General features: G+C 64.4%; 53 protein-coding genes, 1 tRNA gene, 1 pseudogene and 1 CRISPR repeat array (2 of these 56 cut by a window edge). Of the genes and pseudogenes, 48 read left to right on the plus strand and 7 right to left on the minus strand.

The window, feature by feature from the left end; translation table 11 throughout:
* Positions 1-1,101, plus strand: partial view of an HD domain-containing phosphohydrolase gene (locus AB1451_04565; protein ID MEW6682185.1) — the 3' portion only. Its footprint begins 84 nt before the window's first position; the window shows 1,101 of its 1,185 coding nt (coding positions 85-1,185); the start codon falls outside the window, past its left edge; its stop codon occupies positions 1,099-1,101.
* Between the two features lie 174 nt (positions 1,102-1,275).
* On the opposite strand, the gene AB1451_04570 is transcribed toward AB1451_04565, so the two are convergent.
* Complete coding sequence (locus AB1451_04570) at positions 1,276-2,406, minus strand: HD domain-containing phosphohydrolase (protein ID MEW6682186.1); 1,131 nt, start codon at positions 2,404-2,406, stop codon at positions 1,276-1,278.
* A 205-nt stretch (positions 2,407-2,611) separates the two neighbouring features.
* On the opposite strand from AB1451_04570, the gene AB1451_04575 reads away from it, so the two are divergent.
* The 33 genes and pseudogenes from AB1451_04575 to AB1451_04735 all read left to right on the plus strand — a co-directional run bounded on the left by AB1451_04575 (position 2,612) and on the right by AB1451_04735 (position 36,554).
* Positions 2,612-2,687, plus strand: a tRNA-Ala gene (locus AB1451_04575).
* 189 nt (positions 2,688-2,876) lie between these two features.
* A pseudogene (locus AB1451_04580) lies at positions 2,877-3,195 on the plus strand (type II toxin-antitoxin system RelE/ParE family toxin).
* A 19-nt stretch (positions 3,196-3,214) separates the two neighbouring features.
* Positions 3,215-3,541: a transcriptional regulator gene (locus AB1451_04585; protein ID MEW6682187.1), complete on the plus strand. Its 327-nt coding sequence runs from the start codon at positions 3,215-3,217 to the stop codon at positions 3,539-3,541.
* A 193-nt stretch (positions 3,542-3,734) separates the two neighbouring features.
* Positions 3,735-4,085: a hypothetical protein gene (locus AB1451_04590; GenBank protein ID MEW6682188.1), complete on the plus strand. Its 351-nt coding sequence runs from the start codon at positions 3,735-3,737 to the stop codon at positions 4,083-4,085.
* A gap of 37 nt (positions 4,086-4,122) precedes the next feature.
* Entirely contained in the window at positions 4,123-4,899 is a 777-nt protein-coding gene (locus AB1451_04595; GenBank protein MEW6682189.1) for a TatD family hydrolase, read from the plus strand.
* A gap of 53 nt (positions 4,900-4,952) precedes the next feature.
* The gene (locus AB1451_04600) at positions 4,953-7,028 is read left to right on the plus strand and encodes a protein kinase (GenBank protein ID MEW6682190.1); all 2,076 of its coding nucleotides are present in this window, start codon (positions 4,953-4,955) and stop codon (positions 7,026-7,028) included.
* The gene (locus AB1451_04605) at positions 7,025-7,693 is read left to right on the plus strand and encodes an FHA domain-containing protein (protein MEW6682191.1); all 669 of its coding nucleotides are present in this window, start codon (positions 7,025-7,027) and stop codon (positions 7,691-7,693) included. Before AB1451_04600 ends, AB1451_04605 begins: the two co-directional genes overlap by 4 nt.
* A gap of 79 nt (positions 7,694-7,772) precedes the next feature.
* Complete coding sequence (hflX, locus tag AB1451_04610; GenBank protein MEW6682192.1) at positions 7,773-9,479, plus strand: GTPase HflX; 1,707 nt, start codon at positions 7,773-7,775, stop codon at positions 9,477-9,479.
* A 23-nt stretch (positions 9,480-9,502) separates the two neighbouring features.
* The gene (gene nth, locus AB1451_04615) at positions 9,503-10,258 is read left to right on the plus strand and encodes an endonuclease III (GenBank protein ID MEW6682193.1); all 756 of its coding nucleotides are present in this window, start codon (positions 9,503-9,505) and stop codon (positions 10,256-10,258) included.
* A 2-nt stretch (positions 10,259-10,260) separates the two neighbouring features.
* Positions 10,261-10,893 (plus strand): methylthioribulose 1-phosphate dehydratase, encoded by a 633-nt coding sequence (mtnB, locus tag AB1451_04620; GenBank protein ID MEW6682194.1) that lies wholly within the window; start codon positions 10,261-10,263, stop codon positions 10,891-10,893.
* A gap of 225 nt (positions 10,894-11,118) precedes the next feature.
* A complete protein-coding gene (locus tag AB1451_04625) occupies positions 11,119-11,982 on the plus strand; it encodes a YicC/YloC family endoribonuclease (protein MEW6682195.1) in 864 nt (287 codons plus the stop codon).
* Positions 11,983-12,003: 21 nt separating this feature from the next.
* Positions 12,004-12,654 (plus strand): guanylate kinase, encoded by a 651-nt coding sequence (gene gmk, locus AB1451_04630; protein MEW6682196.1) that lies wholly within the window; start codon positions 12,004-12,006, stop codon positions 12,652-12,654.
* 1 nt (position 12,655) lies between these two features.
* Positions 12,656-13,021: a DNA-directed RNA polymerase subunit omega gene (gene rpoZ / locus AB1451_04635; GenBank protein MEW6682197.1), complete on the plus strand. Its 366-nt coding sequence runs from the start codon at positions 12,656-12,658 to the stop codon at positions 13,019-13,021.
* 174 nt (positions 13,022-13,195) lie between these two features.
* Positions 13,196-14,422, plus strand: a complete 1,227-nt coding sequence (gene coaBC, locus AB1451_04640; protein ID MEW6682198.1) for a bifunctional phosphopantothenoylcysteine decarboxylase/phosphopantothenate--cysteine ligase CoaBC — start codon at positions 13,196-13,198, stop codon at positions 14,420-14,422.
* Positions 14,423-14,546: 124 nt separating this feature from the next.
* On the plus strand, positions 14,547-15,605 hold the full coding sequence (locus AB1451_04645; GenBank protein MEW6682199.1) for a tetratricopeptide repeat protein: 1,059 nt from the start codon (positions 14,547-14,549) through the stop codon (positions 15,603-15,605).
* Positions 15,602-15,958, plus strand: a complete 357-nt coding sequence (locus tag AB1451_04650; protein ID MEW6682200.1) for a hypothetical protein — start codon at positions 15,602-15,604, stop codon at positions 15,956-15,958. Before AB1451_04645 ends, AB1451_04650 begins: the two co-directional genes overlap by 4 nt.
* 82 nt (positions 15,959-16,040) lie before the next feature.
* Positions 16,041-16,505, plus strand: a complete 465-nt coding sequence (aroQ, locus tag AB1451_04655; GenBank protein ID MEW6682201.1) for a type II 3-dehydroquinate dehydratase — start codon at positions 16,041-16,043, stop codon at positions 16,503-16,505.
* 42 nt (positions 16,506-16,547) lie between these two features.
* The gene (gene efp / locus AB1451_04660; GenBank protein MEW6682202.1) at positions 16,548-17,114 is read left to right on the plus strand and encodes an elongation factor P; all 567 of its coding nucleotides are present in this window, start codon (positions 16,548-16,550) and stop codon (positions 17,112-17,114) included.
* Positions 17,111-17,557, plus strand: coding sequence for an acetyl-CoA carboxylase biotin carboxyl carrier protein (gene accB / locus AB1451_04665; GenBank protein MEW6682203.1), 447 nt, complete (start codon positions 17,111-17,113; stop codon positions 17,555-17,557). The genes efp and accB overlap by 4 nt, the downstream gene beginning before the upstream one ends.
* Before the next feature lie 5 nt (positions 17,558-17,562).
* Positions 17,563-18,948 (plus strand): acetyl-CoA carboxylase biotin carboxylase subunit, encoded by a 1,386-nt coding sequence (gene accC, locus AB1451_04670; protein ID MEW6682204.1) that lies wholly within the window; start codon positions 17,563-17,565, stop codon positions 18,946-18,948.
* 140 nt (positions 18,949-19,088) lie between these two features.
* Entirely contained in the window at positions 19,089-19,730 is a 642-nt protein-coding gene (gene thiE, locus AB1451_04675) for a thiamine phosphate synthase (protein MEW6682205.1), read from the plus strand.
* 59 nt (positions 19,731-19,789) lie between these two features.
* Positions 19,790-20,350 carry a Uma2 family endonuclease gene (locus AB1451_04680; GenBank protein MEW6682206.1) on the plus strand — a complete coding sequence of 187 codons (561 nt, stop codon included), beginning with the start codon at positions 19,790-19,792 and terminating at the stop codon, positions 20,348-20,350.
* Positions 20,351-20,638: 288 nt separating this feature from the next.
* Positions 20,639-21,697, plus strand: coding sequence for a WYL domain-containing protein (locus AB1451_04685; GenBank protein MEW6682207.1), 1,059 nt, complete (start codon positions 20,639-20,641; stop codon positions 21,695-21,697).
* 252 nt (positions 21,698-21,949) lie between these two features.
* Positions 21,950-23,431: a DNA recombination protein RmuC gene (rmuC, locus tag AB1451_04690; GenBank protein ID MEW6682208.1), complete on the plus strand. Its 1,482-nt coding sequence runs from the start codon at positions 21,950-21,952 to the stop codon at positions 23,429-23,431.
* Between the two features lie 40 nt (positions 23,432-23,471).
* Entirely contained in the window at positions 23,472-26,186 is a 2,715-nt protein-coding gene (gene cas3u, locus AB1451_04695; GenBank protein ID MEW6682209.1) for a type I-U CRISPR-associated helicase/endonuclease Cas3, read from the plus strand.
* A gap of 29 nt (positions 26,187-26,215) precedes the next feature.
* Positions 26,216-27,115, plus strand: coding sequence for a type I-U CRISPR-associated protein Cas8c (cas8c, locus tag AB1451_04700; protein MEW6682210.1), 900 nt, complete (start codon positions 26,216-26,218; stop codon positions 27,113-27,115).
* A complete protein-coding gene (gene cas7u / locus AB1451_04705) occupies positions 27,112-28,275 on the plus strand; it encodes a type I-U CRISPR-associated RAMP protein Csb1/Cas7u (protein ID MEW6682211.1) in 1,164 nt (387 codons plus the stop codon). Before cas8c ends, cas7u begins: the two co-directional genes overlap by 4 nt.
* Positions 28,272-29,759 carry a type I-U CRISPR-associated protein Csb2 gene (gene csb2 / locus AB1451_04710; GenBank protein MEW6682212.1) on the plus strand — a complete coding sequence of 496 codons (1,488 nt, stop codon included), beginning with the start codon at positions 28,272-28,274 and terminating at the stop codon, positions 29,757-29,759. Before cas7u ends, csb2 begins: the two co-directional genes overlap by 4 nt.
* Before the next feature lie 208 nt (positions 29,760-29,967).
* Positions 29,968-30,201 (plus strand): hypothetical protein, encoded by a 234-nt coding sequence (locus AB1451_04715; GenBank protein MEW6682213.1) that lies wholly within the window; start codon positions 29,968-29,970, stop codon positions 30,199-30,201.
* Between the two features lie 87 nt (positions 30,202-30,288).
* The gene (locus tag AB1451_04720; GenBank protein ID MEW6682214.1) at positions 30,289-30,930 is read left to right on the plus strand and encodes a Fic family protein; all 642 of its coding nucleotides are present in this window, start codon (positions 30,289-30,291) and stop codon (positions 30,928-30,930) included.
* A gap of 377 nt (positions 30,931-31,307) precedes the next feature.
* Positions 31,308-32,987, plus strand: a complete 1,680-nt coding sequence (gene cas1, locus AB1451_04725; GenBank protein ID MEW6682215.1) for a CRISPR-associated endonuclease Cas1 — start codon at positions 31,308-31,310, stop codon at positions 32,985-32,987.
* Positions 32,988-32,989: 2 nt separating this feature from the next.
* On the plus strand, positions 32,990-33,280 hold the full coding sequence (cas2, locus tag AB1451_04730) for a CRISPR-associated endonuclease Cas2 (protein MEW6682216.1): 291 nt from the start codon (positions 32,990-32,992) through the stop codon (positions 33,278-33,280).
* Between the two features lie 177 nt (positions 33,281-33,457).
* A CRISPR array of direct repeats spans positions 33,458-36,254; the repeat unit is 36 nt; unit sequence GTTTCCGCGGTCTCACAGCCGCGGCCTCATTGAAGC.
* A gap of 78 nt (positions 36,255-36,332) precedes the next feature.
* On the plus strand, positions 36,333-36,554 hold the full coding sequence (locus AB1451_04735) for a DUF3553 domain-containing protein (protein MEW6682217.1): 222 nt from the start codon (positions 36,333-36,335) through the stop codon (positions 36,552-36,554).
* 183 nt (positions 36,555-36,737) lie between these two features.
* Here the strand turns inward: AB1451_04735 and bioD are convergent, their stop codons facing one another.
* From bioD to AB1451_04755, 4 genes are all read right to left on the minus strand, one after another.
* Positions 36,738-37,493 (minus strand): dethiobiotin synthase, encoded by a 756-nt coding sequence (gene bioD / locus AB1451_04740; GenBank protein MEW6682218.1) that lies wholly within the window; start codon positions 37,491-37,493, stop codon positions 36,738-36,740.
* 52 nt (positions 37,494-37,545) lie between these two features.
* The gene (locus tag AB1451_04745) at positions 37,546-38,292 is read right to left on the minus strand and encodes an SDR family NAD(P)-dependent oxidoreductase (protein MEW6682219.1); all 747 of its coding nucleotides are present in this window, start codon (positions 38,290-38,292) and stop codon (positions 37,546-37,548) included.
* The gene (gene bioF / locus AB1451_04750) at positions 38,279-39,391 is read right to left on the minus strand and encodes an 8-amino-7-oxononanoate synthase (protein ID MEW6682220.1); all 1,113 of its coding nucleotides are present in this window, start codon (positions 39,389-39,391) and stop codon (positions 38,279-38,281) included. Before bioF ends, AB1451_04745 begins: the two co-directional genes overlap by 14 nt.
* Before the next feature lie 244 nt (positions 39,392-39,635).
* Complete coding sequence (locus AB1451_04755; protein ID MEW6682221.1) at positions 39,636-39,941, minus strand: ATP-dependent Clp protease adaptor ClpS; 306 nt, start codon at positions 39,939-39,941, stop codon at positions 39,636-39,638.
* Positions 39,942-40,078: 137 nt separating this feature from the next.
* Here AB1451_04755 and AB1451_04760 point away from each other — a divergent pair, with 137 nt between their 5' ends.
* The 13 genes from AB1451_04760 (at position 40,079) to AB1451_04820 (ending at position 54,642) form a co-directional block, all read left to right on the plus strand.
* Positions 40,079-40,522 (plus strand): transcriptional repressor, encoded by a 444-nt coding sequence (locus AB1451_04760; protein ID MEW6682222.1) that lies wholly within the window; start codon positions 40,079-40,081, stop codon positions 40,520-40,522.
* Between the two features lie 29 nt (positions 40,523-40,551).
* Positions 40,552-40,977, plus strand: a complete 426-nt coding sequence (locus tag AB1451_04765) for a rubrerythrin family protein (protein MEW6682223.1) — start codon at positions 40,552-40,554, stop codon at positions 40,975-40,977.
* 77 nt (positions 40,978-41,054) lie between these two features.
* The gene (locus AB1451_04770; GenBank protein MEW6682224.1) at positions 41,055-42,311 is read left to right on the plus strand and encodes an anaerobic glycerol-3-phosphate dehydrogenase subunit C; all 1,257 of its coding nucleotides are present in this window, start codon (positions 41,055-41,057) and stop codon (positions 42,309-42,311) included.
* Between the two features lie 11 nt (positions 42,312-42,322).
* Positions 42,323-42,907 (plus strand): DUF3501 family protein, encoded by a 585-nt coding sequence (locus AB1451_04775; protein ID MEW6682225.1) that lies wholly within the window; start codon positions 42,323-42,325, stop codon positions 42,905-42,907.
* A 189-nt stretch (positions 42,908-43,096) separates the two neighbouring features.
* Positions 43,097-44,527 carry an aldehyde dehydrogenase family protein gene (locus AB1451_04780; protein ID MEW6682226.1) on the plus strand — a complete coding sequence of 477 codons (1,431 nt, stop codon included), beginning with the start codon at positions 43,097-43,099 and terminating at the stop codon, positions 44,525-44,527.
* Positions 44,528-44,609: 82 nt separating this feature from the next.
* Positions 44,610-44,981, plus strand: coding sequence for an antitoxin Xre/MbcA/ParS toxin-binding domain-containing protein (locus AB1451_04785; GenBank protein MEW6682227.1), 372 nt, complete (start codon positions 44,610-44,612; stop codon positions 44,979-44,981).
* A gap of 72 nt (positions 44,982-45,053) precedes the next feature.
* On the plus strand, positions 45,054-45,542 hold the full coding sequence (locus AB1451_04790) for an RES family NAD+ phosphorylase (GenBank protein MEW6682228.1): 489 nt from the start codon (positions 45,054-45,056) through the stop codon (positions 45,540-45,542).
* A gap of 103 nt (positions 45,543-45,645) precedes the next feature.
* Positions 45,646-46,446, plus strand: coding sequence for a segregation/condensation protein A (locus tag AB1451_04795; protein MEW6682229.1), 801 nt, complete (start codon positions 45,646-45,648; stop codon positions 46,444-46,446).
* A complete protein-coding gene (scpB, locus tag AB1451_04800) occupies positions 46,439-47,098 on the plus strand; it encodes an SMC-Scp complex subunit ScpB (GenBank protein ID MEW6682230.1) in 660 nt (219 codons plus the stop codon). Before AB1451_04795 ends, scpB begins: the two co-directional genes overlap by 8 nt.
* A gap of 204 nt (positions 47,099-47,302) precedes the next feature.
* Positions 47,303-50,380, plus strand: coding sequence for a PD-(D/E)XK nuclease family protein (locus AB1451_04805; protein ID MEW6682231.1), 3,078 nt, complete (start codon positions 47,303-47,305; stop codon positions 50,378-50,380).
* On the plus strand, positions 50,377-53,700 hold the full coding sequence (locus AB1451_04810; GenBank protein ID MEW6682232.1) for a UvrD-helicase domain-containing protein: 3,324 nt from the start codon (positions 50,377-50,379) through the stop codon (positions 53,698-53,700). The genes AB1451_04805 and AB1451_04810 overlap by 4 nt, the downstream gene beginning before the upstream one ends.
* A 13-nt stretch (positions 53,701-53,713) precedes the next feature.
* Positions 53,714-53,947 carry a hypothetical protein gene (locus AB1451_04815; GenBank protein MEW6682233.1) on the plus strand — a complete coding sequence of 78 codons (234 nt, stop codon included), beginning with the start codon at positions 53,714-53,716 and terminating at the stop codon, positions 53,945-53,947.
* A 5-nt stretch (positions 53,948-53,952) separates the two neighbouring features.
* Positions 53,953-54,642, plus strand: a complete 690-nt coding sequence (locus tag AB1451_04820) for an ABC transporter ATP-binding protein (GenBank protein MEW6682234.1) — start codon at positions 53,953-53,955, stop codon at positions 54,640-54,642.
* Here the strand turns inward: AB1451_04820 and AB1451_04825 are convergent, their stop codons facing one another.
* Both AB1451_04825 and AB1451_04830 read right to left on the minus strand, forming a co-directional pair.
* Positions 54,643-56,376, minus strand: a complete 1,734-nt coding sequence (locus tag AB1451_04825; protein ID MEW6682235.1) for a tetratricopeptide repeat protein — start codon at positions 56,374-56,376, stop codon at positions 54,643-54,645.
* Positions 56,377-56,457: 81 nt separating this feature from the next.
* Positions 56,458-56,865, minus strand: coding sequence for a 2Fe-2S iron-sulfur cluster-binding protein (locus AB1451_04830; protein ID MEW6682236.1), 408 nt, complete (start codon positions 56,863-56,865; stop codon positions 56,458-56,460).
* Positions 56,866-57,017: 152 nt separating this feature from the next.
* Between AB1451_04830 and AB1451_04835 the strand changes: the two genes are divergently transcribed.
* Positions 57,018-57,671, plus strand: the 5' portion of a protein-coding gene (locus AB1451_04835; GenBank protein ID MEW6682237.1) for a PIG-L deacetylase family protein. It continues 246 nt past the right edge of the window; the window shows 654 of its 900 coding nt (coding positions 1-654); it begins with the start codon at positions 57,018-57,020; the stop codon falls past the right edge of the window.

Consider the following 57,671-nt stretch of genomic DNA (forward strand, 5'->3'; position numbering starts at 1 on the left):
GTGGACGACGATCCCGCGGTGGGCGCGTTGCTCGCCGAAACCGCGACCGCGTCGGGGTATGCCACGGTGGTGGTGACAGACGGCGCGGCCGCGTTGGACCGCATCCGCTCGGGCGAATTTGCGCTCGTGATCACCGACATCCGCATGCCGGGACTCGACGGGATCGAACTGCTCCGCCGGATCAAGGCGTTCGCGCCCGAAGTGGAGGTGATCGTGGTGACGGCCTTGCCGGACGTTGAGCGCGCGAGGGACATGATCCGGCTGGGAGCCTCAGATTTTCTCACCAAACCGTTTCGTTTGGGGGAAGTGCGCTCGAGCGTCACTCGCGCCATCGACAAACACCTGGCGTGGAGAGAGCGCTGGACCCAGCAGCAGGACCTCAAGGCGCAGGTGGAACGCCAGGCGCGCCAAGTCAGAGAGCAACTGGTGACGGCCCAAGAACGGTCCGCCGCGCTGCGCGACCGCCTCGACACGTTACGCGCCGCGTACGACGCCACGATCGAAGGGCTGATGTTCGCCCTCGATTCCCGCGACCGCGCGTCGCTGGGACACAGCCAACGCGTCGCGGTGTTTTCCGAAGAGATCGCGAAGACGCTGGGAGTGAGCGGCGCCGAGTTGGAAGCCGTCCGGCACGGCGCCATGCTCCACGACATCGGGAATATCGCGGTCCCGGACGCGCTGTTGCAGAAAGCGGGCAAGCTGACCGAAGACGAGTGGCCGCACGTGCGCAAACACGCCGAGCAGGGGTATCGCCTGGTCCAGTCGATCCCCTCCCTGGGTCGCGCGGCCGAGATCGTGCGACAGCACCACGAACGGTACGACGGGACCGGCTACCCGCAGGGGTTGGCCAAGGACGCGATCGCGCTGGGAGCGAGGATTTTCGCGGTGGCCGACACCTTTGACGCCATGACGTCGCACCGACCATACCGCGACGTGTCGACGTATCAGGAAGTCTGCGCGGAACTCGCCGGCTGCACCGGCACGCAGTTCGATCCGTTGGTGGTCGATGCCTTCATGCGAATTCCTGAGACCACCTGGACCGAGCTGCGGCGTGCGGTGGAGTTGGTGACGCGGCAGTGGAAGTCCGCGGCCGGCTTTTAGGCTGCTGAAAAAGCCCATCCGCGGCGTTGCCGCTGCGCGTCCGCTCCTCACGTACGCACTTAGTACGCTCCGGTGCGGGCGCTCGCGGCGCCTTGCGACCTACCTCAACCCTGAAGAATGTCGGAAGTCCCCGAAGGGGGCGGCTGGAGCTTTTTGAGCAGCCTGCGTTTCGCCTTAAGACGAAACGCGACGTGATGACAACATCGTGCCTACGTCTTCGCGCAATTCCTGCCATCGTCTTGCTGGCACGCTCATGAACGTGTCAACGACCTTCGGGTCAAACTGCGTGCCCGAGCAACGCTGTATCTCGGCCTTGGCGTGCTCGTACGGCAGCGCGCGGCGGTAGGGTCGTTCCGAGGTCATGGCGTCAAAGGTGTCGGCCACCACGAAGATCCTTGCACCGAACAGGATATCCTCGCGACTGGCTTTGTTCGGGTACCCCAGACCGTCGAATCGCTCATGGTGGTGCAACACGATCTTGGCCGCGTCCTGCAGGAACGCGATGTCTTTGAGCATCTCGTAGCCGTATTGGACGTGCCGGCGCATCTCCGTCCACTCCGCGTCGGTGAGTTTGGACGGCTTGCGGAGAATCGTATCCGGAACGCCGATTTTCCCGATGTCGTGCAGGATCGCGCCGCGCTTGAGCGTCTCCAGCTCCGCGCCCTTCACGCCCAGCCGGTCTGCCAACTCGACGCTGTACACCGACACGCGCTGTGTGTGGCCCTGGGTTTCGTTGTCGCGGTAGTCGAGCGCCATGATGAGCGCGTCGATGGTGTCGTGGTAGGACTGTTCGAGCAACGTGAGGGTGTGGTCGAGTTCCTCGCGTCGCCGGCGCTCGAGCCGCAGGTGCTCGCGGATCTCGCGCGTCTGCTCGGCCACGCGCTGCTCCAGCGACCGGTGATACGCGCGATTCTCGACCAGGAGCTGTCGGCGTTCCAAGGCCTTCTCCACGTGGACGGCGAGTTCTTCGAGGTTGAACGGTTTGGTGATGTAGTCGTAAGCGCCCAGCTTCATGGCCTGCACCGCCATCTGAGTGTCGGCGGCCGCGGTCAACATCACCACCGCGGTTTCCGGTCGGGTCTGGACCAGACGTTTGAGCAGATCAATGCCCGAGAGGCCGGGCATCATGATGTCGCTGAGAACGAGGTGGATGGGTTCGCGCTCGAGAACTGCGAGCGCTTCATCCGCGCCGTTGGCGGTCCGGCACAGGTATCCCAAATGTGTGAGCTTGGTCGTCAACAGCTCGCGCACGTTGCGGTGGTCGTCGACGATCAAGATGCGCGCGGGCTCGTTCCGGATGTCCACTCGGCGTCTTAGTTCTGAAATTGAGGGAGTGCCGGGATCCAACCGGCGATCGTCCGCCGGATCTGTCGGCTGGGAACCACGACCCAGATTACCTCAACGCGCGGGGCTTTGACAAGCCATTTGAAGGGGAGAGTCTCCCGGGCCGCCCCGCGCTTGACAAGCACCAACCGACTCGATATTCTCCGGCAGCACCGCGCGTGATTGTGGGGCTGTAGCGCAGTTGGGAGCGCGTCAGACTGGCAGTCTGAAGGTCAGGGGTTCGATCCCCCTCAGCTCCACCAACCCTCGCTTAATTCCTCTAAAGACGTCCCTGACTGCTGTACTGACTCGTGTAACTGCGCCTGGGATGAGGCGGGTGTCGAAGTGCAGGCAGCGTGGTGTGGGCCCGCAAGGGGCTAACCTGGGCCCCGTACGCGGCGCCATTCCCTGCACACAAGCTTGCATTCGTTGGATGGACAGTGGTAACGTATATGTTACCTAGAGTCGTCGAGTACCTCGAAGGAGAGCTCTCGCCGTTCGGGCGGTGGTTTGCGGCGCTCAACGCGCCGGCAGCGGCGAAGATCACCACGGGCGCTGTATCGGCTGGGCCAAGGCCACCGCGCCAACGTGAAGTCGGTCGGGCAAGGCGTCTCCGAATATAAAGTGGATTTTGGTCCGGGATATCGGATCTATTTCGGCCAAGAAGGGAACACGTTGATCATCCTGCTCGGCGGGGGAACGAAGAAGACCCAATCGCGCGATATCGACCTCGCCCATCGGCGCTGGGCGGCGTACAAGTCACGCAGGTAACGATAAACGGGAGGATAAGATGCCGGTCACACGAAGGTTCCGAATCACGGTCATGGAGCGGGCCGCCCGCGACGCGCGGTTTCGCCAGCACCTATTGACCGAGGCGATCAATCAACTCTTAACCGGCGATCTGCCCGCAGGCAAGGCGATGCTGCGCGACTACATCAACGCGACGATCTCCTTCGACCAGTTGGCGCACAGGCTCAAGAAGTCCAGCAAGAGCCTACACCGGATGCTCGGCCCGCGAGGCAACCCGACCGCAGAGAACCTCTTCGGCATCATCAAGGCGCTCCAGGCGCATGAACGCGTGCAACTCCACGTGAAGTCGCAGCGATCCGCCGCGTGACGTTGGGGAATGCGGGCGTTCTTCGTGCTTGATGGCACTCTCTCACTCATGGTATCGTTCGGCTTCGTTTGCGCTGGCAGTCTGAAGGTCAGGGGTTCGATCCCCCTCAGCTCCACCAACCTCCTTTCCAGTCGTCTGCTTCAGGGTTGTCGAAGTCTCAGGTTTGCGGTGATCCGGTTCGCGAAGTAAGTCCATGAAAAACGCGGTGAAAGGGGTGTTGCTCTCGGCGCTGGTCTTTCCAGGCCTCGGGCAGATCGCGCTCAAGCGGTATCAGCGCGGGGTCGCGTTCATGCTCGCGACGCTGGCCGGCCTGGTGCTGGTTGTGGCCACCGCCACACGAGAGGCCGGGAGGATTCTTGCCACGATTGAATCGGAAGGCGGCGTCATTGATCAGGACGCGATGTCACGCGCCATTGCTCAGGCCACTTCCTGGTCCGGCAACCTCGCCTTCAACCTGTTCCTCGTCGCAATCGCGCTCTGCTGGATCTACGCGGCAGTTGACGCCTATCGCATCGGCAAACAGCAGGACCTGCGCCAGCCTTGACTCACAGGAAGTCCCGGCCTCGGACGGACTGATTCTGATGTTCATCGACACCCACACCCATATCCACGGCCCTGAGTTCGATCCCGATCGCGACCTGGCCCTCGCCCGAGCGCGGTCCGCTGGGGTGGAGGTCTGCGTGGCGGTCGGGACCGATCTCGACGACAGTCGACGCGCGGTCGACCTCGCGGGCAAACATCCCGACGTCTTCGCGGCGGTGGGCGTGCATCCCCACGAAGCCTCGGGGGTCACCGCCGCCGGGCTCGAGGCATTGGCCCGCTTGGCCGGCTCGGAACGGGTGGTGGCGTGGGGGGAAACCGGGCTCGATTACTACTACCAGCACTCGCCGAAGGACGCGCAACGGGAGCGGTTTGCCGATCAGATGGCGGTGGCTTTTCGCCTGGGTTTACCGCTCATCATTCATACCCGAGATGCGTGGGAGGATACGTTCCGAATGCTCGATGAGCATCCGCATCACGGCGGGGTCTTCCATTGCTTCACGGGTGAGCGCGAGCACGCCGAGGCCGCGATTTCGCGGGGATTTTTCGTGTCGTTTTCCGGCATCGTGACCTTCGCCAAGGCCCAAGCCCTGCAAGCGGTCGCGAGCCATGTGCCGCTCGACCGGGTCCTCATCGAGACCGACTGTCCCTTTCTGGCTCCGGTCCCGAATCGAGGCAAACGAAACGAGCCCGCGTTGGTGTCCCTGGTGGCCGCGAAGCTCGCGGAGCTTCGCGGCATGTCGGTGGAGGAGACGGCCCGGCATTCGCGCGGGAACGCGCGCCGGTGTTTCCCTCGCCTGGGCGCCGGCTGCCCCTGAATTTTGACACGCCAGTCGGCGGATGTTACCTTATCGCCGGGCGCGTCTATCTAATGGATCTTCCAGCGCAATTCGGCAAGTACCTCTTGGTGCACCGGGTGGGGAGCGGGGGCATGGCGGAGCTGTTTCTCGCCAAGCAGACCGGCCTCAAGGGGTTCGAAAAAGTTCTGGCGATCAAGAAAATTCTCCCGCACCTGACGCAAGACCCCGAGTTCGTGTCGATGTTCGTCAACGAGGGGAAGCTTGCCGCGCTCCTGACGCACCAGCACATCGTCCAGATCTTTGACCTCGGGCACGTGGACGGCGCGTACTACCTCGCGATGGAGTACGTGATGGGCAAGGATCTGCGCACGGTCGCGGCTCGAGCGCGCGAACGCGGCGGGCGTCTGCCGATCGACCACGCCCTGTCGATCGTGAGCCGGGTCGCGAGCGGACTCGACTACGCGCACCGCAAGAAAGACCTCAACGGCCGGGATCTCAACATCGTGCACCGCGATGTGAGCCCGCAGAACGTGTTGGTGTCGTACGAGGGCGAGGTCAAACTCGTGGACTTCGGCATCGCGAAAGCCGCGGGCATCGGACAGGAAACGCGGACCGGGATCCTCAAGGGCAAGCTCGCCTACATGTCGCCCGAACAGGCCATGGGGCGAGCCATTGACCGGCGGTCCGACGTGTTCGCGTTGGGCATCGTGCTGTACGAGCTGTTGACTGGGCGGCGTCTGTTCAAGGGCGACAGCGATCTCAGCACGTTGGAGCAGGTGCGGACCGCCCACGTGGACCCGCCCAAACAGATCGACGCCGACATCCCGGACGCGCTCGAGGCTGCGGTGATGACCGCGCTGGCGCGGGAGCCCGACCAGCGCTATCAGACCGCCGCGGACTTCCAAGCGGCGCTCGAAACCATCATCGCCCAGCGCGGACGGGGTTCCAGCACGCTGCACCTGTCCCAGTACATGGCCTCGCTTTTTGCCGATGACCAGCGCATGGACAATGAGCGACTGCAGTCCGTCCACCAAGAAACCGTCAGGGTTTCAGCGTCCCCACGATCCTCGGTCGCGCCCACTCGCTCGCAGGAGCAGCCGCGTCGCAGGCCGCCTTCCCGGCCGGCTCCACGTCCGGAGCCGCCGCGCGAGCGCCATCCGATCCGCGCGGCCCTGCTCGGGGCAGTGGTATTGTTCCTCTTGGGGAGCGGGACAGTCGTCGCGACGCCTGGGTTGTTGGCCTGGATGCGCGATCAACCCGATCAGGTGGCGCGGGTCGGGGACCTGCTGGAGATGAAGTTACGGGAAGTGGGCTTGGCCCGTCTGGTCCCTGAGCCGCCTGGGCAGGGACGCTCTGCTCCACCGCAGGCCGGTGAGATCGTGGTTTCCACCGAGGCGGCTGCCATGGCCGCTGCTCCGCCCGACGCCGGGCAGCCACCGCCTCCGCCGCCTCCGGAACCCCAGGACCAGATGCCCGTGGTCGCTGCGGTCCCGACACCTGTCGCGCCGCCGGAGGTCAAGGTCGACCGCGTTCAGATTCGGCGGATGTTGCGGGACGCCCGGGACCTGTACGCGCAGGGGCGCCTGAACGAAGTGGAAGACGTGTTGCGCGGCGTGATCGAGCAAGACCCAAACTCGCCGCTGGCCTACCACCTGTTGGGCACCGTGTATCTGGAACGCAAGGAGGAGGAACGCGCGTTCAAGATTTTCTCCGCGGCCGCGCACCAGTTTCCCAGGGATTCCACGCTTCGTTACGATCTCGGGTTTCTGTACGCGGAGCGGGGGTTGGGCACGCTCGCGCGGGAGGAGTTGACCCGCGCGCTGGCGCTCCAACCCAACGGCGGTTTAGCGGAGCGGGCGCGCCTGTTCCTGAAGACCGGGACCGCAGGCCGGCCGAGCGGCCCTCCCATCGACCGCGTGATGGGGCGACCCCTGTTGCAGCCGATCGAGGGCGGACTCCCGACAGATCACCCTGAAGAAGCGCCGCTGCCCGGCAGTCCTCTACCGCCGCCAGGCGACCCCCTGCTCGCGGTTCCACCCCCGCCGAGCGCGGACCAGGCCGCGGGGCAGGGCGTCCCCGGCGTTGCGGCTGCGGATGGCGGCGGGGCCGAGGCCCTCCTCCCGCCCGAGGAGAGCGGACCGCCATGACCATCACCTGCGAAGCCTGCCGGACCAACTACGACGCGCCAGAGGAACTCGCGGACTCTGCAGCGTGCCCGGTTTGTGAACACGTCAACCGGCCGCGGGAACGCGTAGAGAAGATCGCGCCGACGCCGATGGCGTCGGAGACTACAGCCGAGGGAGACGACCCGCCGGTCAAGACACTGGTGTTCCCAGCCCAGGAGACGATCCAGGAGACGATCAGGAATACGGAGGCGCCCAAGGACGCCTTCCACGACGAGGAAGCGGCCGAGGATCCGATCCCGGACACGGAAGCGGGCGAAGAGGACGAGATCCAGTCCGCGGAGGCGGCCGAGGTCACGCGGCCGCGCCCGAAGAACCGCCGGTCCAGGGGCGCGGTCGTGCGCCTCTCCGTGCTCGAGGAGGGCAAACCGCCGTGTCGCTACGTGATAGAGAAGGCCCGCATCGTCTTAGGCCGCGGCAAGTGCGATGTCAAGGTCAGTGACCCGGAGGTGTCGCGCGAACATTGCGCGATTGAAACCCACGACGGCGTAGTGATGCTCCGAGATTTGAAGAGCTCGAACGGCACGCTCCTGAACGGGCACCTGGTCAACGAACACGTGTTGAAACACGGCGACCAGGTCACGATCGGTACGACGGCGGTCAAGATCTTCCTGTCCAAAGCGGCGTAGGCGCTCGCCGCTTGCCTGCGGACCGGCTCCTCCCGTATAGTTTCTTCACGAGCTCCTTCGATCCCCCGCGCTGCGGGTGATGAACCGCCAGGGACAGGAGTCATCCATCTCGATCGTTACCGGAAACCTTTCGGGCCTCAAGCCCGCGCAGCTCAAACGAATCCACAATCTCGCCAGGCGTCGCGTTCCGCCCGATCTGCTGGTCAGTCCGGAACTGGCCAAGAGCCTGCTGGATCTGACCTTCGACACCTCCCGCCAGATCGGCGTCCTGCTCAGCCGCGGCGGCGCGGTGGAGGCGGTGGCGGTGGGGAGCGATCGCGAGATCACGATCCCCGACCTGTCCGACTGGCGCCTCGGGCGCAAGCGGCTGCGCGGATTGCGCATGGTGCACACCCGACTACACGACGAGACCCTGACCCAGGACGACCTCACCGACCTCGCCCTGCTGCGCCTTGACGCCATGGCGGTTCTCTCGGCGCGCTCGACCGGCGCGCCCCCCACGTGCTCGTGGGCTCATTTGCTGCCGCCGAATCCCGAAGGACGGGTGTACGAGGTGTCCGCCCCCGAGCCCCTGGCGCGAACGCCCGGCGACTTGCGGGCCTTTTTGGCGTCCCTCGATGACCAACTCGCGAAAAGCGGGGGGTTGTACGATGTTCGCGATGCGCGTGAACGCGCCATCTTGGTGAGCGCGTCGTCGGCGCCGCGCGGAGAGCAGGAAGACGCGCTGGCTGAGCTGCGGGCCTTGGCGCGCTCGGCCCAGCTCGTGGTGCTCGACGAGGTGGTCCAGCGGCTGCACGCGGTCAACCCCCGCTACCTGTTGGGCAAGGGGAAATTGCGGGAAGTGGTGATCAGGGCGCTTCAGTACGGCGCCGATCTCCTGGTCTTTGCCCAGGACCTGACGCCCTTGCAGGTCAAGACCATCGGCGAGTTGACCGAGATGCGGGTCATCGATCGCACGCAGCTGATCCTGGACATCTTCGCCCGGCGGGCCCACTCGCGCGACGGCCGCGTCCAAGTGGAGCTGGCGCAACTCAAGTACCGACTGCCGCGGCTGGCCGAGCGCAGCACCGCGCTCTCGCGGCTGACCGGAGGCATCGGGGGCCGCGGACCCGGCGAAACGCGCCTGGAAGTGGATCGCCGACGCACGCGCGATCGCATCGGACACCTGGAGCGCGAGTTGGAGGCGTTGAGCCGGGCGCGGGCGCAACGGCGGGCGTTACGGACGTCCGCCCGCGTTCCCATCGTCTCGATCGTGGGATACACCAACGCGGGGAAATCCACGCTGCTCAACGTGCTCACCAAAAGCGACGTATTGACCGAGGACCTGCTGTTCGCCACGCTCGACACGACCACTCGCCGACTGAGAACGCCGCGGGAGCGGGACGTGATCATCACCGACACCGTGGGCTTCATCCAGGCGCTGCCCCGAGACCTCCTGGGCGCATTCCGCCCGACGCTCGATGAACTCAAGGACGCCACGCTGTTGCTGCACGTGGTGGACGCCTCCCACCCCCGCGTCGACGAACACATCAAGGCCGTGAACGCGATCCTCGACAACCTCGGCGTGGGCCACATTCCGACCCTGTTCGCCTTCAACAAGATCGACCAGGCCGATCCCGCCGCCGTGCAGGGGCTGTTGGCCCGCTACGGCGGGGTCGCGATCTCGGCGCGCGATCCCGCGACATTGGGGCCGCTGTTGGCGGAAATGGACGGGGTCTTGGCCCAGGCGCCCGGGCACGAGGAGGTGGCGCAAGACTTGCTGCCGGCGGCCAGCGGGGCTCGTTGATCTTCATCGGAGGCCCCTCTATAATGCCCGCCGTGTCGCCCGCGACTCACTCGTCCGATCGTGCAGGCGCCCGGCGTCGGGTCGCGCGGATACTCGACCGGCTGGATGCGGTCTTTGGCGGACGCCCCGTGGAGCTGGATGCTGGGTCCCCGTGGGAGTTGCTGGTCGCCACCATCCTCTCGGCCCAGTGCACGGACCAACGCGTCAACCAGGTCACGCCGGGTCTGTTCGCCCGGTTTCGCACCCCGGCGCAGTTCGCGTCGGCCGACCGTACCGAGTTGGAGCGCTTGATCAGACCCACCGGGTTTTTCCGGGCCAAGGCCAAGAATCTCGTGGCCTGCGCGCGGGCCGTCACCGAGCGGTTCCACGGCGAAGTCCCCCGGACCATGGAGGAACTGGTCACGCTCCCCGGGGTCGGGCGTAAGACCGCCAACGTGATCCTGGGCGCGGCGTTCGGACAGCCCGCGGTGGTGGTGGACACCCACGTCAAGCGTGTGGCGGGGCGTCTCGGTCTGTCGCGGTCTCGCGATCCCGACAAGATCGAACTGGATTTGCAACGCGTGATTCCCGAGGCTCGGTGGACCACGGGGTCGCACCACCTGTTGCTCCACGGGCGGTACGTCTGCGTGGCGCGGCGTCCACGCTGCGAGCCGTGCGCGCTCTACGACCTGTGCCACTCGCGCGACAAACGACCGCGCCCTGCGCCGGAATCGACGATCTCGGCCGTGTCGCGCCGTTCGCGGCGCGCGGCCGGAGCGTCGTCCAAGGCGACCACGTGACGATGCCCAAGGCGTCCGATCAGCCCACGGCCTCGTTGCTGTGCGAGTTCCTGCGCCTGTTCTACGACAAGGGTTGGGTGGCGGGGACCGGGGGCGGGGTCTGCGCCGCGCTCGGAGACGACACCATGCTGATGGCTCCCACCGGCGTGCACAAAGAGCGCGTGACGGTCAACGACCTGTTCCTGGTGGACCGTGCCGCCGCGGTGCTGCGGCACCCCAACACCCCCGGCCTGCGGTTGACCGAATGCAGCACGATCTTCTGCGCCATCGCCGACCGGCGCAAGGCCGGGTCGGTGATGCACAGCCACGCCTTGTCCGCGGTGCTGGCGGCCGACCTCGCTCGCGGCGGCGACCGGATCATGATCCGCGACTTGGAGATGCTCAAAGGGATTCGCGGATGTACCAACGCGGATCACCACGCCGTCCCGGTCGTGGACAACACCGCCCGCGAGTCGGACCTGGTCACGGCCATTCGGCGCGCCGTGGACGCCCCGGCGTTCGCCACCGCCGCGTGCGTGTTGGTCCGCCACCACGGCGCATACATTTGGGGCGAGGACCTGTGGGAGACCAAACGCCACGCGGAGGTCTACCATTTTCTGTTCGACGCCGTTGTCGCCCGCGCGTACCCCGGGTGAAGGGCGCTGCGCGCTGCGCGTTGCTTCGCCACGTGAGCGGTGGCCTGCGGCGTATGCGATGGCGCGCCATAGTATGGCTCGCTGCACGTTGCTTCGCCACGCGAGAGGTCGCCTGCGGCCCATGGGACGGCGCGCCATATTGTTTATGGCGCGCTGCGCGTTGACTTGGTCCGGGCGCACCGCTATAATCGCACGATCAATTCGCCTGCCTGAATGATCGCCAGCATGACCGGATACGGACGGGCCGAGGCACCGTTCGGCGATCTTCTGGTGGCGGTCGAGGTCCGGTCGGTCAACCACCGATTCTGCGAGGTGGCGGCTCGCCTTCCCAGGTCCCTCTCGGCATACGAAACCCGTTTTCGGAAGGTGATCCAGAGCCGGGTCGCCCGGGGACGGGTCGATCTGACGGTGAACGCCGGCGGCGACCGCCAGGTGAAGCGAGTGGCCGTCGACCTCGCGCTCGCCCGGCAGTATTACGACGCGTATCGGAACTTGAAGGAGCAACTGGGGCTGGCTGGGGAGGTGTCTTTGGAGGCGGTGATTTCGGCGCGAGACGTCTTCGCGTGCGTCGACCCCGAGGTCGACCCCGCGGCGTTGGCCGAGCACGTGGAACCGCTGATCGTCAGGGCGTTGGACGGCCTGGATGGCATGCGGCGACAAGAAGGCGAGGCCATTGCGCGGGACGTGGCGCAGCGGCTGCATCGGGTGGCAGCCACGCTCGAACGCGTTGAGGGCCGGGCGCCCCGCATGATGGCGGAGTACGCGACGCGATTGCGGGCACGGGCCAGCGCGTTGGCCGAAGGCCTCGACATCGACCCGAGCCGCCTCGCGCAGGAGGTCGCGCTGTACGCCGAGCGGTGCGACTACACCGAGGAGGTCACGCGAATACGCAGCCATCTGGCCCAGTGTGAACAGGCGCTGACGAGCGGCGGATCGATCGGGCGGGTGCTAGACTTCCTGGTGCAGGAATTGAATCGCGAGGTCAACACGATCGGCTCCAAGGCCAATGATGCGGAGGTGACCTCGGCGGTCGTGGCCGTGAAAAGCGAGTTGGAAAAGGTCCGTGAGCAGGTCCAGAATCTGGAATAGTCGCGGAGAGGAGCAGAGGGCGTGACTGCGGAACCAGGGGGGTCCAGCCAAGGCAAAGGTCTGTTGTTCGTGGTGTCCGCGCCGTCGGGCGCGGGGAAAACCACCCTGTGCCGTGAGGTCGTGGACCACCTCGCCGGGTTGCGGCACTCGGTGTCGTATACCACGCGAAAGCCTCGCCCGGGGGAAGTCGACGGTCGTGACTATTATTTCTTGGACGAGGGGGGATTCCGAAAAAAGATCGAACGCGGCGAGTTTATCGAATGGGCCGAGGTCCACGGCAATCTCTACGGCACCGCGTGGGACCAGGTCCTTATCCACGGCGAACAAGGCGTGGACCTGATCTTGGACATCGACACCCAGGGCGCGATGCAGCTCAAGAAAAAGGAGGTGGACGGGGTGTACGTCTACATCCTGCCGCCCTCGTTCGACGCGCTCAAGGCGCGGCTCTTGGAGCGCAAATCGGACTCGCCCGAGGAGATCACCCGCCGATTGCGCAAGGCTCGCGAGGAGATTTGGAGCTATCGCGAGTATAATTACCTCATCATCAACGACGACGTGAAGCGGGCCATGACCGAGTTGCAGTCGGTCATCGTCTCCGAGCGGATCAAGATGAAACGAATGAACTTCTCGTGGATCGAGGACACATTCATCAAGAATAAGGAGGTATTCTAACGTGGAGATCATCGAGCTGCCGATCCATCTGACCGGCACAGAACTGGATTCCCGCTACCGGTTGGTGGTGATCGGCGCGCAGCGCGCCCGCCAACTGATGGAGGGCGCCCGCGCGAGCGAACACACCAAATACGCCAAGGCCACCACCGTCGCCCTGGAGGAGTTCCTGGCGGCCGAGTTGACCTTCCTCACCGGGAAGGACGCGCGCCTCGCTCAACGGGAGGCGCGCAGGAAGCGCGAGGAACTGATGCGGCGGCGCGCCCTGCTCGAGCGCGAAGAGGAAATCAGCGCCGAGATCAAGAAAGACCTTTCCGTGTACATCGACGACTCGGCGAAGAGGGCGGCGGAAATCCAGGGGACTCCCTAACGAGCCGGTCCATGAACGGCCGTCTGCCGCGTTGCCGCTGCGCTTCCGGTGCTCACGTGCGCACACAGTACGCTCCGCTCCGGTTCTCGCGGCGCCTTGCGACCCCCCTTCAGGAATGGAAATGTCGGAAGTCCCCGAAGGGGGCATCCGGCGCATTCCTGAACCGGCTCCCACATGCCACGAGTCGGACAAGGATCTGATCCGCCGGGGAACTTGTCCGGGCGGCGCATCCTGCTCGGGGTGACTGGGAGCATCGCCGCATACAAGTCCGTCTCGCTGCTGCGGCGCCTCGTCTCGCTCGGCGCGGACGTCACCGTGGTAATGACGGACGCGGCCAAGCGCTTCGTCGGGCCGCTCACGTTTCAGACGCTCTCCGGCCATCCCGTGTATGACGATCCGTTCGACCCCCGCGAGGAAATCCTCCACCTCACGCTGGCCGACGCCGCGGACGCGTTCCTGATCGCGCCGGCGACCGCCAACACCATCGCTAAGTTGGCGGCGGGTGCGGCGGACGACCTTCTCTCCGCCCTGGCGTTGTCGGCGCGATGTCCGGTCCTGCTGGCGCCTGCCATGGACGCGGTCATGTGGGAGCACCGGCTGGTCCAGCGCAACCTGGAGGCCTTGCGGGAGGCGGGTGTGACGATCGTGCCGCCGGAGACCGGGGCCCTGGCCTCGGGGCTGGTCGGGCCCGGCCGGTTGGCCTCTGAACAGACGATGGTCGCGGCCCTGGAAGGCTGCTTGGGCGGAGGGAGCTGGTCACGAGAGCGGGTGGTGGTGACCGCGGGCCCGACCAGCGAGCCCATTGATCCGGTGAGAACCATTACCAACCGCTCGTCCGGGAAAATGGGGTACGCGCTGGCTGCGTCGGCGCGGCGCCGCGGCGCGGCGGTCACGCTGATCAGCGGTCCCACCCGGTTGGCGCCTCCGTTGGGCGTGGAACTGGTCGCGGTCGAAACCGCGGGGGAGATGCGGCGCGCCGTGCTGGAGCGGGTCGAGAAGGCCACACTGTTCATCATGGCCGCGGCGGTCGCGGACTTTCGTCCGCGGTCCCCGCAGCCGGGGAAAATCAAGAAGGGCGCGGCGCCGCTGGTGCTTGAACTCGTTCCCACCGAGGACATTTTGACCGAGGTCACAGGGCGCTGCGAGGGCCTGTTTGTGGTGGGATTTGCCGCGGAGACGGACCGCGTGGTCGAGCGCGCCGCGGAGAAGCTCAAGGCCAAGCGCCTCGACCTGATCGTGGCCAACGACGTGTCCAGACCGGGTATCGGGTTTGGAGCCGACGAGAACGAGGTGACGTTGATCGACCGCGGCGGGGGAGTCCTCGCGGTTCCCCGGCTCCCCAAGGCCGCGGTGGCTGACCGCATCCTTGATCGGGTGGACGCGCTCCGGCGATCGCCGTGATCGGCCGATCTGGTTGACTTCCTTCATCAATTTGATAAGATGAGGACGCTTTTCGCCGGAATTTTCCACGGGTTCGTCGAACCGATCGCCGATCGGCGGCGCAGGCGACACCAAGGAGGGACATGTGGCGAGCAGGGATGACACTCGGTCACCAGACCTCCAAAAACTCGAAGAGAAACTCCGCAGGGACCCGGGCAGCAAGTTGTTTTTTCCGCTGGCGGAGGAGTACACCAAGGCCGGGCGGCTGAACGAAGCCATTTCCCTCCTGCGAAGCGGCATCAAAGCCCACCCCGATTTCCTGGGCGCAAGAGTGGCGCTCGGAAAAGCCTTGCTCACGAAAGGTCAAGTCAGCGAAGCCAAACGCGAGTTCGAACAGGTCGTGGCCGCGAACCCCGACAATCTGATGGCGCACAAGAAGCTCGCCGCGATTTATGCCAAGGAGGGCGACAAACGCAAAGCCTTGGCCTCGTGCGAGCTGATTCTGGCGGTCAATCCGACCGACGCGGAAGCGGTGCGGCTTCGCACCTCGATCGGCGCCTTACCCGACGTGTCGCCGGAGGACGAAGCGACCGTCAAGTCCCAGGTGTCGTCCGTTCCGTCGCCGGAGACCGAGGCCACGGTCGTAGACCGGCTGCCGGCGGTTGATGAGTCGGTGGAGCCCACGGTAGTGGAGCCCACGCTGGTGGCTCGCGCCGCGGCAGACCCCGAGATCGCCGAAGCCACCGAGGTGATGCAACTCCCACCGCAGATGCCCGCTGCTGCGGCGGCGCCGGCCCCGGAGGGGACGGACGCCCCCAAAGGCGAGGGGGCGGCGGCCGACGAAGAATTGGCGACCGTGTCCCTGGCTGATCTGTACGTTGCGCAGGGGCACTACCAGCGGGCAATCGCCGTCTACCGCCGGATCTTGGAGCGCACCCCGAACGACGCGGAGGTTGCCGCCAAGCTCGAAAACGCCGTGACGCTGGAGCGTCTCCTGGCCCCTCAAGCCGTTGACGCCGAAGTGATGAAGGCCGATCTCGTGCACCAGGTGTTGGCCCGGGACGAGGCAACGGGGGCCGAGCCCGACAGCGCCGACCTCCAACCGTCGCTGGCCGGCGCGCCGACCGGGGCGTCTCGGCATCAGGCCGCCATCCAGCGGCTCGAAGTGTGGTTGACGCGTATCGCAGAAAGGCGCCGACGATGAGTCTGGTCATGTCGCTCCAGTCCATTCTTGACGGTGTGGAGGAGGCGGAAGGCATCGCCTTGGTGGGACTTGACGGCATCGTCGTCAACGAGGTCAAACGGTCGCCGCAGATCGACCTGAGTACGGTGGCGGCCGAGTATTGCGGGCTCTGGCGCGAAATGGATCGCGTGTCGGGCGGGTTGTCTTCCGGCCCCACCGAGGAGTGCTTGATCGCCAACGAAACGCGCACGCTCGTGTTCCGTCGCGTCACGCCGGAGTATTTCCTCGCACTGGCGATCGGCCGTGAGGGGAATACCGGGAAGGGCCGATTTTTGCTCAGGTACGCCGCACCCCAACTCGCCAAGGAACTGTGACGGAGCACCGCGCGCGACCGCGTACCTCCGTCACCGTTGTCCCGTGGACGAACACGGCCCCTCGGCCCGCGTCGGCGCGCGTATGATTCGGATCCTGGTGCTGCACGGTCCCAATCTCAATCTGCTCGGCGCGCGCGAGCCCGACGTGTACGGGCCGGTCACGCTGGAGGCGCTCGACGAGACCATTCGCGCGGCGGCTAAACAGGCGGGAGCCGACGTCGAGATTCGACAATCCAACAACGAGGGCGAATTGGTGACGTGGATCCAGGGGGCACGAGACCGGTTCGACGCCCTGGTGATCAACGCCGCGGCGTACACCCACACCAGCGTGGCGGTTCGCGACGCCATCGTCGCGGCCGGGGTCCCGACCGTCGACGTGCACCTGTCCAATATTCACGCACGGGAGCCCTTCCGGCATCACTCCTACGTCGCGGAGGTGGCGGTGGGGCAGATCAGCGGGTTCGGCGCTCACAGCTACGTGCTGGGGATCGAGGCGGCGATCCGCCATGTCCAGAGCCGTCACGCCAAACACCGATCCAAAACCTGACGGTTTCATCACCCCCTGACCTTTTGGCAAGGAGACCTGTAAGTGATTTCGACGACCGATTTTCGCGCTGGACTGAAGCTGGCGGTGGACGGCGATCCCATGGAAATCATCGACTATCAGCACGTGAAACCGGGGAAGGGCGGCGCATTCGTCCGGACCAAGATGCGCAATCTCAAGACCGGCAACGTGCTGGAGCGGACGTTTCGGTCGGGTGAGAAATTCGAGGAAGCGGGGGTCGAAGAGCGCCAGATGCAGTATCTCTATCTGCAGGACGGAAACTATCATTTCATGGACGTGAGTTCGTACGAGCAGCTCTTTCTGACCAAGGAACAGATGGGTGACGCGTGGCAGTTCCTCAAAGAGAACACCGAGGTGAACATCCTGTTCTGGAAAGGCAAGCCCTTGGGCGTCAGCCTGCCGTTGTTCGTGGAGTTGAAGATCGTGGAGACGGCGCCCGGAATCCGCGGCGACACCGCGACCGGCGGCACCAAACCCGCCACCCTCGAATCCGGTGGCGTGGTGAAAGTCCCGTTCCACATCGAGCAGGGCAGCGTGATCAAGGTGGACACGCGGACCAAGGCTTACGTCGAGCGGGTCAAGGGCCCATGAACATCCGCGAACTCAAGGAGCTCATCGATCTGGTGAAAGCCAGCGAACTGACCGAGCTGGAGTGGGAACGCTCCGGCGTGCGAGTGAAGATCTGCCGCGCTCCCGCGCCGCTGGTCAGGCACCTGGCCGCTGAAAGCGCGGTCCCCGGGACGAACATCCCGCAGGGCGCGCCGGGCTCGGAGGGAGCCGAGGCCGAGACGAGCGGGGTGGTGATTCGCTCGCCGATCGTGGGCACGTTCTATCGGTCGGCGTCGCCAGGCGCGCCGCCGTACGTGGAGGTCGGCGACCGCGTCCGTCGCGGCCAGATCCTCTGCATCGTCGAGGCCATGAAGCTGCTCAACGAAATCGAAGCGGAGGTGGATGGGGTGGTGGCGGAGATTTTTGTGGAGAATGCGCGCCCCGTCGAGTACGGTGAAGCACTTTTCAGGATAGAGTCGGCCTAGGACAGATGGCGGGACTATTCAAAAAGGTACTGATTGCGAATCGGGGGGAGATTGCGCTGCGGATCATCCGGTCTTGCCGCGATCTGGGTATTCAGACCGTGGTGGCGTACTCCGAGGCGGATGCGGAGAGTTTGTCGGTGCGGCTGGCGGATGAACGCGTGTGCATCGGTCCTGCGGACGCGGCGTTGAGCTATCGGAACATCCCCAACATCTTGAGCGCGGCCGAGATCACGGGCGCGGAGGCCATCCATCCCGGATACGGCTTCCTGGCGGAGAACGCCCAGTTTGCCGAGGCGTGCGATGCCGCGGGGCTCAAGTTCATCGGCCCCTCGCCCGAGAGCATCGCGCTGATGGGCGACAAGGCGCAGGCGCGCGAGTTGATGACCAAACACAACATTCCGGTCATCCCGGGCAGCACCGGCGCGGTGAAGGACGAGCAGGAGGCGCGCGAGACCGCCAAACGCATCGGCTACCCCGTGATCGTCAAGGCCGCGGCCGGGGGCGGCGGGCGCGGCATGCGCGTGGTCAACCAGGAGGACGACCTGACCAAGGCCCTGCAGACCGCGCAGATGGAGGCCAAAACCTCGTTCGGCGACGAGTCGGTCTACCTGGAAAAATACTTCATCGACCCGCGGCACATCGAGGTGCAGATCCTGGCGGACAAGAAAGGCAACACCCTTGCGCTCGGCGAGCGCGATTGCTCCATCCAACGGCGGCATCAGAAGCTGGTGGAGGAGTCGCCGTCGCCAGCGGTCAGCCCGGAACTGCGGCGCGAGATGATGAGGGTGGCGGTGGACGCGGCCAAGGCCGCCAAGTACGTCAACACCGGCACCGTGGAGTTCCTGCTGGACAAGCACCAGAAGTTCTACTTCATCGAGATGAACACGCGGATCCAGGTCGAACACCCGGTGACCGAGATGGTGGTCGATATGGATTTGATCAAAGAGCAGATCATGGTGGCGGCAGGCCGGCCGCTCGCGATCAAGCAGCGCGACGTGAAGCTGCGCGGCCACGCCATTGAATGCCGGATCAACGCCGAGTGCCCCGAGCGCTTCACGCCGTCCCCCGGCACGATATCCGTCTACCGCGTGCCCGGTGGCCCCGGCGTGCGCGTGGATTCCGCCGCCTACCCAGGCTGCGTGATCCCGCCGTATTACGACTCGCTGGTGGCCAAACTCATCGTGCACGCCGACACGCGGGCGGAAGCCATCGCGCGGATGAAGCGGGCATTGGCCGAGTTCGAAATCCAAGGCATCAAGACCACGATCCCACTGCACCGCCGCATCATGGACGACCCCGGGTTCGTCAAAGGCAAGTTCTCCACCGGGTTTCTTGAACGATTTCTCTCCGCCGACGAACCGGCCGCGCAGGATTCGTTCGAGTATTCCTAATCTAACGCAGGAGAGCCTGTTCAGGAGCGGTCAGATGCAAGGCGCCGCGAGACCCGGACCGGAGCGTACTGTATGCGTACGTGAGGACCGGAAGCGCAGCGGCAACGCCGCAGATGGCCGTTCATGGACAGGCGTCTAACGTGTTCACCTCGCCGCTGTATTGGATCGCCGACGCCTCGCTGGCCGGCGGGCGGCCGCTCGTCGACTTGGCGCAAGAAGCCATCGCGGCCGGCCTGCAGGTCTACCAGTACCGCGAGAAGACGCTCTCTCATAAAGACCAATATCCCATCGCGCTAGCGCTCGCCGACCTCGCGCGAGCCACAGGGACCACGTTCGTCGTCAACGACGGCATCGACCTCGCCCTGGTCGTCAAAGCTCACGGTGTGCATCTGGGACAAGAAGACTTTCCCGTCAAAGACGCGCGGAGAATTCTGGGAACCAAGATGCTGATCGGTTGCTCCGCGCACACGTTCGATCAAGCCAAAGCTGCTGAAGCCGACGGTGCCGACTACCTTGGCGTGGGGCCGATCTACGAATCAACCACCAAGATGGCGCGGGCACCCCTGGGGTGCGAAAAGCTGCGCGAAATCTGCGAGGCGGTGAGGATTCCGGTGTATGCGATCGGGGGCGTCACGGTGGAGCGGTGCCGCGAAGTGCTGGCGGCGGGGGCCAAGGGCGTGGCTGTGGCGTCGGGGTTGCTACAGCCAAGCATCGGGAAGCAGACCAAAGCGTTTCTGAGGGCGCTGGCCGCAGCGCCGCATCGTGCTCAGAAGGTCGATTGACAGCGCGGTGACAGCGCTGTTATCGTGAAATTACTCCAGGAGACGGGGTAAAGGTCGTCATGGTCGCCCATCCATCTCCCATCAAGTTCACCTACGAAGACTACCTGCTGTTTCCCGACGATGGGAAGCGGCACGAACTCATCGAGGGGGAACACTACGTGACGCCATCACCCGTGACGCGACATCAACGGATCGTCCTGAATCTTGGCGGGTTCTTGAACGAACGACTACGGAACAAGCAGGTCGGCCAGGTATTCGTTGCCCCAGTGGATGTCATGTTGTCGGATCGTGACGTTGTTCAGCCCGACGTGTTGTTTCTCTCTCCAGGTCGCGAAACACTGATCACCGACGCATGCATCAAAGGTGCACCTGATTTGTGCGTCGAGGTTATCTCGGACAGTACTCGAAAGACCGATGAGATCGTGAAACGCAAGCTGTACGAACGATTCGGCGTGCTGGAGTATTGGATCATCGACCCCGAACTGGAAACGGTCAAGGTCTACCGCCTCGCCGAGGGCCGCTACACCCGAACCGCCGAGCTCACCCGCGAAAACCACGACACGCTGACGACCCCGCTGCTGCCGGGCCTGTCGATCCTTCTCGACACGTTGTTCGCGTAACCTGTTCCGAATCTTAGATCCTGCCCCGAGGCTTCTTCCCATCCCGTTGCGCCTTGACGCGGACTTTGGGGGCATCGCGCGCCGACCTAATTGACTGCTCGGCTTGAGCCTTGCTAGAGTGGGGCCTCCTCAACGGCCTCGTACACCACGCGATCCCATCCTTGGTGGGAAGATGCCGAGAAACGATCAGGTTATCCGGCAGTGGAAAATCCTTCGACTGCTTGAGGCGCGGGGCGCGGTCACGCTTGCGCGGCTGCGCGACGAGCCGTGCCACCGAGAAAGGGCGACGTGCCGCGGACGCTGACTCAGATCGTGCGACTCTGGCAGATCTGTCAGTTCCTCCAGGCCAACGGCCGGGCGACCATTTCTCGACTGCTTTCCGTGGTCGAGCACGACTGCCACGAAAGGACACTGCGCCGGGATCTGGACCTGCTGTCCGGCGCTGGGTTCCCAATCCACGATGAGAGAGAGGATGGGAAGACGTGGTGGATCTTGGACGAGAACCACCGCGCGTTTCCGGTGCCGTTGACGGCCGACGAACTCTTCTCCCTGGAGTGCGGTCGTGAGCTGCTACGGCCGCTTGAGAACACCCTAGTAGGTGACTCCGTCAAGCGGCTCTACGGCAAGGTCTATGCCGCCCTTCCCGCTAGACAACGCGAGTTCCTGAACAGTCTCCGCAGCGCCATTCAGATCGCGCCGGTGGCTCACCGTGCGGTCCCTGATCCGGCCATCGCGGATACTCTCCGTCAGGCCATCGACCGCGGCCGAACCATCGACATGCGGTACGCCTCCACGCGCCCTCGCGGGCGCAGATGGCGTAAAGCCGACCCCTACCGTCTCTACTACCACGACGACTATCTGTATCTCATCGCATACTGCCACGCGAACCGGGAGGTGCGGCTGTTCCGCGTGGACCGCATTCAAGCGTTGCGGGTCACCGACCGGCCGTTTGAGCGGTTCATGTACTTCCGCATCGAAGATTTCTTCCGGGGCGCGTTCGGCGTGTATCGCGGCAAGGCCGAGCCCGTGGTCTTAGTGTTCGAGCCGGGGGCCGCACGCTGGGTACGCGAACGGCGTTGGCATCCCAGCCAGAAGATCGACCCGCTCAAAGCCGGAAAGATCCGGATGCATCTGGAACTGGCCGTCACACCGGACTTCACTCAGTGGGTGCGCGGATTCGGGCCCGAGGTTGTGGTGGAGAAGCCGGAGCACCTGGCGCGGCAGATCCGGGATGCGGCGTGGAAACTCTTGGATCGGTACGAAGGGAGTGGAAAGGACAGGCCGTTGGCCGCGGCTGCGATGCGCCGAAGGCTGGCAGGCCAGCGTACCGGATCCAGGCACAAATAGCCTTATGGGAATTAGAGCAGGTCAAACAAAGTGTGACATTAGATGTCCGGATGAGCCTGTAAACTGGGCCAAGCTTTCAAGGAGCGATTCAGTGAAGAGGAAACAAACCGACAATCATGGCGAGAGATATGAGCAAGCTCTCCACGACTAGGTACAGCGGCCTCCGAACCGAAGCCTACGCTTCATCCGAAAACTCGCACCACTGGTGCGAGAAATTGGCTGGAGTCACAACCTGATCGCATGACTGAAGTTATGATCGCCTTCATCGCCCTTGCCACGGGCGGCCTTGTTGCATGGTTTCTGCGAGGAGCGCTGGCCAGGTCGGCCGCCGCGGTCACCGCCGTGCGCCTCACGACGGTTGAACGGCAGCTTGCAGGCAAGGCGGTGGAGTTCGATGTGCTCAAAGCCGACCACGCTCGCACGCTTGAAGTCTTGCGCACTGAGTCCGGCCTGCGCGCCGCGGCGGAGGCCACGGCCGCCCGCGTCCCTGATCTCGAAGCCGCGCTGGCCGACCGGGATCAGGCGCTCGGTGAATACAAGGCCAAGCACGCTGAACTGGAGACGCGTATTGTTGAAGAGCGCAAAGCCGCCGAGGAGAAGATGTCCGTCGTGAAAGAGGCAGAGGCGGCTCTGTCTGACACCTTCAAAGCGCTGTCTGCCGAGGCCCTCAGAAGCAATAACCATGTATTTATCGAACTGGCAAAGACCACGCTGGAGAAATTCCAAGAGGGCGCAAAAACCGACCTTGAAGCGCGTCAGAAGGCGGTCAACGAGTTGGTGCGTCCTTTGCGCGAATCGCTCGAGAAGGTCGACGGCAAACTCGGGGACATTGAAAAATCACGCGTCGCGGCCTACTCCGCTTTGAACGAGCAATTGAAGGGGCTGGTCGACACCCACCTGCCGATGCTGCGCAACGAAACCGCGAATTTGATCAAGGCCTTGCGCCAGCCCACGGTGCGAGGGCGTTGGGGCGAGATTCAATTGAAGCGCGTGGTCGAGATGGCCGGCATGGTGGACCATTGCGACTTCATCGAGCAGGAGTCACGCACGACCGAAGACGGGCGATTGCGCCCCGATCTCATCGTGCGTCTGCCTGGTGGCAAGGGCATCGTGGTGGACGCCAAAGCCCCGCTGTCCGCCTATCTCAGCGCGGTCGAAACCGAGGACGAATCCGCGCAACAGGCATATCTCGCGGACCATGCGCGCCAGGTGCGCGATCACATGGTCGCGCTCGGCCGCAAAGGCTACTGGGAGCAGTTCGACCCCACGCCCGAGTTCGTCGTCCTGTTCCTGCCGGGCGAAATGTTCTTCAGCGCGGCTCTGCAGGAAGACCCCGGGCTGATCGAGTTTGGCGTCAATGAGCGCGTCATCCCGGCCACCCCCACCACGCTCATCGCCCTGTTACGCGCCGTCGCCTACGGCTGGCGGCAGGAAGCGCTCGCGAAAAATGCACAGGAAGTCGCCGACCTGGGCAGGCAACTCTACGAGCGCATCGCCACGCTGGCGGGACATTGGGCCGAAGTTGGCGGCCGGCTCGACAAAGCGGTGGAGGCCTACAACAAATCCGTGGCCACCCTGGAATCGCGCGTGCTCGTGTCCGCGCGAAGGCTGCGGGAGCTCAAGGCGGCGCCGGAGGGCACAGAGATTGACGCGATCGAGCCGATCGAACGCACGCCGCGGACGTTGCAGGCCGGGGAGCTTCTATCGATACCGTCGGATGAGAATGAACGATGAGCTACGCCGACTTTTTCCAGCGGCATTGGGAGGGGCGAGCATGATCGTGCACTTCGAGGAGGCTTTTCGAAGTCTGACCGGCTTTTCGCCCATGAGGTGGCAATGCCGGCTGTTCAAACGCTTCGTCGATAACGACTTACCGAAAGCGTGTGACATTCCGACCGGTCTCGGGAAGACCTCCGTCATGGTCATCTGGTTATTAGCGCTTGCGCGGCAGGCCGAGGACGGACGAGTCCTCCTTCCAAGGCGTCTCGTTTATATCGTCAATCGGAGGACTGTTGTCGATCAGGCAACCGCCGTCGTGGAACGGATTCGCCACCGCCTCTTGGAGCCAGAGGCGCCTACATGGCAGGACCATGCCGATACGTTAAAAGGCATAGCGTCTGTCTTGTGCAGGATTTGTGCTTCCGAAGAGGGCCCTATTGGCATCAGCACATTGCGCGGTGAGCTTGCTGACAACGAGGAGTGGAAGACCGATCCCACCCGTCCAGCGGTTATTGTCGGCACCATTGACATAATCGGGAGCAAGCTACTCTTCTCCGGCTACGGTGACGGGCGCTACGGGCGTATACACCATGCGGGCCTGATTGGACAGGACGCACTGATCGTGCACGACGAGGCACACTTGACACCAGCGTTCAGCGAACTCCTGCGGCGCATCGCGGATGAACAGGAGCGATCGAAAGAGCCTCGGCGTATCCGAGTGATGGAGTTATCCGCTACACAGCGCGGCAACCATGCCGAGGCGTTCGAACTCGAACAGGACGATGAGACGTACGATGGGACGGGGCAGATCGTGAAACAGCGACTCGACGCGCAGAAGAGGCTGCACCTCCACAAATCCGATGATCTGGTCGCGGGTCTCGTGGAGCGGGCGTTGCATATCGAGACGCCTGCGAAGGTGCTTGTCTACATCCGCTCACCCGAAGATGCGCAGAAACTGGCCGACGCAATCAAGAAAGAGTTGGGTGACGCGGCTGGCGAGCGCGTGGCCCTGCTCACGGGCACGATCCGCGGATATGAGCGCGACCGGCTCGTTATAGAGAATCCCATATACCGGGCGTTGCTCGACCACGAGGCGCATGTTCCGCATTCCGTGTTCCTTGTGAGCACTTCAGCCGGCGAAGTCGGCATCGATCTTGACGCCGACTATTTGGTCTGCGATCTGACGACGCTCGACTCGATGATCCAGCGCCTGGGGCGGGTGAATCGCCGTGGTGGCGAAGGCCGTGAAGCGCGCGTGGACGCAGTGTGGACTGATGACGATGCGAAGGGCGGTGACAAGCCGTTCGAAAGGGCTGTCGCGAAAACGCTTGAGACTATCCAAGGGTGGATCAATGGGAATGGTGAGGGGCTCGGCTTGCTGGTCAGTCCGCGTCGCCTCAGGGTCTTGGTTGAGGGGCTGAGTGAAGTGGAGCGGGAAGCGGCGTTCTCACCCAAGCCCACGATTCCGCCCCTGACGGACATCCTGCTCGACAACTGGTCGCTCACGAGCATTGACAAGATGCCCGGCCGCCCGGAGGTCGCCGTTTTTCTCCATGGGTTGACGTTCGATCCGCCGGAGACCTATGTGGCATGGAGGCGCGAGGTGTCAATCCTGGACGACGCAGGTGTAGACGAAGCCTTGCTCCGTGACTGGTTCCGGGTTTGTCGCATCGACTCGCGGGAGAGGCTACGTGACCGAACAGGCCACGTGAAAAAGGCGCTGACGGCCCTGCTCAACAATCTGAGGAAGAAGGACAGCTCCCTCGACCTGCCAATCGTATTGCTCAATGCAAGCGGCGGCGCCACGTGGTCCCATCTGTCGGTTTTGGCGGACGATGACACCAATCTTGCCTACCGCACCGTCGTTTTGCCGATGGAGGCTGGCGGCCTGAACGAAAACGGCATGCTTGATCCTAAGAGAGAGCCGTCCTCGGCTCTTCCTTCCGACGTGGCCGAGGACAATGCAACCGACCGCCAGCGCGAGCGCTGGCTGCATCGCAGGTCGAGCGAAGGTGAGCAGTACGAACGGCTCGCCTCGGGTGAGGTGTTCGACGCCCTCCCGGATGAGCTACGAGAAAAAGTTCGCATACCTCTGCGCCAACCAGATGAAGCGGAGGACGGCGCCGAAACCCTCGATCTCGTTCTGCTTGTCGCCCCGGTGTTATCAGCGTTGGAAAACCCGGAGACCACTAGCGCCCGGCAGACGCTCGCCGCGCACACGGATGCGATCGTCGAGCACATGTCGCGTATTGCAGCCCGGCTGAACCTTGATGATCCAATTCGCACTGCACTGATTGCAGGCGCGCGCTGGCACGACAAGGGCAAGGATCGCCCTGTATGGCAACGCTACGCACGCAATGGAAGGGGCGCTGAGCTTCTGGCCAAGGCGATACGCTACCTGCACCCGCGCGCGCTGGGCGGCTACCGCCATGAGTTCGGGTCGCTTCTGGACGCAATGAAAAGCGCGGAGCTGGGGGAGCTTCCCGAGCGCGAGCTCGTTCTTCACTTAATTGCTGCACACCACGGCTGGGCACGGCCTCACTTCGAACCGCGCTCCTTCGACAGCTCGTGCACGACGGCCGCCAACAACCAAACATTCTCGGAAGTCGTCCGCCGCTTCGGCCAGCTTCAGCAGCGCTTCGGCCGTTGGGGCCTGGCGTGGCTGGAATCACTGGTGCGCTGCGCAGACATCGCTGCGTCAAGGCATGCGGCTGCATCCACACGTGTCGGCAGCGAAAGAGAGTTTGTACCGGAGGAGGCGGAAGCGTGAGCCACCCCAATCCCAGCCTGAGCGTCAACGTGGATGTGACGAATCCCGGCCAGTTCTTCGCTTGCTGCGGGCTACTGGAACTTGCGCACCGTTTGTGGCCCGGGGCGGAGGGATGGTTTGACCGGGATGGGCACATGTTTCACGTTCACGCGTCGACAGACGACAAGTGCACGCTTCAAAGCGTCGTGGAGAGACTGACGAACGTCGGGATCGACGGCGAACTCTCGAACGAAGAGCGAGAGGAATTGAGGAATCTTGAGTCGAAGAAGCGGGCACTGAAGAAGGAGCGGAAATACCTTACCGAGATTGAGGGAGAGCGAAGAATGTCACTCGGCAAGCGACAACGAGAAGGGGCGCTCTCAATTGGCGGCCCATTCAACCTCCGCATTGCGTGGTGGCAAGAAGACGGCGACGACGTGCCGAAGACCTTCGCTGGGAGGCAGGAAGTTCTCCGCATGGCGGTCGCCATGCTTTCGGAGGCTCGCAAAGCTGTCCACGACGATCGACCGCTGGAATACCGCTGTCTGCTGCGAGCTGCAGGGGACGGCGAGCAACAGCAAGACGCGAAGGTCGAACCCTTTTTTTTCGATGCGGCAAGATTCGCCCACGCGCTCGATGCCGGATTCTCTCTGGATGTGCAGGAGCAGGCGATCAGGGCAACGGCTGCGGCACTCACTGAGTTCCTCGCTCTGATCGGTCTTCAGCGGTTTCGGCCCATCGTACAGGTGAGCAAGGAGCCGAGAATCAAGGCGCTGGCTGACTACCTCACATGGCCTGTACCGTTTGGTCTCCCTCCGGCTGCAGCGGTCATCTCCGGGGCCGTCCCAGTTCCGGGGAGCCAGCGCTATCGCTTCGAGATTCGTGCTCGGGATGACCAGAAACGGTACGGAGCATTCAGCTTCGCAACCCCTATCGGAGGTGACGCATGAGCAAAGACAAGGTGGATCTGAACCACTTCGACGACTGGCTGAAGGACGACAGCAATGTTGCAGCGCTGGCGTTACGCCAGTGGCTCGATCCGGTTGAGGGTAAGGACGCCGTGATCTTCCCGCCGACGTACACATTGGACCGTACGGATGCCGGCAATCGCTTCAACAAGGGCGAGGCTGTTCCCGGCGTCTACAAGGGCCTGAAGGGGCCGATGGGTTACAACCTCGACTATTTCGAGGACGGTTCCAGCGTATGCCAGATCGACAGCGTGGGTTCGCAGGCCAATCGGATGGAGCCAATCTTTAAGCGCGACGGCTACAGAGGTCTCGTGCCGGAAGTGACCATCCAAGCGGGCGAAAAGCGTGTCAACCTACTTGAGGCCGGGCACCGTGCGGCGGATGCGATCGTCAGGTTCTCTGACTTGGCGAAGGAACTGCAGGCCGCCTTCCTTGCGGTGCGAAACGGCGATGCAACCCGGTTGGCAAAGATTGCTCCGACGTCTCTCGTGTTTGGGGCCTGGGACTCTCGCGACACGGAGGTCAAACTGCCGCGAATTGTGCGTTCAGTTATTCGGGCGTACAACGTGAAACCACAACACCGGTCGGCTCAGTACATTCCGGTCCTCAACTATGTTAACGAAGGCTTGCTGGACGCGCCGGAAGGTGAACAGCAGCAAGACGCGATGTCGCAACTTGGGCTAAGTCATGCTCCAGCCCCTTGGTCACACGGTGGAGTCTTGGTCGAGCGAGAGATTCGGCGTGACGCAACGCTGAATCTCGTCGCGCTTCGTGCGCTCCGCGCCAGTAGGGCTAGTGACACGCTCCCACTGCGCCGTTACATCTTGGGGTTGTCGCTGGTTTCATTCACAGCGCCACAGGAGACCTTCTTGCGTGAGGGATGCCAACTGGTGCCCGACGTAGAGCGCCCCGGAAAATGGTCTCTCATTCGACACGACGGCAGTCGCGAGGACAACTTTACCGTGTCGCACGAGCAGGCTTCGGACTACGCAAAGGCGGTGGCCGAAGCCTTCGGCGTGGGCCCGAAGAGAGAGGCAACATTCAATGCTGGGACCGCCCGAGAGGACCTGGGCCAGTCCAAAGAGGAACGCAAGAAGTCGCGCAGAAAGAAGAGCAGCAGCGCCGGCGAAGCCGAGTCATGATGCGGTACCATCTATGCATCTCGGTCACACTCCTCGATACGCTCTTCCACGGCAAGGGCGATGGCGAAGTGCCAGAGTGGCCGCCGTCGCCGATGCGCCTGGTCCAAGCGCTTGTGGCTGGTTCGCGCTCTGGATGCCGAAATGGGGAGTGGTCGGAGGCCAAGGCCGAGGCCTTCCGCTGGATTGAGCGCCGTGAACCCCCGGTGATTATCGGGCCGGCGGCCGAGCGTGCCGCAGCGTACACGCTCTTTGTGCCGAACAACGACTCGGATAAAAAGTTCGACCGCCAGGATCGTCTGACTTCCAAGGTTGTTCGGCCACATCGAACGGCGAACGGTAGCTCAGCGACGAAGGGTGGAGGGACACTCCATTACCTTTGGACGATCTCGGAAAGCGAGTGGTCCGGCGCCAGCAGCCACGCGGAAATCCTTTGCCGCGAGGCACGCCACTTGATGGCGCTCGGCTGGGGCATAGATCAGGCAGTAGCCGATGGTCGTGTCCTCACCGATACCGAAGCGGCAGCACTCCCGGGCCGGCGCTGGCGAGGGTGGCACACACACCGTCCCGGCCAACAACGATCGCGGATTCCTATTGAAGGCTCGCTGAATGACATGGAAATGGTCCACGCATCGTTCATGTCTCGGATTAACGGGAACCGCTTCAATCCGCCGCGCAAGCTTAAGCGATATGAATACATCGCTTATCTCAGCGCAAACACATTGCCACCGAGACCGTATGCCGTCTTCGAACTGCCTGATGGTGGCGCATTCCGCCAGGAGGATGCCGCCGCCGTTGCGGCGATACTGCGGTCGCTTGCGTGCCGATGCGCCAAGGACGATTCTCACGAGTTTCCCAGCGGGTCGGAGATGTACGTCGCTGGCCACAGCAAAGCTGGCGAGGCGCCTGGAAACGGTTCCAGTACACTGCGATTCTCGTATCTCCCTCTTCCAACGATCGGCCACGAACATGCCGACGGCATGATCCGCCGCGTGCTCATAGCAGAGCCCTTCGGAGGTGATGGGGCGCACGCCCGATGGGCGCAACAGCGTCTGCGGAATCAGCTCCTGCGTGACCACGATGGGAACGAACGGGGAATCCTTCTGAACCTTTGGCGAAACAGTTCATCTGCGATAGTCGATAGATACGTTGGGGAGCATAAGAACTGGGCCAGCGTTACTCCCGTAATCCTGCCCGGCTTCGACGACGGGAAGCGCATCAAGGCCGAAAGACTCTTCCTTCAAGCCGTACGACAGGCCGGCCTGTCTCTGGATGGCGTCGCGGATTTCACGTTCCGCAAGGCGCCCTTCTGGTCTGGTTCACAGCATCCCAACTGTTACCGCCGTCCTGACTACCTGGACTCGGCGAAAAACCGGCGGTTTTCCGCTTGGCATGTCCACCTGTCGTTCCGCGAGCTGATGGCCGGCCCCATATCGATCGGAGCAGGGAGACACTGCGGTCTGGGGGTCTTCGCTGCAAGCGGGTAGGAGGGCCGTCTGTGCTAATGGGGTTCTAGTCTGGATCGGATCGACGTGAATGGGATGAGGTGACGAAGGATGAGCGTTATGACGTCTCGGGATTTGCTTGAGCCCAATTTGAGGAGAACCGAAAAGGTGGCAGGAACCGGGTCCGGCCCGCAGAGCCGGGTTTGACCTCACGACGTTGAATGGCGTGCCCGCGATGTGGAGTTGATTCATGCAGACGTTTCGCCAATTTGCCGCCAAGCCTGAGACCGTGCTGCTGACCACGGCCTGGTATCTCGCAGATCTGGGCGAGGCGCGGGGGCGGCAGGAGTTGTTCACGAAGCAGGCGCCGCAGCGGTTGCGCGTGTTGCGCGAGCATGCGTTGATCGAAAGCGCGGTGTCGTCCAATCGGATCGAAGGGGTGGTGGACCAGGCTCGGGTTGGTAGTACCGGATCGATTGGGTAATGAATTGGGTAGGGAACGAAAGGTGAGAATCGACAGGTGCAGGAACCGTTTCTGGTCCGGATCGTATCGCCGTGAATGGGAGGTGACGTGACTGACGGGCGATACGATGTTTCGGGGTTGCCCGAGGCTCAATTTGAGCCCGGTTCGGGTGATACCGTCCTGAAAAACTTGGTCGGGATCACGTCGAAGCAAGCGATGGACGACGCAGAGGCTAAGGCCCTCGAACGCGCAACGGAGTGGGCGATCGGGACGTTCGATGTCACACATCGCTTTACCGCATCTGATGTCTGTGGGATGCATCGAGTCTGGCTCGGGGAGATCTACGAGTGGGCGGGACGGTATCGGCGGGTCAATGTCAGCAAAGGCGAGGTTCTATTTGCCGTTGCCGCTCAGATTCCTGCGCTCATGGCGGAATTCGAACAAGGACCGTTGCGCCGTCATACGCCGTGCAATGTCACCGGCCGATCTGCCGTGGCGCGCGCGCTGGCAGAGGTGCACACGGAGTTGGTGTTGATTCATCCGTTTCGCGAGGGAAACGGGCGGGTGACACGGCTGCTCTCGACGCTGATGGCGTTACAGGCCGGTTTGCCGTTGCTCGATTTCCAGGTGATCGCAGGCGAAAAGAAGGGCGCGTACTTTGAAGCGGTGCGGGCCGGACTCGACCGAGATTATGAACCGATGGCGCGGATCTTTGGGGAGATTATCGAGCGGAGCGGCGCCGCTTCGTGAGGCGATCGATGCCTTCCGAACTGGTCAGCATTCGCGCGATGGATTCCACGGAGGCCCCCGTTTCGACGGCGGTTGAACTGGACACGTTGGTGACCAGCGCCTTCCGGTACGCTGCGCGGTCTCGGAGATAAGGATTGGTTTCGACCAGGGGGCGTTTCAACATAAGTTCATTTTAACATAAAGGGCTGTGTAAGAGACCGACGGTTGGTCGATGCGAGGGTGCATTACGATAGTTCCGATCGGTTTGGCGGAACAAGGGTAATACCTCCAGAAAGGGCAAGAAAGCGGGTAACAAGGGCTCCGGGAGGCCGAGAGCCGGTGTAGCGGGTCCGCTTTGTCGGACCGCCGTTCTTTGACAACTGAATAGGAGTATTCCTATGGATGCAGCGACTGATTCCGCGGCAGGGGCGGAGGAGGTGCCGCCCCTGCCGGTTCGGATGCTGAACGAGTACACGTACTGCCCGAGGCTTGGCTACCTCATGTGGGTGCAGGGGGAGTTTATGGACTCGGCTGATACGGTGGATGGGCGGTTTCAGCATCGGCGCGTGGATCAGGAGAAGAAGCGGCGGATCTCGCGGCGGGCGCCCGTCGATGACGGGCCGGTGACCATCCATGCGCGGTCGGTCTCGTTGGCGTCGGATCGGCTGGGATTGGTCGCGAAGATCGATTTGGTCGAGGGCGAATGCAACCGCGTGACGCCGGTCGACTACAAACGGGGCAAGCGACCCCACATCCCCAAGGGCGCGTGGGAGCCGGAGATGGTGCAGTTGTGCGCGCAGGGGTTGATTCTGCGCGACAACGGTTTTGAGTGCGGGGAGGGCGTGCTGTACTTCGCCGCCTCGCGCGAGCGGGTGCCGGTCGTCTTCGATGGGGCGTTGATCGCACGCACGCTGGAGCTGGTCGATCTGATGCGCAAGGCCGCACGCGAAGGCGTGGTGCCGCCGCCTTTGGTGGACAGTCCGAAGTGTCCTCGCTGCGCGCTCGTCAGCATTTGTTTGCCCGACGAGGTGACGTTTCTTCAGTCTCAGGCCCACGAGCCACGGCCGCTCTTCCCCTCCCGCGACGACGCGTTGCCGTTCTACGTCCAGCACCAAGGCGCCAGAGTGAGGAAAGACGGAGACGTACTCAAGATCATGGAGCGTGACGAGCTGTTGGCGGAGGGGCGGTTGCGCGAGATCTCCCAACTCGTCCTCTTTGGAGGCGTGCAGGTGAGTACCGGCGTGATCCAAGAGCTCTGCAAACGCGGGATTCCAATGACGTATCTCTCGGGCGGCGGCTGGTTTTACGGCGTGACCCACGGGATGAGCCACAAGAACGTGGAGCTGCGCCGCCATCAGTACCGAACTGCGACGGACGCTTCCCGAAGTCTGGTACTCGCGCGCCGGTTCGTGCAGGCGAAGATCGCCAATTGCCGCACATTGCTGCGGCGCAATGCGAGTACCGTGCCGGAAGACGTGCTGGATGATCTGAAAGGCGACATGCGCCGCGCCGGTGAAGCGCCCACAATGGAGACATTGTTGGGGGTCGAAGGCAACTCGGCCCAGCGATATTTTTCATGGTTCTCGTCCATGCTCGCGAACGGAATGGGCTTTGCGTTCGAGCATCGCAACCGGCGGCCCCCCAAGGATCCGGTTAACGCCCTGCTCTCGCTGGCCTACGCCATGTTGGCCCGGGAATGGACGACGACGTTATTGGCGGTGGGGTTTGATCCGTATCTCGGGTTCTATCACCAGCCCCGTTATGGACGCCCCGCGCTGGCCTTGGATCTGATGGAGGAGTTTCGGCCGTTGATCGGGGACTCCGCGGTGATCACGGCCATCAACAATGAAGAGATTCGACGGAGAGATTTCATCGAGACCTTGGGCGCCGTCGCGCTTACGCCGGTCGGCCGGAGCCGGTTTATCGAAGTGTACGAGCGCCGGATGAGCCAGGAGATTACGCACCCGGTCTTCGGCTACACCATCAGCTACCGGCGGGTGTTGGAAGTCCAGGCAAGGTTGCTCGGGCGGCATCTGGCCGGTGAGATTCCCGAGTATCCCTCGTTTACCACGCGGTAGCGATGCGGCATCTGTACGTGGTCACGTACGATATATCGAGTCCCAAACGCTGGCGACGGGTGTTTCGGACGATGCGGGGTTTCGGCGACCATCTGCAACTCTCCGTGTTCCTCTGCGACCTGCCGCTGATGGAGCGCGTGCAGATGCAGGCGCTCCTGCACGAGATCATCCATCACGAAGAGGACAAGGTAATGATCGTCGACCTCGGGCCAACCGAAGGGCGCACGATTCAAAGTATCGAGACGATTGGCATTCCCGTGGAGATTACAAAACGGGGGCCCCAAGTGGTCTGATTTGCCGCTCGTTGGTGCGAGCGGTTCAGTGCGAGAAGAAAGTCTGAACGGCATGCGGCCAGGGTGTTGAGTTTCGGGGATTACCGTGGAAAGGGAGGGAGGATGCAGAGAGAAATCGGAAAGCGCTCGCAAATGCCTTTAGAGGATATCGAAATATCAGATAAATTCCAGGGTGCTGTTTCCGCGGTCTCACAGCCGCGGCCTCATTGAAGCTTTCGGAGTCGCCGCGCCAAGCAACGCGCGAGTGCAGGTTTCCGCGGTCTCACAGCCGCGGCCTCATTGAAGCGACTGGAAGGCCGGAAAAATCTCGATCCGAGGGCGACGTTTCCGCGGTCTCACAGCCGCGGCCTCATTGAAGCCACTATCATCCCAAGTGTCTCGGGATCTATCTACACGTTTCCGCGGTCTCACAGCCGCGGCCTCATTGAAGCAGTATATCAAGATCATGGACGGGACCGCGGACAGCGGTTTCCGCGGTCTCACAGCCGCGGCCTCATTGAAGCGATCTTACCATCGACAAGCACAAAGAGGCGTCTTTCGTTTCCGCGGTCTCACAGCCGCGGCCTCATTGAAGCTGAATGTCAAGATAATCTCCAGTATCTCGGTTGACACGTTTCCGCGGTCTCACAGCCGCGGCCTCATTGAAGCAACTGGTGTGTTGAAAGCGTCTGCATCTAGCGGTCCTCGTTTCCGCGGTCTCACAGCCGCGGCCTCATTGAAGCATAGAACTCGTGGAAATTATCAAGAATAACATCGAGGTTTCCGCGGTCTCACAGCCGCGGCCTCATTGAAGCCTGCCACAGGTCTTATCAATGGAGGAAATCAAAGTGCACGTTTCCGCGGTCTCACAGCCGCGGCCTCATTGAAGCTGTCCGCATTGTGAAAAACTTGGAGTAGGGTACGTCCGTGTTTCCGCGGTCTCACAGCCGCGGCCTCATTGAAGCTTGTGTTTGCTACCCATTCTCATCGTCGCACCCCCTGTTTCCGCGGTCTCACAGCCGCGGCCTCATTGAAGCGTGGTTTACACCGTTAGGCCGCGGGCCGATTGAGCCGGTTTCCGCGGTCTCACAGCCGCGGCCTCATTGAAGCATACCGGGGGTCGCCGCACACGATTCCTTGGCGTCGTTTCCGCGGTCTCACAGCCGCGGCCTCATTGAAGCTGGGACTAAAAAAAAAAGCGGGAGGCCTGTTGTCGGTTTCCGCGGTCTCACAGCCGCGGCCTCATTGAAGCGATCACCATCTTAGCAGAATATTTCGCGAAGGAAGAAGGTTTCCGCGGTCTCACAGCCGCGGCCTCATTGAAGCTATCGCGACGTGTCGAGAATGGTATCCTCCGGCCGCATGTTTCCGCGGTCTCACAGCCGCGGCCTCATTGAAGCTTCGTCGTTAATCGCTCAATCCGGAGAGGAAAACATGTTTCCGCGGTCTCACAGCCGCGGCCTCATTGAAGCCTCGGCCTGACCTATCTGCCGGAGCACCAACTGTGGGTTTCCGCGGTCTCACAGCCGCGGCCTCATTGAAGCCACTCCTCCGACAGCGACGATTCGTAGGCCGTGATCGTTTCCGCGGTCTCACAGCCGCGGCCTCATTGAAGCGCGGCCCCAGCGCGTCCCAGACGGCCCCCGCGACGCGGTTTCCGCGGTCTCACAGCCGCGGCCTCATTGAAGCCATCACCGCATGGCCGTTGAGAGGACGATCCGCCCGGGTTTCCGCGGTCTCACAGCCGCGGCCTCATTGAAGCCCGATTGGCCAGACACCACTGGCGGCATTTGCCATACGTTTCCGCGGTCTCACAGCCGCGGCCTCATTGAAGCCGGGCCGCCCTGGCCGGTGATGTGGGTGAACAGCAACGTTTCCGCGGTCTCACAGCCGCGGCCTCATTGAAGCCCCGCACTGCTGCAATCCGTGATCTCGCGGCACGGCTCGTTTCCGCGGTCTCACAGCCGCGGCCTCATTGAAGCATGGTGGCGGTAATGTCGGTCTTGCTCATCTGGTCGGTTTCCGCGGTCTCACAGCCGCGGCCTCATTGAAGCGGAAGCGCTCTCCCTCCAGCCGCATCGAATTGTTTGGTTTCCGCGGTCTCACAGCCGCGGCCTCATTGAAGCCAGGCACGCTCGGAATCCGCCACAACCGCCTCATAGTTTCCGCGGTCTCACAGCCGCGGCCTCATTGAAGCGCCTCGACCTGCGCCTTTGTCGGCGCGCGGCTTACGCGTTTCCGCGGTCTCACAGCCGCGGCCTCATTGAAGCACGCTGAAAACGCCGTTCCTGTTGGCGCGGCGGGTGGGTTTCCGCGGTCTCACAGCCGCGGCCTCATTGAAGCCCGACCTCTTGCCGGAGCGATTCGCGGGCGCGGTCGGGTTTCCGCGGTCTCACAGCCGCGGCCTCATTGAAGCGGGCAACCGGAAGTGCTCGCGCCCCGTCAGCATCAGCGTTTCCGCGGTCTCACAGCCGCGGCCTCATTGAAGCCGTTTCCCCGCCCGCTCTGGGCGCGAGTGAACCGAGTTTCCGCGGTCTCACAGCCGCGGCCTCATTGAAGCCACTTCATTGAGTTTCCCGTTCGTGATCGCATCGACAGTTTCCGCGGTCTCACAGCCGCGGCCTCATTGAAGCAATACCAACATGCTGACGCGGCCGATCCTGGTCAACGTTTCCGCGGTCTCACAGCCGCGGCCTCATTGAAGCTTCAAGCCCGGCTGTCGGTGCGGATCGTAGGGCGTCTGTTTCCGCGGTCTCACAGCCGCGGCCTCATTGAAGCTGTGGGATTTGCTGGAAAACGATCCGCGGTGAGGGCAGTTTCCGCGGTCTCACAGCCGCGGCCTCATTGAAGCGACGCCCCGCTGCTGAACGGCGCGCGGCCGTGCGGCGTTTCCGCGGTCTCACAGCCGCGGCCTCATTGAAGCGTGACCCCGCGATGCGAGATCAGATAATTACTCCTAGTTTCCGCGGTCTCACAGCCGCGGCCTCATTGAAACGTAGTCCGTCTTGACAATGCCGAGCCCACACGCCTAGCATTTGCATAAGGTCTTTTAGTGGACATATGGCGTGTTGCGATGGGTGTTCGTCGGCTGTATCTCAAAATTGGCGATCGGGTGATTCACCGTCGGTATCCGCAGTGGGGCAACGGTGAGGTGGTGGAGGAGCGTACCGCGGTGACCGACGGCGGGATGTGTTTCGTGCGGATCGTGTTTGCGGACGGGCAGGAGCGATCCTTCATCAATAATCTCGACGATGTGAATTGTTGTTACTACACCGGAATCAGGGTCAACGCTTAAGAGGCTGTTGATAACCGGCCATCTGCAGCGTTGTCGCCCCTTAGGTGCCACGGCCGCCTCACCGTCTCGGCGGCGCTCGTGGCTCGGCGCCCCTTCCTCGGGGCGCCACTCGCCTCACGTACGACCCAGTACGCTGCGGTGCGGTTCTCGCTTCGCCTTGCATCTGACCGGTTCTGAACAGCCTCACGTTGTCTGACGATGCGACAACGCTTGAGACGGTCTGATCAGACTGTCTAGAAACCCGGTCCGCTCCAGATTCCTTCCGATCGTTTCCCATGCGGTCTCCTTCGCCCTGAGGTAGGGCACCACAGCCCAGGCTGGAAGCTCTAGTAGTTCTTTAAGGATGTGTGGGTTGGTGCGGATTGCCTCGTCCTGGGCCTGACTGGTCTGATTGATCACCCCGCCTAAGAACTTGAGCCCGTGCGCTTTGGCGACTTGGACCGTCAGCAGGGCGTGGTTGATCGCGCCGAGTTTGTTGCCGATGACCAAAAGAAGAGGGAGGCCAAGGGCTCGCGCCAAGTCCAAAGTCGTCGTGAGGTAGGTCCCCCGCATTCGGCTGAAATCCCCCCATCCCCCCTTTGTCAAAGGGGGGCAAGGGGGGATTTTACCAATGCTGAGTGGGACCATTAGTCCGCCCACACCCTCGACCACAACGATGTCGTGTCGGCTTGCGAGGCGGTGGAAGCGTTGAACGATCGTTGCGAGGGAGATGCGGGTGCGTTGACGCCGCGCCGCAACCAGGGGGGCAAGGGGTGGGCCAAAGCGGTAGGGGCTGATATCGGTCAGCGGATCAGAGGAGCCGGCGACCCGGCGCAGGAGTTCCGCGTCGGCGTGAGCCCCTCCTGCGACACCGCTCTCGACCGGCTTCATCACGCCGACATCGAGGCCCCGGCGCCGCAGCGCCCAAACCAGCCCCGCGGAGACAAGGGTTTTCCCCACTCCTGTATCCGTGCCTACGACAAAGACGCCTCGTGATCGCTTGGTCATGGGCTCAGAGAGTCCCCGCCGGGATGCGGCTATCCATGACAAAGATCTGCCCCGAGATCCACGGGAGCGAAAGGATCGAGAACATCGTGTCAGCCGCGTCCTCTGGTGAAATGACCCCGGGGATCAGTTGTTGCTCGCGGAGAGTCTCTGCGGTTGCGCCGACGGACTCGGTATCCAGCACGGGCGGGCACACGGCGTTGACGCGGATGTTGTCCGGTCCCAGCTCGCGGGCCGAACTCCGGGTGAACGCGATCAGGCCGGCTTTGGCCGCGCTGTAGGCGCTCTGGCCGCGGCGGCCTTGCAGCGCGGCGATCGAGGACACGTTCAGGATCGCCCCGCCGCGTTGTCTGGCCATCACAGGGGCAACGGCCTGGGTGGCGCGCCAGGCTGCGGTGAGGTCGGTGGCGATCACGCGATCCCACGCGTCATCGGGCGTCGAGACGACCAGACGATCATCCACCACGCCGGCGTTGTTCACCCACGCATCGATCCGTCCCCAATGGGTCACGGTCTGCTCGACGATCTGTGGAAAGGTCCCTGGGATGGTGACGTCCGCTTGAAGGACCAGGGCGCGGCCGCCAGCCTCGATGATGGCCTTGGCAACTGCCTCTGCCTCGGCGCGCCGCGTGCGGCAGTGCACGACCACGCGCCAGCCCGCACGGCCGCAACGCAACGCGATCGCGCGACCCAGGCCGCGCGAGGAACCGGTGACGACGATAACCGGCGGGGCTGACGCGTCAGATGACGCCAAGTTGTTTGGCGACCCGTTCGAGCGCCGACAAGGCGAGCCCGAGGTCGTCGGGCGTGTGCGTCGCGAGGATTGAGGTCCGCAGGCGTGCGGTGCCGGCGGGCACGGTGGGCGGTCGGATCGCGGGGGCGAACACGCCCTCCTCCATTAACGCCGACGCCATCTGAACGGCGCGCGCGTCGGCTCCGATCCGAAGCGGGATGATGGGCGAGGCGCTGCCCAAGGTGTCGAATCCCATCTTACGCACGCTGTCGTGCCAGATGTGGCGGTTGGCCCAGAGGCGTTCGCGGCGCTCGGGTTCGTCTTCCAGCACGCGAATCGCTTCCAGCGAGGCGGCTGCGATCGCGGGAGGCAGGGCCGTGGTGTAGATGAATGTGCGGGCGCGGTTGACCAGATAGTCGATCAAGACTTTGGGGCCTGCAACAAACCCCCCGAGTGCGCCGAGCGCTTTACTCAGGGTGCCCATCTGGATGATCGGGCGGTCGCGCAGGTTCCAATGCTCGGACGAGCCCGTGCCCCGGGCACCGAACACGCCGGTGGCATGGGCGTCGTCGACCAGGAGCATCGCGTCATATTGCTCGGCGAGTACCACCAGGTCGGGCAGTGGCGCGAGGTCGCCTTCCATGCTGAACACGCTGTCGGTCACGATCAGCGCGCGGCCGTTTGGTGCACGGCGCTTCAACAGAGTCCGGAGTTGATCCAGCCGGTCGCGCCGATAGATCCGGAACCGGGCGTTGCTGGCCCGGCATCCGTCGATCAGGCTGGCATGGCAGTCGCGATCAGCCAGGATCAGATCGTCCCTCCCGACCAATGACGGGATGATGCCCAAGTTGGCCTGGTACCCGGTGCTGAACACCAGCGCGGCCTCGGTGCCCTTGAGGCGAGCCAGCGCGGCCTCCAGTTTTTCATGTTCCGGGCTGTTCCCCGTCAACAGGCGCGAGGCCCCCGCGCCCACTCCTTCGCGCTCGATCACGCGAATGGCCGCGGCCTTGACGCGCGGGTGCTCGGCCAAGCCCAAGTAGTTGTTGGACCCGAAGTTGACCAGAGTGCGCCCGTTCCACACGAACCGCGGCCCCACGCCTCCTTCGATGGTCCGGAGCACGCGAAGTCTGTCTGCCTTCCGTACACGCTCCAGCTCTTGCCGATAAGGAGCGAAGAGGTCACGCGTGGGGCTGAACGGGGATCGGACCACTAGGAACCTTTCCGGGCAACCGCCAGGTTGAGCCCGTTCAGGAACGCGTCAGATGCAAGGCGGAGCGAGCGCCCGCACCGCAGCGTACTGGGTCGTACGTGAGGAGCGGACGCGCAGCGACAACGCCGCAGACGACCGTTCCTGGACGGGCTCCCTAGGCCGGCTCGATGACGCAGCGAAACGGGTACCCCGCACTCTTCGCTGCCTGGTGGACTTGCGCCTGTTTCATCTCGGCCTGCTCGAGTGGGAGCGTGGCCACGTGCGAGGCGCCGGTGGTATGAACCTCCCACATTAATCGCGTCGCAGTGGGCGGGTCTTTCTGGAAAAAACGAATCAACACGTCCACCACGAATTCCATGGTGGTGACGGGATCGTCGAGCAGGATGACTTTGTACGGCGGGATCAGCGCCACGTCGGACGTGGTGTCCTGATCAGGCAAAACCGGAGTCAGGGTCGTCACGGCGGATGTCCTACCACATGCGCGGAGAGGGGGTCAAACGTCCCCGAATGCCCATCGGAGGTATTGGGGAGTCTTGACAAAACATTCAGCTCGATGGTAAATACTAATCAGTAATTGATCCTAACTAGTTTCAAACAATGAATCAGAAACGCCTGCATAAGCACGACCCCGTCGCCACGCGCCTCAAAGACGCGGGCCTCAAGCTTACCCATCAGCGGTTGGCGATCTACCAGGCGCTGGCGGACACGGAGAGCCATCCGACGGCCGAAGAGGTCCACGCCGCGGTGAAGCGCTCGTACCCCATGATGTCGCTGAACACCGTGTACACCACGTTGGAGACGCTCAAGTCGATCGGGTTGATTCAGGAAATGCGCTTCCTCGATAATATCGCGCGGTACGACGCCAACGTGGACCCCCATCATCACGTGGTGTGTGTCGCGTGCCGCCGGGTCGAGGATTTCGAAGACGCCGCGCTCGACCGCATCCAGGCGCCGGCAGCGGTCAAGCGAAGGTATCGGTTGGTCGGTCACCACGTGCAATTCCTGGGGTACTGCCCGTCGTGCCGATCGGAAGGACACTAATCCAAATCTCACGCAGGGAGGAAGGAACCATGGCAAAGAATCTTCAGGGCACCAAGACGTTGGCGAATTTGAAAGAGGGGTTTGCCGGTGAGTCGCAGGCGAACCGGCGCTACCTGTACTTCGCGCGTAAAGCGGACATCGAGGGGTATCCGGACGTGGCCGGCGTGTTTCGAGACACCGCCGAGGGCGAAACCGGACACGCGTTCGGTCACTTCGACTTCATGGCCGCGGTGGGCGACCCGGTGACCGGCGTGCCGGTCGGGGATACCGACAAGAACCTCAAGTCCGCGATCGAAGGCGAGACCTACGAGTACACCCAGATGTATCCGGGGTTCGCCAAGACGGCGCGGGAAGAGGGTTTCGAGGAGATCTCCGAGTGGTTTGAGACGCTGGCGCGGGCCGAGAAATCACATGCCGGGCGGTTCACCAAGGCGTTGGACAGCCTCAAGAAATAGGCGAAATCTCAACCGGCAGTGTGACCTGACGGCACGGGCGCGCCCCAGCGGGCCCGTGCCGTCCCAAGCGAGGGGGCATGGAGGCTCAGTTTTCCGATTCCAAGTTTTGGGACGCGGGTTCGCTTCAGCGGGAGTGGCTGCGGGTGGCCGACATCTGTCACGGCTGCCGCCGCTGCTTCAATCTCTGTCCTTCATTCTCCATCTTGTTCAATGGGATCGACGCGCTGGACGGCGAGGTCGAAAAGCTGGGCGATACGGTCGCGCGCCAGGTCGTTGACGCGTGTTACTACTGCAAGCTTTGCTACAACCATTGCCCGTACACCCCGCCCCACGAATTCAAGCTGGATTTTCCCTTACTGATGGTGCGGGCCAAAGCGGTGCGTGCCAAGACCCAGCGGCCGCGGTTGCGCGATCGTCTGCTGGTGAGGACCGATTTGATCGGTCGCTCCTTGCGCTGGGTGGCCCCGCTGGTGAATCGATTGACGGGCGTTGCGTGGTTTCGCAGCCTGTTGCACCGGTGGGGCGGGATCCACAAGGACCGGCGCCTGCCTCCGGTGGCGTCTCAGACGTTTCCGATGTGGATCGAGAAGCACGAGAGACGCGCCGTGGGCGAGCGGAAGGTGGCGTTGTTCTCGGGGTGCCTCACCAACTACAACTATCCGTCCATCGGACGCGCCACGGTGCAGGTGCTGGAGAAGAACGGCGTGGCCGTTGCGTGGCCGGAGCAGCGCTGCTGCGGAATGCCGTATTTCGACACCGGCGACCTGGAGACGATCCACCACCACGCGCGAGACAACGTGGCGTCGCTCAAGGCGATGGTCGACCAGGGTTACGCCGTGGTCTCTCCGATCCCGACCTGCAGTTTGATGATCAAGAAAGAATACCCCGCGTTGCTCGGCAGCGACGACGCCCGGATGGTGGCGAAACACACCTTCGACGTGTGCGAGTATCTCATGGCGCTCCACCAGAAGGGACTGCTCTCCACCGACTTCCGGGAGCGCGTCGGCACGGTGGCCTACCAGGTCCCGTGTCATCTGCGCGATCAGAACATCGGATACAAGTCCCGCGACCTGCTGCAATTGATTCCGGGGACCACGGTGGAAGTGATCGAGCGGTGCACGGGGCACGACGGGTCGTGGAGCCTGAAGACCGAGTTCTTCGCGGCGTCCATGCAGGTGGGACAAAAGGCGTTTCGCGCGGTCGCCGCGGCCGAGGCCGACACGCTGGTGTCGGATTGCCCGTTGTCCGGACTTCAACTCGAGCAGGGCACGGGAAAGAAGAGTTGTCATCCCATCGAAGTCGTCAACCGGGCGTACGGTTTGCCCGCCGTGTGAGGAGTTCCGCGATGTTGAAAGTCCATCGATCCGAGGTGAAGTCGCTGCCCGAGTACGAACGGGTCCGCGAGCAGTCGCGCCGCGAGGTCATCGCGCTGAAGAAAAAACGGCGCGTGGCACTGGGCGAGTGCGTGTCCCTGGTATTCGAGAACCGGCGCACGGTCACGCACCAGATCCAGGAAATGATGCGAACCGAACACCTCTACGATGAAAACCAGATCCTCCACGAGATCGAGACCTACAACCGGTTGATCCCGGGGCCGAACGAGCTGTCGGCCACGTTGTTCATCGAGGTGGATGATCCGCAGGCCATCAAACCCACGCTCGACCGATTGCGCGGCATCGACAACGGGCGCTCGCTGTTCCTGCGCGTCGGCGACCTGCCGCCGATCTACGCGGCGTTCGAGGCAGGGCACAGCAACGAGGAGAAAATCAGCGCCGTGCACTATCTCCGATTTGCGCTCGACGCGAAAAGCCAGGAGGGGCTGCGTAGCGGCGCCCCCGCAGCGCTGGTGATGGATCACCCGCGGTACCAGGCTGAGACTGCTCTTAGTGATGAGACGCGGCGGCAGCTGATCCAAGACCTTTCCTCCTAAAGCCTGTCCATGAAGGGTCATCTGCGGCGTTGCCGCTGCGCATCCGGTCCTCGCGTACGCACCCAGTACGCTTCGGTCCGGTGCTCGCGGCGCCTGGCATCTGACTCCTTCCTGAACAGGCTTCAAGCGCGGAAGACCGGCCGCGCATGGGGGGCTCCAGAACAGAAATTTCCTAGGAGGTCGCTCGCCATGGACGTCACTCCCTTTTTGCTCGATGGTCAGTGGGTCACCAGTCGTTCCACCATCCCCTTACGCAACCCCCACACCGGAACGGTGATCGCGAAGGTCTGCCAGGCGGACCAGGAACATCTTGACCAGGCCATTGCCGCGGCGGAGCGCGCCTTCCGGGACACCCGCGCGCTCCCGCGGCACCAGCGGGCGGCATGGCTCTCGAATACGGCCGCGGGCCTGGCCGCGCAGAAGGCGGATCTCGCGCGGCTGATCGCGTCCGAGGCGGGGAAGCCGGTCCAATACGCGAGCAGCGAGGTGGATCGGGCCGTCGCGACCTTCACAGTCGCCTCGGAAGAGGCCAAGCGGCTGGCGGGCGAGTGGATTCCCACGGACTGGACGCCGGCCGGCGAGGGGTACGTGGCCATGACCAAACGCGTGCCGCTGGGTCCGGTGGCGGCGTTCGCGCCGTTCAACTTTCCGTTGAACCTGGTTGCGCACAAGATCGCGCCGTGCTTGGCCTCGGGCAACACCGTGGTGCTCAAGCCGCCGCCGCAAGCGCCGCTGACCTCCTTGCGCCTGGGGCAGATCCTCCTGGACGCGGGGGTGCCTCCGGGCGTGGTCAACGTCCTCCCGTGTGAGATCCCGATTGCGGAGGCCCTGGTCGCGGATCCGCGGATCCAGTTCATCACGTTCACCGGCAGCGCCAAGGTCGGCTGGCACCTCAAAGCCAACTCGGGGAAGAAAGGCGTGTTGCTCGAACTGGGCGGCAACGCGGCCGCGGTGGTGCACGTTGACGCGGATTTGCCGTGGGTGGCCAAGCGCCTGGCCGTGGGCGCCTTCGCCTACGCGGGCCAGATTTGCATCTCGGTCCAGCGTATCCTGATCCACGAGGCGGTTTACGAGCGTTTCGTGGAGCAGTTCCTGTCCGAAGTCGACGCGCTGCCGGCGGGCGATCCGCTCGACGCCAAGACCGTGGTCGGTCCCTTGATCGACCAGGCAGCGGCGGATCGGGTCGAACGCTGGGTGTCCGACGCCGTAGCGGGTGGCGCGCAAGCGCTCCGGCCCGTCAGCCGGAAGGACAACGTGATCGCCCCGATCGTGCTCGCCAATACGAAACCGTCGATGGCGGTGAGCTGCGAAGAGGTCTTTGGCCCGGTCGTGACCCTGGCGCCGTACCGGTCGTTCGACGAGGCGCTGGCTGCGGTGAACGACTCGCGCTACGGTCTGCAAGCCGGGGTCTTCACCCACGACATGCGCCGGGTCTTCGAGGCGATCGATCGTCTCGATGTGGGCGGGGTGATCGTCAACGACTATCCGACGTTTCGCGTGGACCACACGCCGTACGGCGGCATGAAGGACTCGGGCCTGGGTCGCGAAGGCGTCAAATACGCGATGGATGCCATGACGCAGATCAAAACCACCGTGTTCAGGACCGGCCATTCACTCTGAAAGGGAGATGCCATCGGATCATGTCATGGTAGCGTGATATAGTATCTTGACATGATGGCGTATCCGTGAGAAGCTGATTTTTGTGAAAACCGCGAGCGCGTTGAGATCGCCCGAGCAGGCCCAGGTTGCCGGGGCATTGATCCGCCGAATCAGGAACGCGCTGGCCCTCTCGCAGGAGAGCCTCGCCGGCGTGTTGGGCGTGTCGGTCCGCACCGTCGTTCGTTGGGAGAGCGAAGGGGATGAGCCGCCTCAGATCGAGCGGGAACGGCTCGAATGGGTGGGGGAACTCGTCGACATTGCCCGAACGATCATGGAGGAGGACGAAGTCGGCCGGTGGTTCAAGACGCCGAAGGCGGCGCTCGGCGGCCGGCGGCCGGTTGAACTTCTCGGCTCGCTCCGCGGCTTGCAGCAGATCCAGCGCGTGTTGGAATCCACCCGCTGGGGCATCTTTTAGCACCCCTCGTAATTGTCTCCTCGCGTCAATCCCCGCAGCCTCCGCACGGTTCCACCCCGCCGGTTCGAGGCGGTGGTCGTACGTATCATTGCCGACGCGTACCGGGACCGACCGTTGTCGCTGGAAGGCAGCGTCTTGTACGGCGGGCGCTACAACCCGCCGGGTGAGTTCGGCGCGCTTTACTGCGGCCTAACGACCGAGACCTGTTGGGCCGAGCTTGAGCACAAACACGAAGGGAGACTCAAACGCAGTGCGTTTCGCCTGGTGCGGTTGTCGGTTCGCCTGCAGCGCGTCCTCGATTTGACAGCGTCGACGGTCCGCGACGCGCTCGACTTGCCCCCGGAGGCGCTGACGCGACCGACTGACTACGCCCTCACGCGAGCGATCGCCCGCTCCGCTCGGGAGGCCGGGTTCGAAGCGATCCTTGCGCCGTCCGCCGCAGGAAAAGGGACGATCCTGGCGATCTTCACCGATCGGCTCGCGGAGGGTTCAGGAGTCGCCGCAAAGACGAGGTCCATGCGCAGCCGGGGGCGTGTGCGAACGCCCCGCCGGCCGCGTTGACGACTTGGAGCATTGACGACTCGGAGCCCTTGACCTGACCGTCCAAAAGCTGATAAGGTCCGCGGCAATTCACCCCTGACCGGAGTCCCACGAGCGACGCTGCATGGCGGATCAAACCGAGGAATCGTCAGTCGCCTACCAAGTCAAGCTCCCCGCGTTCGAGGGGCCGCTCGACTTGCTGTTGCACCTCATCAAAGAGCACCGGGTCGACATCTACGACATCCCGATCGCGCTGATCACGCGGCAATACCTCGAGTACCTCGATCTGATGAAGGAGTTGAACCTGTCCATCGCCGGGGAGTTCTTGGTGATGGCGGCGACGTTGGTGCAGATCAAGTCCCGCATGTTGCTTCCGCGCGAGGAACAGGCCGACTCCTCCGAGCCCGAAGAGGACCCCAGAGAAGAGTTGGTCCGACGCCTGGTCGAGTATCAGCGCTTCAAGGGCGCTGCGGAGGGCTTGGAGGAACGCGAAACCGCGTGGCGCGACGTGTTCCGGCGTGCCCCGACGCCGGCTCCCCAGGAGATCGAGGAGTACGAGCTGGGCGAGCTGTCCGTCTTCGACCTGCTGACCGCGCTGCGCGAGGTCCTCGAACGCGCGCCCGATCAGACCATCATGGATGTGACCGTCGACACACTCACGGTCCGGGATCGGATGACCGCGATCATCGAGCGGTTCGACGCATTGGCCGACAGCGCGCAGCTCCGGTTCGACGAGTTGTTCGACCGCGCGGAGACCCGCCTGGCCGTCATCGTCACGTTCCTCGCGCTGCTGGAGTTGGTCAAGATGCACGTGTTGGGCCTGAGGCAGGGCGCCCCCGGCGGGGAGATCCTGGTGGTCCGCGTGGACCCGGCAGCGCCCTCGGCGAACGGTGGGGATTCCTCGAACGAGTTGCACCATGGATGATCGCGAACTGAGGCCGATTCTGGAGGCGCTGCTGTTCGTCTCGCCCGATCCGCTCTCGTTGAACCGGTTGTGCGAGGTGCTCGACGGGATCGACCGAACCCGTATCGTCGCGTGTCTGAATGACTTGCGGGACGAGTACCGGCGAGCCGACCATGGGCTGACCCTGGTCGAGGTGGCGGGCGGGTATCAACTCGCGACCGTGCCGGAGGCAGCGCCCTGGCTGCGCAAGCTGTCGGTGGCCAAAGCGCCGCCGCGCCTGTCAAAGCCCGCCTTGGAGACGCTCGCCATCGTGGCGTACAAACAACCCCTGACCCGACCGGAGATCGAAGCCATCCGGGGCGTGGACGTGGCCGGCGTGGTCAAGACGCTGATGGATCGGCGGCTGGTCAAGATCGTGGGCCGCAAGGACGTTCCGGGCCGACCCATGATGTTCGGCACGACCAAGGAGTTTCTCCAGGCGTTTGGTCTCAATAACTTGGCAGATCTCCCGACCCTCAGGGATTTTGCGGAAATCGCCCGCGCGACCGACGCGTCGGTGGAGTCCGAATCGGACGCCTCGTCGGTCGAGGTTTCCGAGGCTGAGGCGGTGATCGCCGGAACGGACGAGCCCACCCAGGCCGCGGTTGACGCTGTCGAGCAGCCCGCCTCCTAGGAGTCTGACCGGCATCGAGCGACCTGAGCCTGTTTAGGAGTGCGTCAGATGCAAGGCGGCGCGAGAACCGCACCGGAGCGTACGTGGTGGGTACGTGAGGAGCGGGAGCGGAGCGCCAACGCAGCAGATGACCACTCATAGACAGGCTCCGACGCCCGTGGAACCGCTTCCACGAGCGTCGGTCCCGGACCTGCGGGGCGTGTCGTGTTGACCGTCATTTGCGGTCCCTTTCATCCCCATCTCGAACAGGCTCTCTCCAATGATCTGATTGCTGCCAAGGCCAATGATCCACTGGCGCCTCTGCTCGTGGTCGTGCCTTCGGAATCCCTGCGACGGCGGGTCGTCGGGCTCCTTGCCGGCGAGCGGCGTCAGGCCTTCCTCAACCTCTCGATCCTGACCTTTCACCAATGGTCGCGTCGTCTGGTCGAGGAGGCGACCGGACGCCGCCATCCCGCGCTCACCGACGATCACGCGTTCGAGGAGTTGACGCGCTTCTTGCTCGAACGCTCGGCACCGGGGGGCCCGTTTGCCGGCGTGGCGGCGACGCGCGGCGGCTGCGCCGCGCTCTGGCAAACCCTGCGCGATCTCAAAGACGCCAAGGTCCCGCCGGAGGCGTTCGTCGACGCGGTCTCGGAAGGCGTCTTTCCGGAGGAGAGCGCCACTAGGTTATCGGCGCTGGCGACTCTGTACCGAGACGTGCTCGCGGCGTCGCGATCCGCGGAGTGGATCGATTACACCGACCTGGACGCCGCCGCGGCCGAGGCGGCCTTGAAGTCCCCCTACCTGCACGCGCAGCGGACGATTGCCTATTACGGGTTCTACGACCTGACGCAGGCGCAATACGACGTTTTGCGGGCGGTGGCGACGCGCGCCGAAACCGCGGTGTATTTCCCAGTTGTCTCGGGTGACGCGGCGTGGGCGTTCGCCGAACGATTTCTCCGGCGGTATTTGGTGGGTCTGACCACGCGGCCGCTGCGGGTGCTGGACGGACCGGCCCCGGCGCGTTCGGCCACCGTAGTCACCTGTTCCGGTGCGAACGACGAAGTCGCGGTCTGCGCGAAAGAGATTCTGCGGTTGGTGGAGGAGGAGGGCGTCGCGTTCGAGGACATCGGCGTGGTCGCGCGGAGCCTCGAACCGTACGCGGACACGATCGCCCGCGAGTTCGGCCGCCACGGCATTCCCTTCGTGACCACGGCGCAGCGGAGTCTCTCGCGCTTCCCGCTCGCCCAAGCCGCGGTGCGGCTGCTGCGGATTGCCGAAGGGGAGCCGACGCGGGACGACGTCGTCGATGTGCTCTCATCCCCGTGGTGCCGCGTCGAGAGTCTGGTCCCGGGCGCCGAAGCCGCACCCGCGTGGTGGAGCGAGCTGGCGCGGTCGATCGGCGTCATCCGCGGGTACGAAGCGTGGGCCCTGCTGGGGGCTGCGTCGGGACCGGAGGGGAGCGGTGAGGGCGAGTCCGCCACGCGGGGCGATCAGGCAGCCGTGCTGCTGCGCGCGGTCTACACGCTGCGCGACGCGTGCGCCGGGTTGCCGGAGGCCGCGTCCGCCTCCGCACACGCGGAGGCGTGGCACGCGCTGCTCGAATCCTTGTTGGGAGTCTCCCCGGAAGCGGAGCTCGAGGACGGCGATGAGGACGAGGCGGGCGACGATGCAGTGTCGCGAGCGTTGATCGCGGCCTTTGCGGATCCGGCGCGCCTGGACCCCATTCGGCCGATCATGACGCGGCAGGCCTATGTCGAATCCGTGCGTCGCCGGATCGAGGCCACGGTGCTGCCGATGACCGACCGGCGCGGCCGAGGCGTGCTGGTCAGCGATGCCACGGCCGCACGCGGCGTCGAATTTCGCGTCCTGTTCGTGTTGGGGCTCAACGACGGAGCCTTCCCGCGGGTGGTGCGCGAGGATGCGTTTTTGCGGGACCACGACCGACGTCTCATCGAGACCACGCTCGGCTACAAGATTCCGGAAAAGCTCGCGGGCTACGACGAGGAACGCCTGCTGTTCGCCGCGCTGGTCCAAGCGGGTCGTGAGCGCCTGGTGTTGCTCAACCAGCGCGCGGACGACGCGGGCCGTGAGTTGGCTCCGTCATGGTATTTGGCCGCGTGGCAACAGGCCGCGGGCGCCGCGATCGTGGAGGTTCCCCGCCGGATGCGCGAGAAGCTGCAGGCTCCGCCGTTTGACCGTCTCGAGCGGTACACGCCCCGCGAAGCCGCGATCCTCGCCGCGCTTCTGGGTGCCGACGCGAGTCGTCTCGCCGACGATCGCACCGCCGCGTTTCTCGCGCGGGCGGGGCGCCTTCGTCGCGCCGTCGATGCATGGGGCACGGGGCTGTCGTCGTTCGACGGCGATCTGGGGCCGCCGAGGGAATGGCTCGCCGAAGTGCTCGCGCGTGGATACACCGCCACGGGGCTCAAGACGTACGCCGAGTGTCCGTGGCGGTACTTCCTCACGGAGGTGTTGGGCATCGCACCGCCGGCCGATGTGCAAGAGCGCGCGGGCCCGACGGTCCGGGACTGGGGTCTGCTGGCCCACGAAACCCTGGCGCGGGCGTCTCGGGCTCCGGCCGAGCCGATCGACTCGATCTGGCGCGAGGTGTGCGACCGGCATGCGCGGCGGCACGCGATCGGCTACCCGCTGGCGTGGGAGCTCGGGGTGGAACGGTTCGGGCGCGTCCTGGCCGAGGCCCTGGCCGACGACCGGGAGGAACTGGCGCGATCCGGGTACGCGCCGATCGAGGTCGAAGTGACCTTGAGCGGCGTGCTGGGCGGCGGGCGGGACATCCCGATCCGTGGCCGTCTCGACCGCATCGATGCGGGGACCGACGGTGGCCTGCGCGTGATCGACTGGAAGGTGCAGTGGGCGCGCTCGGGCGACCGCCGGGCGGATCCGGTCGCGGCGGCGCTGCGCGGCCAGGCCCTCCAGCCGCCGTTGTACGCGGCGCTGGCTCGGGCGCGCGCGTCCACGCGCGGCGAGGGGCGGCCGGTCGCAGTCGCGGTGTACGCGATTCGGCCGCGAGCGAACGACCCCCCGGTGTCGCGCGCGCGGTATGAGCCCGACGCGGACACGGCGGAGCGCATCCGGACCACCATCGCGACGCTCGTCGACGGCATCGAGGCCGGGGTGTTTCCCATGATCCCCGACGTGTATTGCGCGCGGTGCGACGTCTCGATCGCGTGCCGCCGCAGACACGCGCCGTCGCGCGCCCGCGCCGAGCGGGATCCCCGGACGGGCCGGATCGCGGGAGTCCGGCGCACGCCGGTTCGCGTGCCTGAGGCCGCGCCGTGATCGCGCCGGGCGACGCGGCCGAACGCGAACGCGCGATCCGCACGTTCGACGCCAACGTCGTGGTGACCGCGGGCGCGGGCACCGGCAAGACCACGCTGTTGGTCGAGCGCCTGGTGCACTTGGTGGTGCGTGACCCGGACCCCGTGCCGGTGACGGCGATCGTGGCGTTGACCTTTACGAACAAGGCCGCGGCCGAACTGGTGGTGAGGTTTCGCGAGCGCCTCCAGGCGCTGGCCGCGGCCGCGGACGGTCCCGCCGAGGCGGGCGTTGCGGACGAGGCGTCCGACGAGGTGGCGGCCCTGGTGTCGTGGACCCGTACCTCCGCTGCGGTGGTCGGCGCGCGGCTGCGCACCGCGCTGACGGATCTGGACCGCAGCCACATCGGGACCATCCACGCGTTCGCGGCCACGCTGCTCCGGCTCTTCCCCATCGAAGCCGGCGTGGACCCCAGGTTCCGCGAGGCCGATGAAGCGGCGCGTCGCGACCACCTGGCCGAGGCCTGGGAGGCCTGGCTGCAGCGTGAGTTGAGGCGCGAGGCGCCGCGCACCGCGCTCTGGCAGCGACTGCTCGAACGCGCGACGCTCGATGAACTCTTCGAGCCGGCCGCGGGGTTGAGCGTCGAGTCCATCCCGGCGTCGGCGATCGGCGGGTTGACCACGGTTCCTCCCCAGGTCGAGGCGTGGCTGACCGCGGCGTGCGACGAGGCGCGCAGGCTCTTGGCGGCGCACGTCCCCCACCGGCGGGCCATTGAACAGCGGCTGGCCGCCGCGGAACGCGTCATCGCGGCGTCGGCGGACGGCCGCGCCATCGACAGGGCCGCGGCCGAGTCGGTGGCGAACGAGGTGACATCGGTGCCCAGGGGGTGGGACGCGGGGGAGGCAGCTCGCGCCAAGGCGTTGATCAAGCTGGCGCGCCGGCTTTGCGCGGTGGACGCCGAGACCGTGGCCTTGCTGGGCGAAGGGCTCGCGCCCTTTGTGCGCGAGTGCCGCGCGTCGTTCGCACGGGCGGGTTGGGTGACCTTCGACGGGCTCCTGGCGCGGGCGCGAGACCTGGTCCGCGATCATCCCCGTGTTCGCGAAACGCTCAAGCGGCGCTTCGGCGCGCTGTTGGTCGACGAGTGCCAGGATACCGATCCGATGCAGTACGAGATTTTATGCTTCCTCGCCGAGGCCCCGGGCGCGTCGGCCCCAGACTGGCGCAGCGTGCGCCTCGCACCGGGCAAACTGTTCATGGTCGGCGACCCCAAACAGTCGATTTACGGCTTTCGCGGCGCGGACCTCGAAGCGTACCAAGACGTCGTGCGAACCGTGCTTGCGCAAGGGGGGGTGGAATGCACGCTAAGCACGAACTTCCGAAGCCGCGGCGCGATCCTCGACGCGGTGAACGCCGTGGGGGAGCGGCTGCTGGTGCACCGCCCGGGTCTCCAGGCGGCGTACCAGCCGATCGCGTCCGCGGCCGGCGCATCCGGCGGGGTGAAACCGATCGTCCGGATCGTGCGCTCGCCCGGGGGCACGTTCGACGCCGCGGACGCGCGAGAAGCCGAGGCGGACAGCCTGGCGCAGTGGCTGAGCCAGTCGGTCTTCGGCGCGGTGACGGTCCGGAATGGGCGGGGCCTGGAAAAACGCGCCGAGCCGGGTGATGTGGCGGTGCTGCTGCGCGCGCTGACCGACGTCCACGTCTACCTCGAAGGATTGCGCCGACACGGGATTCCGTACGTGGTGGAGGGCGAACGACGGTTCTTCGCCGCGCCCGAAGTCGTGGACGCGATCAATGTCCTTCGAACGTTGGCGTCGCCGCACGACGCGGTTGCGCTGGCGGGCGTGCTCCGTTCGCCGCTCGGCGCCGTGACCGATCCCGAGTTGTATGAGTTGGCGCGGTCGGGTTGGCTGGACTACCGCGTGATCGAAACCGACGCCCCGCCGTGGCCGTGGCTGCCGGCCACGCTCTATCGCGAACTTTCGGCCCTGTCACGGGACATCCCGCGCCTGCCCGTGGACGAGGCCATCACCGCGGTGTTCGACCGGCTTCCGCTGCAGGTGCTGGCCGCCGGCGGTCCGTACGGCGATCAGGCCGCCGCGAACCTCGACAAACTGGAGCGGATCGCGCGGGAGCTTGTCGCGGACGGTCTGTCGTTCCCGGGATTGGTGGCGCGCCTGGCCCATCGAGTCCGCGACGAGGTCGAAGAGGGGGAGAGTCCGCTGGTGGATGAGGCCGTGAACGCGGTCAAAGTCCTCAGCGTGCACAAAGCCAAGGGACTCGAATTCCCGATCGCGGTGCTGGCGGCCGCCCACGGCGGACGGCGATCGGGTCAACGACCCACCGTGCTCAGGCATTGGAGCAGCGGGGCGGTCGGCGTCCGCGTGGGAGACGTGTCGTCGCTGGCCGGCGTCTATCTGACGGAGCAGCTGGCCGTGAAGGAGGCGGAGGAAAGCCGCCGACTGCTGTACGTGGCCATGACGAGGGCGCGCGACCTGCTGGTGGTGTCGGGCGCGGAAACCGGGCGCGGGCCGGCCCCCGACGGCCCCGCGGCGTTGATCGCCGAGGCGTCGGACACGGTGTGGGGAACGCTGCCGCCGACGGATTCCGCCGCGGCATCGCTGTTCGACTGGCGCGTGGTGGAGGCCGAGCCCGCCCGGGGAGCCGGGATGTTCCGGCCGGCCGCGAGTCCCGCGTGGCCCGAACCGTCCACGTTCGCGTCGCGGTGGGCCGAGCGCGCGGCCCGAGCCGAACGAATCGCCGGCACGCCGAAGTTCGTGACCCCCACCGGGTTTGCGGCCCGAACCGGGGCGGCGCGCGTCGCTCGAACCGCCGCGAGGTCCGGCGCCGGGCACCGCGCGCGACGGATCGGAACCTTGGTCCACGCCTTCCTGCAAGGCTGGGACTACCGCGCCGACATCGGGCGCTGGCCCGCTGAAATGGAGGCGTTCATGGCGGTCCAGCACGACGACGGTCTCGCGGTGACGACCGATGAGCTGCGGGACATCCTGGCGCCCTTCTTCACATCCCCCCTCTATCAAGAGCTGGCTGCGGCGCGTATCCTCGGCCGCGAGGTCCCGTTGATTATGCCGTGGGATGATGCGATCATGGAAGGCGTCATCGATCTGATCTACGAGCGCGACGGCCGCTTGTATGTGGCCGACTACAAGACCGACGCGGTGGATGCGTCGTCGGCTCGCGCTGCGGCGGAGCGCTACCGGGCTCAAGGCGACGTGTACGCGCGGGCGGTGCGGGAAGGGCTCGGCCGGGACGTCCACGCGTTCCGGTGTCTGTTCCTGCGGCCGGCCGTGGCGATCGATTTGCCCGTGCGCGGCCGCGGCTGACTGGGAGATCGCGATGTTCATCAAGCGTGAGGACTATACCTACCTCGAAGGCCTGTATCGCACGCTGGCTCCCGCCCAGCAAGAACGGTTCATGACGAGCCTGTTGGGCAAGGGCAAACCGGGTGAACTGGCTGAACGCGTTCGGATCGTGGGGGACGAGATCTACGGCGAGCAGGGCGTGGATCAGAAAGACTGGGTCACCCGCACGATGATCAAAAAGGCGTACAAAGACGCGAAACAGGGGTAGAGCGAATGGCTGATTCGTTGATCGTGGTCGAGGGCGTTAAAAAAACCTTCCACCGGGGAGGGTTCGACCTCAACGTGCTGGACGGGATCGACCTCAGGGTGGAGCGGGGCGCGTTCCTGGCGCTGATGGGTCCCTCGGGGTCAGGAAAAACCACGCTGCTCAATCTGATCGCCGGCATCGACCGTCCCACCGCCGGGCGGATCGTGGTCGAGGGGACGGACATCGCGGCCCTGTCCGAGCGCGCGCTCACCGCGTGGCGCGCCCGCCACATCGGCTTCATCTTTCAGCTCTATCATCTCATTCCGGTGCTCACCGCGCTGGAGAACGTGGAGCTGCCGCTCACGCTGACCCACTTGTCGCGCCGTGAACGCCGCGAACACGCGTTGACCGCCCTCAAGGTGGTGGGGCTCGCCGACCGTGCCGACCACGCCCCGCGACAACTGTCCGGGGGCCAGGAGCAACGCGTGGCGATCGCCCGCGCGATCGTGACCGATCCGACGTTGATCGTGGCCGACGAGCCGACCGGCGATCTGGACGCGCAGTCGGCGGAAGAGATCCTTTCGCTGCTCGCCCGCCTGCACAAGGAGTTCCGCAAGACCATCGTCATGGTCACGCACGATCCCCACGCGGCCGCGCGGGCGGAAGTCATCCGGCGGTTGGAAAAGGGGGTGTTGACGGCGGCGGACTCACGATAGTCAACGCCCTGCGGGGTTCGGTCGCAGCGCGCTGAGGCGGCTTTGAGCCTCTTGGACGAGCACACTGAACTTCGGTTGGTCACCGGCCAGTTTTAAAAACGCTTCGTACGCTTCGATGGCAAGGTCCGGACGGCCGGTCTTCCAGTAAATCGTTCCCAGGCTGAAGTAGGGGTTCGGAAGCTTGGGACCCCGCTGGATGGCGGCCAGGCAAGCCCGGCTCGCTCGGTCGAACGCGCTCTCTTGCACGTAGAGCGCACAAAGATCGTTGTACAGAATCGCGTTCGGGGGCAGTCGTGCGGTCGCTCGCTCGAGGACGTTGATGGCTGACGCCGGGTCCCCGGTCAATCGGTGCGCGCGAGCCAATATCATATGGGACGATGGGTCATCGGGATACTTGTTGGCGACGTCGGTCCATAACGTCACGGGGTCCTTCCACGCGGGGTTTCGTTGCACGACTGAAATCCCCATCGCGAGGATCAGTCCGGCGATGAGCAGCCGAGCGGCGATTCGGTTGCGGGCCAGACCCTCTCCCCAACCGGCCGCCAAGAGTGGCGCGGCGATCACGATCAAGCCTACCGAAGAAAAATACCCCCGGTTCTCTTGGTAGAGGTCCATTTCTGTGAACATCGCCAGGACGGCGATGGGGAGCAACCCGACCGGAAACCATGTGAGCCCGAAAGACAGGAGCGGAACACGTCGGTAGAGCGCGACGCTCAACGCCACCATGGCGACCAACATCGCACAGCCGGTGATCACTGCGGGATCGGCCACGGTCGCCGCATAATCCTTGGGATGGAAAGCGGACAACTGGACCGGAACCAGTTGGCCTTGAAGGGTCTTTTTGAACACCATCGCAAAGGTCAAAAACACGGTCCCGATGTCGTTCGGCAAGGCTTTCGGCCCGAAGGCGCCAATGACCATCCACCGCACCAGCAGGAACGCAACCGATACGGATAAAAGCGCGAGATGGGGTGCAATCCACCGCCTCAGCCCTTTTACTCCCACGCCACGAACGTAGACGTCGTACGCCACGAGGAGGACGGGGACGACGATCGCGGCTTCTTTGGCCAAGAGCGCGGCCGCAAACGAAACCAGGGCGCCAGCGAGCGCGGAAACCCGTCCGGTTTGACGGAACCGGATAAAAAAAATCACGGTCAGCAGCGACCACAGCGTGTAAAGGACGGACGATCGGGCCGTAATATAGTTGACCGCTTCGGTGTGAATGGGGTGAACCGCGAAGAGGACCCCGCCCAGGATCGCAGCCATGGGGCTTGCAGAGAGGTGCCAGAGCAGCAACACCACCAAGACAGCCGAGACCGCGTGTAACCCGATATTGACGACGTGGTATCCGGTGACGTCCGAACCGCCCCACGCGTAGTTCAACGAGTACGTCACCATCACCAGCGGTCGATACCCCCGGGTGGGGAGATGGGCCGCTCCTGCGGTGGCCGAGCGAAAATGATCGAAAAGGGAGGCGGAGGGATGAACGCTGGGGTTCTCCAGGATCAGCCAGTCGTCGTCGTTGTGAAACGCGTTCGGTAGCGAGTTATAGTAGATCGCGATCGTTCCGACGACGAGGAGCGTCCATCCCCACCACGGGATGGGAGGTCTCCATGCTGATGGAGGGGCGTGGCGGCCCTTCAAACACGCGCCGAGCGCGCTGACCCATGCGCGGAGGTGCGTTCCCGGGGCGTCGGAGCGCGTCTGTGGTCGTTGCGGCGCGACGCTTCCCATCAGGTCCTAGCTGGACCTCGTCTTCCGCGACGCGTCGAAGGATCTAGCGAGGGCCACGAAGACCGGATTGGAACGCGTCCACTAGTGCTCTTCCTTGACCAGGTTCTTGTTCCAGTCCGGGATCTCGACCACGAGGTCCATGGTTCCGTTGGGAACGGTCTGGCAGCCCAAGCGAGACTGGAGCGTGGTGGCCGGCGCTTCATCGAGTTGGTCGAGTTCGTCGTCGGTCGCTTCGTTGCACGATTCCAGGCCCTGCTTCACGATCACGTGGCAGGTCGAGCACGCGCACACGCCTCCACACACGTGTTCGAGGTCGATACCCGCCCCGAGCGCGATATCCAGGATGCTGCCGGGCTGGCCGGTCGGTCCGTATGGGATCTTCTCCGGGTCGACGGTCACGGACACGCCCTTGTTCACGAACGTGATCGTGTACGGTTTTTGCGGCAGTGTAACCTTGGGTTTGGCGATATAGGGATTCGTTCCCCCCATGTGATCCTCCGAGTGTCAGACGCAATACGGCTCCCCAATCTACCACACTGCTTTTGCCCCCGCCAAGGCGCACACGCCGCGAACGTGCCCTGCGTTTGGTCGAACGGATCGTCTATACTGAGCGCGTAACGACACGGATCTGGAGATGCAAAATGGTGCGGCGTTCACGAGGCAGACGGGTCACGCGCTCCCGGGCCGGCACAGGACACCCGCCGGTTGACGGGACGTCCGCGCTCTGGACCGACGCGCAGATCGTGCCTCCGCCGCTCGACCGCCCACCGGGGTCGCGCGTGCTGGTGCTGGCTCCGCACATGGACGACGAAACCCTGGGCTGCGGCGGCAGCCTGCACCGGCACGTTCTCGCGGGCGAAGTCGTGACGGTGGCGTATATGACCGACGGTCGCAAGGGTGATCCGGCCCTCAACGCCAGAGTACTTCCGCTGCAGGAACGGGAGCGGTTGGAGGACGCCTTGGCCGCTGCGCGGCGCGAAGAGGCGCGAAAGAGCGCGGCGATCCTGGGCGTGACGGACCTGCGGTTCCTCGGGAACCGCGATCAAGAGCTGCGCATCACGCCCGATACCCGACGGCAGGTGTGCGAACTCCTCGTCGAACTGAGGCCGGATCTCGTCTACCTGCCGTTCCCCACCGACCACCACCCCGACCACCGCGCGACCAATCGGATCTTCCTGTCCGCTTTGGGCGGGTGCCGGGGGATCGATCCGCCGTGGTGCTGCGGGTTCGAAGTGTGGGCGCCGATCGAACCGAATTGCCTGGTGGACATCACGTCGGTCGCGGAGATCAAACAA

The organism is Nitrospirota bacterium (assembly GCA_040757335.1).
Taxonomy (GTDB): domain Bacteria; phylum Nitrospirota; class Nitrospiria; order 2-01-FULL-66-17; family 2-01-FULL-66-17; genus JBFLXB01.

What these genes read in the sequence shown, in the direction of transcription:
- AB1451_04585 (MEW6682187.1), top strand. Translation starts at nt 3,215, where the DNA reads ATGCCGGTCACACGAAGGTTCCGAATCACGGTCATGGAGCGGGCCGCC.
- AB1451_04590 (MEW6682188.1), top strand. Translation starts at nt 3,735, where the DNA reads ATGAAAAACGCGGTGAAAGGGGTGTTGCTCTCGGCGCTGGTCTTTCCA.
- csb2 (MEW6682212.1), top strand. Translation starts at nt 28,272, where the DNA reads ATGATGCGGTACCATCTATGCATCTCGGTCACACTCCTCGATACGCTC.
- AB1451_04600 (MEW6682190.1), top strand. Translation starts at nt 4,953, where the DNA reads ATGGATCTTCCAGCGCAATTCGGCAAGTACCTCTTGGTGCACCGGGTG.
- AB1451_04595 (MEW6682189.1), top strand. Translation starts at nt 4,123, where the DNA reads ATGTTCATCGACACCCACACCCATATCCACGGCCCTGAGTTCGATCCC.
- AB1451_04815 (MEW6682233.1), top strand. Translation starts at nt 53,714, where the DNA reads ATGTTCATCAAGCGTGAGGACTATACCTACCTCGAAGGCCTGTATCGC.
- AB1451_04625 (MEW6682195.1), top strand. Translation starts at nt 11,119, where the DNA reads ATGACCGGATACGGACGGGCCGAGGCACCGTTCGGCGATCTTCTGGTG.
- cas2 (MEW6682216.1), top strand. Translation starts at nt 32,990, where the DNA reads ATGCGGCATCTGTACGTGGTCACGTACGATATATCGAGTCCCAAACGC.
- cas7u (MEW6682211.1), top strand. Translation starts at nt 27,112, where the DNA reads ATGAGCAAAGACAAGGTGGATCTGAACCACTTCGACGACTGGCTGAAG.
- AB1451_04795 (MEW6682229.1), top strand. Translation starts at nt 45,646, where the DNA reads ATGGCGGATCAAACCGAGGAATCGTCAGTCGCCTACCAAGTCAAGCTC.
- AB1451_04605 (MEW6682191.1), top strand. Translation starts at nt 7,025, where the DNA reads ATGACCATCACCTGCGAAGCCTGCCGGACCAACTACGACGCGCCAGAG.
- coaBC (MEW6682198.1), top strand. Translation starts at nt 13,196, where the DNA reads ATGCCACGAGTCGGACAAGGATCTGATCCGCCGGGGAACTTGTCCGGG.
- AB1451_04775 (MEW6682225.1), top strand. Translation starts at nt 42,323, where the DNA reads ATGTTGAAAGTCCATCGATCCGAGGTGAAGTCGCTGCCCGAGTACGAA.
- AB1451_04830 (MEW6682236.1), bottom strand. Translation starts at nt 56,865, where the DNA reads ATGGGGGGAACGAATCCCTATATCGCCAAACCCAAGGTTACACTGCCG.
- AB1451_04680 (MEW6682206.1), top strand. Translation starts at nt 19,790, where the DNA reads ATGGTCGCCCATCCATCTCCCATCAAGTTCACCTACGAAGACTACCTG.
- cas3u (MEW6682209.1), top strand. Translation starts at nt 23,472, where the DNA reads ATGATCGTGCACTTCGAGGAGGCTTTTCGAAGTCTGACCGGCTTTTCG.
- AB1451_04760 (MEW6682222.1), top strand. Translation starts at nt 40,079, where the DNA reads ATGAATCAGAAACGCCTGCATAAGCACGACCCCGTCGCCACGCGCCTC.
- rmuC (MEW6682208.1), top strand. Translation starts at nt 21,950, where the DNA reads ATGATCGCCTTCATCGCCCTTGCCACGGGCGGCCTTGTTGCATGGTTT.
- mtnB (MEW6682194.1), top strand. Translation starts at nt 10,261, where the DNA reads ATGCCCAAGGCGTCCGATCAGCCCACGGCCTCGTTGCTGTGCGAGTTC.
- scpB (MEW6682230.1), top strand. Translation starts at nt 46,439, where the DNA reads ATGGATGATCGCGAACTGAGGCCGATTCTGGAGGCGCTGCTGTTCGTC.
- cas1 (MEW6682215.1), top strand. Translation starts at nt 31,308, where the DNA reads ATGGATGCAGCGACTGATTCCGCGGCAGGGGCGGAGGAGGTGCCGCCC.
- accC (MEW6682204.1), top strand. Translation starts at nt 17,563, where the DNA reads ATGGCGGGACTATTCAAAAAGGTACTGATTGCGAATCGGGGGGAGATT.
- AB1451_04765 (MEW6682223.1), top strand. Translation starts at nt 40,552, where the DNA reads ATGGCAAAGAATCTTCAGGGCACCAAGACGTTGGCGAATTTGAAAGAG.
- AB1451_04770 (MEW6682224.1), top strand. Translation starts at nt 41,055, where the DNA reads ATGGAGGCTCAGTTTTCCGATTCCAAGTTTTGGGACGCGGGTTCGCTT.
- hflX (MEW6682192.1), top strand. Translation starts at nt 7,773, where the DNA reads ATGAACCGCCAGGGACAGGAGTCATCCATCTCGATCGTTACCGGAAAC.
- nth (MEW6682193.1), top strand. Translation starts at nt 9,503, where the DNA reads ATGCCCGCCGTGTCGCCCGCGACTCACTCGTCCGATCGTGCAGGCGCC.
- AB1451_04780 (MEW6682226.1), top strand. Translation starts at nt 43,097, where the DNA reads ATGGACGTCACTCCCTTTTTGCTCGATGGTCAGTGGGTCACCAGTCGT.
- AB1451_04650 (MEW6682200.1), top strand. Translation starts at nt 15,602, where the DNA reads ATGAGTCTGGTCATGTCGCTCCAGTCCATTCTTGACGGTGTGGAGGAG.
- AB1451_04820 (MEW6682234.1), top strand. Translation starts at nt 53,953, where the DNA reads ATGGCTGATTCGTTGATCGTGGTCGAGGGCGTTAAAAAAACCTTCCAC.
- AB1451_04735 (MEW6682217.1), top strand. Translation starts at nt 36,333, where the DNA reads ATGGGTGTTCGTCGGCTGTATCTCAAAATTGGCGATCGGGTGATTCAC.
- aroQ (MEW6682201.1), top strand. Translation starts at nt 16,041, where the DNA reads ATGATTCGGATCCTGGTGCTGCACGGTCCCAATCTCAATCTGCTCGGC.
- AB1451_04825 (MEW6682235.1), bottom strand. Translation starts at nt 56,376, where the DNA reads ATGGGAAGCGTCGCGCCGCAACGACCACAGACGCGCTCCGACGCCCCG.
- AB1451_04715 (MEW6682213.1), top strand. Translation starts at nt 29,968, where the DNA reads ATGCAGACGTTTCGCCAATTTGCCGCCAAGCCTGAGACCGTGCTGCTG.
- accB (MEW6682203.1), top strand. Translation starts at nt 17,111, where the DNA reads ATGAACATCCGCGAACTCAAGGAGCTCATCGATCTGGTGAAAGCCAGC.